Source organism: Clostridium sp. JNZ X4-2, assembly GCF_054889485.1.
In genome coordinates, this window is record NZ_CM142685.1 from 1,498,098 (window position 1) to 1,555,768 (window position 57,671).

Here is a 57,671-nt window from a genome sequence, read left to right on the forward strand (position 1 = left end):
AAAGGAGGTGTTCATGTGAATTCCGTAATAATATATGAGATTATTGCTGGTATACTAATAGCTGCCGTTTTGTTAGTTGAATTTAAGACTACTAAAAATAAGGCAAATGCTATAAAATCACAGGCTCAAGAGGAGTCTAATAGATTGAAGGAAGAGGCTATGCGAGAAGCCGAATCCCGAAAAAAAGAAGCTATACTAGAAGCTAAAGAAGAAATTCATAAATTAAGAAATGATGTGGAAAGAGAATCCAGAGATAGAAGAAATGAAGTTCAAAGGATGGAAAGAAGATTAATACAAAGAGAAGAGCTGCTTGATAAAAAAAGTGATGCTTTTGAGAAAAGAGAGATTAGTCTAGATAAAAAACAGCAGGAAATTGATAAGTTACAGACAAAAGTTAATGAACTATATCAAAAACAAAGAGAAGAACTTGAAAGATTGTCAGGTTTAAGTTCAGAAGAAGCTAAAAATATTTTATTAGAAGAAGTAAGAAAAGAAATAAAACATGAATCTGCTATGATGATTAAGGAAGTAGAAACAAGGGCTAAGGAAGAGGCAGATAAAAAGGCTAGGGAAATTATAACTTGTGCCATTCAAAGATGTGCTGCAGATCATGTAGCTGAAACTACAGTACATGTCGTAACTCTGCCCAATGATGAGATGAAAGGTAGGATAATAGGGAGAGAAGGCAGAAACATAAGAGCTCTTGAAACTTTAACAGGTGTGGATTTGATAATAGATGATACACCTGAGGCAGTAATATTATCAAGCTTTGATCCTATAAGGAGAGAAGTTGCAAGAATAGCACTGGAAAAGCTTATAATTGATGGAAGAATACATCCAGCGAGAATTGAGGAAATGGTTCAAAAAGCTGAAAAAGAATTGGAAAGTGACATTAAGGAAGAGGGAGAACAAGCCACTTTTGAAACAGGTGTACATGGTCTTCATATGGAATTAATAAAATTATTAGGTAGATTAAAATACAGGACCAGTTATGGTCAAAATGTCCTAAAACATTCTATAGAAGTTGCATACTTAGCAGGCCTTATGGCCTCAGAAATTGGTATAGATCCAACTATAGCTAAAAGAGCTGGGCTGCTTCATGACATAGGTAAGGCTGTAGATCATGAGGTGGAAGGGCCTCATGCTGTTATAGGTGCAGAAGTTGCTAAAAAATACAGAGAATCACCAATAATTGTAAACGCTATTGCAGCTCATCATGGAGATGTAGAATTCCAATCCTTGGAGGCAGTGCTTGTTCAAGCAGCTGATGCCATATCTGCAGCAAGACCTGGAGCTAGAAGAGAAACGCTGGAAGCTTATATCAAGCGTTTAGAAAAATTAGAAGAAATAGCAAATACATGTGAAGGCGTAGAAAAGTCATATGCCATTCAAGCGGGAAGAGAACTTAGAATTATGGTTAAACCAGAAAATATTGATGATGCAGGGGCCTTTGAAATGGCAAGGAAGGTAGTTAAAAAGATAGAAGAGGAACTAGAGTATCCTGGTCAAATTAAGGTGAATGTTATTAGAGAAACTCGTGCAATTGAATATGCAAAATAATAGATAAAATTTATAAGGTAGAAGAGTATTCCTTTTAGATTTTGTAACCTTTACAAAACCTAAAAGGAATTTTTGATTTTTTGTAGAATATTAATAAGTAGTAACAATAATAAATAAAGATATTATTATAATATATAGGAGGTTTATTATGGAAGTATTAAAGGTTTCAGCAAAATCAAGTCCAAATTCAGTGGCAGGTGCGTTAGCAGGAGTTTTGAGAGAGAGAGGGGCAGCTGAAATACAGGCCATAGGAGCAGGAGCATTAAATCAATCTATTAAAGCTGTAGCTATTGCCAGAGGATTTGTAGCACCTAGTGGAATCGATTTAATATGTATTCCGGCGTTTACGGATATTGAAATAGATGGGGAAGAAAGAACTGCAATTAAGTTGATAATACAACCAAGATAAAAATATATTTTTATGGGGGACTTGTGGATTTATCTCAAGTCCTTATTTGAGTACAAGATTACATTTATAGTTTAAGGCAGTATGTTGACTATATTAAATACTGTGTTAAAATGTAAAAAGATGTACAGTAAATTCTAATAGTATATATAAGTCTGGGAGGAAAATTATGGTGGCAGCAATTGAACTTATGAGACCTAAACAATGGATTAAAAATTTTTTTGTATTTGCAGCAATTATTTTTTCAGGAAATTTTCTGCAATTGAAGTTAATTGAAACTAATATAATAACTTTTGTATTATTTTGTATTACATCTTCTATAATTTACATATTAAATGATATTGTAGATATTGAAAAGGATAGATGTCATCCTGACAAGAAAAAAAGACCTCTTCCAAGCGGGCGTATATCTAAAAATACAGCCATTGTTTTAGATATTATATTGTTCATTCTGGTGGTGTATCTTACATATGTTTTTTTAGGTATAAAAATTTTATCTATATATTTGATATATATTATAGTAAATATATGTTATTCTTTTAAACTTAAAAATATAGTTATAATAGATGTTATGACCATTGCTTTTGGGTTTGTACTGAGAGTTGCAAGCGGAAGTCTGGCCACTGGAGTTAAAGTTTCACCATGGCTGGTTTTATGTACGGTTCTATTGTCTTTATTTTTGGGATTGAATAAGAGAAAAAGTGAGATTATAACTTTAAAAAACAAGAGCAGTTCTTCCAGAAAGATATTGGAGAAATATTCTGTAAAGAATATTGATAAAATGCTCACCATAGTAAACCCATCCATATTAATGGCCTACTCTCTGTATACTTTCTCTTCTACACAAAGTAGAACAATGATGTTCACTATACCTTTTGTATTATATGGAATATTTAGATACGAGTATTTAATGGACAGGGAAAATATAGGAGGAAAGCCAGAAGATGTGTTTGGCAGGGACATCCCTTTTTTAGTCAATATATTGTTGTGGATAGTAACTGTTGTAATTATAATATATTTAAAATTGTAGATCAGAAAGGAAATTAATTATGGAAATCAGGAATTTCTGGAATAATGAGTACTATAAACCACATAACAGGGATGACAGCAGGTACTATAATATAATGATAGGACTGGGAATGGCTTTGTCCATATTATGGATATTTTTTGTAAAGACAGTGCCATTTTCAGATTTTAGTTATTACTACAATTTAGCAGTAGGTATAGCCAACGGAGGCAAGTGGGGGGATACTTACACTTCCGTAGGATATCCAATAGTATTGGCAGGGGTATTTAAACTCTTTGGAGCCAGTGTGCTTGCAGGAAAAATATTTAATTTAGTCGTCACTTTTATAAACTATATTTGTCTTAAGTCCATCTTGCTTAAAGTAAAATTAAAAGAAAGGGATAGAAAAATAATATTTTTCATATTTATATTGTTTCCAAGTAATATAGTTTATAATAATATATTGGGCACTGAATTGTTGTTTACAAGCATACTTCTTATGATAACTTGTCTTTATTTTTCAAATAATAAATATAAATATGTTTTCATAGGTGTACTTACAGGACTAAATACAATGATAAAGCCTTTTTTTATCATATTTTCCTTTGCTGTATTTTTGGTTGAGCTTATAAAAAATAAAAAGTTTTTACTGCCTTTTAGAGATTCTCTCCTTGTACTTGTAATCTGTGCAGTTGTTATTTCACCATTTATATATAGAAATACAAAATTAATAGGTCAACGTACATATGTATCCAATAATGGCGGTATAGTGCTTTATATAAATAATAATTCCCAGAATCATAAGGGAAGATGGATGGATGCAAATAAAGTTGAAAATTCTGTTGTAAAAACCAGTGAATATAAAAAGGCAAACAGAACTGCACAGAATAAAATGCTGAGTACTGCGGCAAAAAAGTGGATAAAATCACATCCGGCGGAATTTGTCAATTTAGGTTTCAAAAGGTTGTTTAATACTTATTTTTTGGCGGATGATGTACTTTACAGTACTCATGGAAGCGGAATAAATCCTTATTTAAACAACTTGATATTTGCAGGAAGCAATTTTATAAGGGTCATTGTGTTTTTACCGGCCATATTATATATTTTGATATATTCATTAAAAATACTGTTTAGTATTTTTACAGGAAAAAGCCATTTATTAAATAAGTTCAATCTATATTTGGTGGTGTTGTTTTTTATGTTTACATCTGTTTATTTCATAACAGAAGGTCAGGGAAGGTACTCTTTTCCGGAAACATTTATATTTATCTATTATTTTTATTTAACATTAAAATATCTGGTATTTAGATATAAGGAGATAAGAGAATGATTTCATTAATATTGGTATCAGTTTTTTTAGGTGCCATAGGGCAGGTACTTGTAAAATATGGTGCTGTAAATTTACAGCTGAATTTTACTATTAAGTATTTATTACCAAGTATTTTATCTATATTAAAAAATATTCCTGTAATGTTTGGAATTATATCCTATGGATTGAGTTTCTTGCTGTGGATAAAAGTTTTAAGTAAAGTAGAATTAAGTTATGCATATCCTATGGTGAGTTTAGGGTATATAATAACCATGCTGTTTTCCTATTTCTTGTTTAAAGAAAATATATCTTTTATAAGGATACTGGGAGTTGGCCTTATAATATTAGGGGTAGTACTTGTTTCAAGAAGCTGAAAATCTTCATTAATTGTGAATTATGAATTGAATAAAGGGAGGAATAAAAAATGATATTGTCAAAGAAAGCTGAAAAAATTCAACCGTCTATAACTCTGGAAATAACTGCAAAGGCTAAAAAGATGAAATCTCAGGGAATTGATGTAATAGGATTTGGAGCTGGAGAACCGGATTTCAATACTCCGGAAAATATTCAAAAGGCTGCTGCAGAAGCTATGAAAAAAGGATATACAAAATATACTCCTGCTTCTGGAATTTTAGAGCTTAAAGAGGCTGTAGTGGAAAAATTCAAAGTGGACAATGGATTAAATTACAGCTCAGCTCAGATCATAATATCTACAGGGGCAAAGCAATGCCTTTGTAATGCGTTTAGAGCTGTTTTAAACCCGGGGGATCAGGTTATTATAGCTGTTCCATATTGGGTAAGTTATCCGGAATTGGTTAAGCTTTCAGATGGAGTACCGGTGTTTGTAAATACAAGAGAGGAAAATGACTTTAAATATACTGTAGAGGATTTGGAAAGGGCTTATACTGAAAAAACTAAAATGATCATAATCAATAGCCCTAATAATCCAACGGGAAGTATCTATTCAAAAAAGGAACTTGAAAAAATAGCTGACTTTGCTAAAGAAAAGGATATACTTATTTTGTCGGATGAAATATATGAAAAATTGATTTATGGAAATAACAGGCATGTGAGTATAGCAAGTGTATCTGAGGATGCCTATAATAGGACAATTGTTATAAATGGAGTTTCAAAAACATATGCTATGACAGGATGGAGAATAGGGTATTGTGCGGCAAACAAAGATATAGTTAAATTGATGTCTAATGTTCAAAGCCATACTACTGGAAATCCTAATTCCATAGCCCAGTATGCTGCATTGGCGGCTTTGAATGGGCAGGAAAGTCAGATTGAAAATATGGTGAGTAAATTTAAAAATAGAAGAGAGTATATGGTGGAAAAAATAGATGCAATTCCACAGCTTTCCTGCCTGAAGCCTGAAGGGGCTTTTTACGTAATGCTAAATATATCAAAGATTTTTGGAAAAACTATTGATGGGCAGCTTATAGATGATTCCTTGAAGTTTTCCAAACTCCTGCTGGAGAAAGAAAAGGTTGCAGTAGTACCAGGGCTGGGTTTTGGAATAGATGGGTATGTAAGATTATCCTATGCTACTTCTATGGAAAATATAAAAAGAGGATTGGATAGAATAGAGCAATTTGTACAAAAACTAAAATAATGCAAGAATATTTATCATTAAGTGTAAAAGATGTGTATTGAAACGTGGATAAAAAATGGTATAATAATTAAAGAAGGATTTGAGATATGTTATACAATAACAAACTAAAATAGAGGTGAATTGAATGGTTTCTAAAGAAGTTATAGTTAAAAGTCCCACAGGACTACATGCAAGACCTGCAACGCTATTGGTTAAGAAGGCTTCTTCATTTAAATCTGAATTATCAATAGAATTTGATGGAAAAAAGGCCAATATAAAGAGCTTAATCGGAGTACTTTCATTAGGTGTAACTAAAAATTCAACTGTAAAAATAACTGCATCCGGTGATGATGAATCATTGGCTATAGAAGAAGTTATTAAATTGATAAATTCATTGGAAACATTATAAATAGTTTCAATATGAAGTGATTCTTAGGTGCGGTGGAATTTGACCATAAGAAATATTTTCTGTACCGGATCTTATAAGAAATTATTCAGGGTGTAGCATTGTTTGTTCCCTAATTTGAGGAATAAGCAATGACATGTATGATATAAAATGGAAGACCATAAAGAGGTCTTCTATTTTATTTGCAGCTGTTTTTGGTTTTAAAAAGCAGCAGGATCATGTCAATGCCGGCTACACCTATGAGTATATATATTATTCTGCCAATTAAATTGGCAGGTTCACCAAATATGATTCCTATTATGTTAAAATTAAATAAACCTACAAGCCCCCAGTTTATTGCACCTATTACAATTAATATTAAAGAAGCTTTGTCTATTACACTGAATTTATACATAATTTTATTTATTGAGGCAGTATAAAATTTTAAATTAACCCGCTCAATAAAAATTCACCTCCATATAATATACTTTTTCTAATTAAAGTATATTAGTCATTTGATAAAATAGAACAGTTTGTACACTTTTATAAGATTAAACGAATGTAATCATGTAATATGTAATAAATATATGGTATAATATGAATGAAAAATATTAAATTATTGTATATGTACGGAGGTATTCATAATGAGAAATACATACAACAACCCATTAAATAAAAGATATGCTTCTCGGGAAATGAGCTATCTATTTTCCGATGAGATGAAATTTAAAACATGGAGGAGACTGTGGGTGGCTCTGGCAGAGTGCGAAAAGGAGCTCGGACTTAATATAACTTCCCAGCAAATAGATGAATTAAAAGCCAATATGGAAAATATAAATTATGAAGATGCAGAAAAAAGAGAAAAAGAAGTACGTCATGATGTTATGAGCCATGTGTATGCCTATGGATTACAGTGCCCAAAAGCCAGGGGAATAATACATCTAGGTGCAACCAGCTGTTATGTAGGTGATAATACAGACTTGATAATTATGAGAAAAGCACTTTACATAGTAAGAGGGAAAATATTAAATGTAATAAATTATCTCAAGGATTTTGCATTAAAATATAAAGATCTGCCTACTCTTGGATTTACCCACCTTCAGCCAGCACAGCTTACTACAGTGGGGAAAAGAGCATCTCTTTGGATACAGGATCTGTACCTGGATATTGAGAATATTGATTTTGTTATAAATAAAATTAGATTCAGAGGAGTAAAAGGAACTACAGGAACTCAGGCCAGCTTTATGGATCTTTTTAATGGCAGTGAAGAAAAGGTGAAAATGTTAGATAAAATGGTAACCTGTAAAATGGGATTTGAACAGGAATTTATGGTTACAGGACAGACTTATACCAGAAAACTGGATTCCATAATATTAAATACCTTGTCAGAAGTTGCACAAAGTGCCTATAAATTCAGCAATGATCTGAGAATACTGCAGAATATGAAAGAAATGGAGGAGCCTTTTGAAAAAAAACAGATAGGATCTTCTGCCATGGCATATAAAAGAAATCCCATGAGATGTGAAAGGATAGGATCTCTATGCAGGTATATCATAGTAAATGCTTTAAACCCAGCTATAACTGCATCTACCCAATGGTTTGAGAGAACTCTTGATGATTCTGCAAATAGAAGAATAGTTATACCTGAAGCATTTCTGGCATTAGACGGGGTTTTGAATTTATATATGAATGTATCAGAAAACATGGTGGTTTATCCAAAGACAATTGAATCCCATGTACTTAAAGAACTTCCATTTATGGCTACGGAAAATATAATAATGGAAGCTGTTAAAAGGGGAGGAGACAGGCAGGAACTTCATGAGAGAATTAGGGTCCATTCCATGAAAGCAGCTAAAAGAGTAAAAGCAGAGGGACTGGAAAATGATCTAATAGATAGAATTATACAAGATCCGTTTTTCAAAATGAAAAAAGATGAAATATTGTCCCTTATAAATCCTAAAAAGTTTGTGGGAAGAGCGCCAGGTCAGGTAGTGGATTTTATAGAGAACCAAATAAAGCCGCTGCTTGAAGAAAACAAACAGTATTTGGGAAAGGAAGCTGAAATAAATGTTTAATACTTTTGGAGAATAATCATTTTCAGTAGAAATGAGTTTTAAAGCAATATATAAATATGCACGGAAGCAAATAGAATTAAAATCAGGGGCTGACGGCTTTACAATATTGTAGAACCGTCAGCCCCTGATTAGTTGATATCATGGAAAGCGGCATTACATATAAGAAAACTCCACTTGAACATAAAAATAACTTTATTGCAATATTATATCAGAATTTCATATTCTAATAATATAGCCTATTTATTTGTGGAGGTATTAATTTGAAAAGATCGAGAAATGACATGGATGATTTAATACAGCTTGCACTATATATGATGCCAAAGTACATGAAAAAAGTGAACAGGTACAATAAAAGACAGGCTGGGGGTTCACATCATCACGGAAAGCATTATGAGGATGAAAATATATATGATAAGGACTTAATCAATTTCATCGAAAAGAATATTTTGAGAATCGGAGGCAAAGGAGAAGAGAAGAGTAAAAAAGAAGGTAAAGAAGTTATTGGTGGAAAAAAAGATATAGGTAAAAATCCATTTCACCAGGAAATAAACAAAATGGCCCAGGAACAAATTAAAAAAATAAATGGACAGGGCAGTGAAAAAGAAAATAACAAAAAAGTATCTCAAGAAAAGCATGATAAATTAAAAGAAAATAATGAAAAACAGAATAGTAAGGATATAAATAAAATAGAACACGTTGATTCAAAAAATAGCAATAGACTTATTTTAAAAAATAAATGCTGTTCAGGATGTAATAGAGAAATAAAAAATTTATTGAATGAGTTCAGCCATGAAAAATTGGATATATGTGTTGAAGGTGATGAATCTGGTGCACTTGAACAGGTAAATCTGGTATCCTCAGATGAAAGAATGGCTAGATTCAAAAATAAAGAGGAGGAAATTATTGCAATACCCATAAAAAACATAATTGGAATGCAATTACCTGTACCTATTGCTATAGGGAAGTACTCAAAGAAAGATGACAGCAGCTGTTATTGTTCTTTTGAAAAGTCCATGAGAGATTATTTTAATAGGTTGATTGGAAAAAGGGTAGACATACAGACCAGTGGTCATGGAAAATTTAAATGTTTATATAACAAAATTATTAATGAAGTAGGAAGGGGATTTGTAATAATTGAAAATAATGTTATGATAACATTTTGTAAAATAGTAATTATAAGAGAACTAAAATGTAATGAGCATAAGAGCCAATAGAAAAAGCACCTGGATTTTTTGTGGATGAATATGTCAGCTGCAAAAGTTTCAGGTGCCTGAAGTTTTTAAAATACAAATATGCCTTCCATAGCATGAGGTCCGTATTTGTATTCCAATCTAGAATTGGCTGTATATTGTAAAAAAGTTTATTGATTTTCACTCTTTAGTTTGTCAATTCCAATCTTTATTCTCTTTATGGATTCTTCTTTTCCTATAATATCTGCTATTTCAAAAGCTCCGCCGGGAGTGGATTTTTTACCTGAAAGTGCTGTTCTTATAGGCCAGAGCACTACTCCGTTTTTGACCTGTAATTCTGATACTAAATCCATGCAGCATTTTTCTATGTTTTCAAAAGTCCAAGGAGTAAGTGCCTCTAATTTTGGAAGAAATTTTTCAAGGGTATTCAGGGAATTCTGCAAGTTTGTCTTCATTTTTTTGTGCACATACATATCTGTAGAATAATCAGGAAGCTCCTGGAAAAAACCCAAAAAATCAGGTATTTCACTCAATACTTCAACTCTGGTCTGGAGTAATTTACTTATCTTTAAAAAGTCCAGGTTTTTTGAAATAACTTTTTTATAATAAGGAAGGGCAAGGAAATTAAAAGTTTCTAAAGGCAGTTTCTTGATATATTCCCCATTCATCCATTTAAGTTTTACAGTATCAAATATGGCAGGTGATTTGTTTATATTCCTGTAATCAAATCTTTCTACCAGTTCCTCTAAATTAAAAATTTCCTTTTCGTCTCCAGGGTTCCAGCCTAAAAGAGCTATATAGTTTAAAACAGCTTCCTTCAGATACCCTTTTTTTATTAAGTCTTCAAAAGATGCATCACCATTTCTTTTGCTGAGCTTGTGGTGAGTATCCTTCATTATTGGAGGACAATGAATGTATACTGGAATCTGCCAGCCAAAAGCTTTATATAATCTGTTATACTTTGGGGCAGAAGATAAATATTCACTTCCCCGTACTACATGAGTAATACCCATAAGATGATCATCTATTACGTTTGCAAAATTGTATGTAGGGTAACCATCGGATTTTATAAGTATCATATCATCTAATTCTGAATTATCCACGCATATATCACCATAGATTTCATCGTGAAAAGTTGTAACACCGTTTTCAGGGTTATTTTGTCTTATGACATAAGGTATGCCTGATGCCAGTTTTTCATTTACTTCTTCTTTTGAAAGATGAAGGCAGTGTTTGTCATATTTATATTCCTTTGATGTTTCAGAACTGGATCTTAATGTATCAATTCGTTCTTTTGTACAAAAGCAGTAATAGGCTTCTCCCCTATCTATGAGTTTTTTTGCATATTTTATGTAAATATCAGTTCTCTGACTCTGTACATAGGGCCCGACGGGACCACCTATATCAGGCCCTTCATCATGTTTCAGACCTGTAGACTTTAAAGTATTGTAGATTATATCTAAAGCACCTTCTACAAACCTTTCCTGATCCGTATCTTCAATTCTCAGTATAAAATCTCCACCAGCATGTTTTGCTATTAGATATGTATAAAGGGCGGTTCTTAAATTCCCCACATGCATATATCCTGTTGGACTCGGTGCAAATCTTGTTCTCACTTTGACCATTTCTTTCACTCCCATTTATTTTAAAGTAAAAACCTCTCATCCGTTTTAGACGAAAGGTTATAAGTTTGCTAGTACTCCTTAAATAATATAATAATAGAGATTTTGTGTCAAGGCAGTTTTTCATTTCACCTTCTTGTAAAAGTGAGCAAATTGGATTAAATGTCTGAAATATAGAATATATATGGGAAAAAATAAGTGCATTATAATATCCCTGTACAAAAATAAATTTGACATATATGCGTATTATTGATATAAATAATGTAGCATATATGTTCCGGGTACAACATATATAGCATATACTTATTAATATAAATAACATATATAAGAGAATAAGTTTTAATAGGGTATAAATATTTTATAGGAGGAGAAAGTAATGTCTATAAAAGTTGCAATTAATGGTTTTGGAAGAATAGGAAGATTGGTTTTAAGAATTGCTCAGGAGAGGTTGAAAGGAACTGTTGAGATCGTGGCAATTAATGCCAGAGCAGATAATGAAACTCTTGTGCACCTTTTTAAATATGATTCATGTTATGGAAAATTCAGAGGCAGTGTAAAAGCAGAAGAAGATTCAATAATTGTAAATGATTCTGAAATAAGAGTTTTTAGGGAAAATGATCCTGAAGATTTACCCTGGGACAAATTAGACGTGGATATAGTGGTGGAATCCACCGGGAAATTTAAAGACAGAGAAAGTTTATACAAGCATATAAAAGCCGGAGCAAAAAAAGTTATAATTACAGCACCGGCCAAGGATGAAGATATAACTATAGTTATGGGTGTAAATGAAGAAAAATTTGATGTAAAGCGTCACAATATTATTTCAAATGCATCCTGTACTACAAATTGTTTGGCTCCTTTTGCTAAGGTCCTGGACGAAAACTTTGGCATTGTAAATGGCTTTATGACCACAATACACTCTTATACAAATGATCAGAGGCTGCTTGATAAAACCCATAAGGATTTGAGAAGAGCAAGGGCAGCTGGAGAGTCCATAATTCCAACTACAACAGGAGCAGCCAAGGCAGTGGCAAAAGTGCTGCCAAATTTGAGGGGCAAATTAGATGGCAGTGCCTTGAGGGTGCCTACAGCTACAGTTTCTATTACAAATTTAGTGTGTGAACTTTCAAGACCTGTTACAGTGGAAGAAGTAAATAAAACTTTTAAGAGAGCTTCTGAAGGGCTTCTGGAGGGAATACTGGGATATTCTGAAGAACCATTGGTGTCAATAGATTATAGAGGAGATGACAGATCTTCTATAATAGATGGACTTTCAACTATGGTGTCAAATAATATGGTTAAGGTAGTGTCCTGGTATGATAATGAATGGGCTTATTCCTGCAGAACTGTGGATCTTGTAAATTATGTTGCAGAGGAAATGGAAAAAAATCATGAGAATACTGAAAAGATGTTGATAAATAAATAAGGTTTGGCTGATTTTTGGTTAATGATAAAAATCTTCATTAACTATCTTCAATATATTACGCATCTGGTGTACAATATATTTCTGATATTCTGTCTCAGAAAATGCTGTAGATATTGACTCCTTTATACTAGAAAGTCCATCAGGACAGGGAATAAGTATGTCTTTTACATCCCTGTTCTTAAGTTCGTTCAGGAAACTAAGCCAGTATTTACTGCTTTCATTTTTCCATTCTCAATAAATAGGAATTATGTATGAAATCAAAATATTTTAGAGTTAAGAGGCTATTGCATATATAATTATATTATGAACAATATATTGACCTTGGTAAAATTTAATAGTATAAATTATTTTATTGCTTATTTGGTGAATGAAATGGAGGATTATATGCGTAAGACTGGAAGACGATTGACCAGCAGAGATTTACAGGCTATTGAAAGAAAAAAACAACTACTGGATTCGGCTGAAAAGTTATTTGCAAAACAAAATTACAGCAGGGGAATGAATTTGAAGGAAGCTTTAGTTAAAGCAGGGCGTACGTGTCTGAGGCCAATTATTATGACCACCTTAGCGATGATTTTTGGTATGATTTGTACCGGTTGTCTATACATTTTTAAATGATTTTAAAATAAAGTTTAGAAAAAAGGCTATATGATGGACATTAATTCCATCATATAGTCTTTTTATATATATGTCCGCTGTTTCTTGCTCATAACACAATAATTAACTGCAATTCGGCATTATTCAATGGATTTCAGAGACTCAATCATATTTATTTTCTTGATTTTAAAATACGTAACTATCTGCATGATGCTGGAAACCAGTATAATAATGAGAGATGACCATATAAAACTGGAAGTATGTATATTTTTGAAATATACATCTGCATTGTTTTCTATAGCGCCTATTACAAATCGATGAAAGGGAATTCCAAGCAGCAGACCTGCACCGATACTAATCAGTGTCAATAGAAATGTCTCACGGTAAATATATTGATTCGTCTCTCCATCATTGAAACCAAGCACCTTCAGTGTAGCAATTTCACGTTTCCTTTCACTCATATTAATGGATGTCAAATTATAGAGTACAATGATTACCAGTATTGACGCAATGACAACTAACATAACAACTATATTATTTAGGTTCTTGTTACCATGGGCAGCTTTCTGCAATATATCATCCTTGAAAGTTACATTTATAATAGAATCCTCTTCCTCCAGTAAATGCTTAGACAATACATTTTTATTCTGGCGGTAGCTGGCTGCGATCATATTATAGGAAATGTTTTTCCCAAATACTTTACCATATAAGTTTTTACTGATGTAAATATAATTCTGCATATAGTTTTCCGCAACATCGGATACTTTCAGAGAATACAGCTTATTATCTGCATCTTTTACCTTGATTGTATCTCCCCTGCCTATTTTTAAAACTTCAGCAAGTTTCTGGGTAATTACAACACCGCTGTTATCTATTTTAATATTATTTCCCGTTAATTGGCTCCTTAAAGTATAATACTTCTTAAACAGGCTTTCATCTGAAGGTACTACTAAATAGGTATCCAGAGACTGATTACTTGACTCGGCTTTAAAGGCTGCCTGTTTGATTAAGAGAGGATTTTCAACCTTCTCTTCTGCCAGCAGGTCTTTTAAATCTTCACCCATATTTGCGGTATCATTTTTCAGCGTAATCAAAGTGTTATACTTAAAAATTTCACCATATTGTTTTTCAGCAACACCATTAATACTATCCTTTATTCCAAATCCCGTTACCAATAGAGCTGTACATCCAGCTACTCCCACAATGATCATGAGAACCCTCTGTTTATAGCGGAATATATTACGCATTGTAGTTTTACTGTTAAAGGAAAGGCGTTTCCAGATAAAACTTATTTTTTCAAGCAGGATTCTCTGTCCGTTTTGCGGTGGAACAGGCTGCATTAAAGCAGCAGGTTCCTGTTTTAATGCTTTGCTGCAGAAAAAGATGGTTACAGCTGTCATAAGAGCTATAACAACTGCCAATGATAACAGCAGGTTTGTAATGTTATGCTGAATAATCAGCGGTGGTAAGATGAATTCATTAAAAGTGGAATATATGATATTTGGAATAATGTTTCCAAATATAAAAAATCCTGCTATAGTCCCTAGCACAGTGGAAGACAACACGTAAAACAAATATGTTGAAACAATGCTTGTATTTTTAAATCCTAATGAAGCCAGTGTTCCAAGTTCGCCGCGCTCTTCCATGATCATTCTAGCCATTGTATTGGATGTCATCAGCATGACAATCAATATGATGAACAGGGGGAAAACTGCTGCTACGGAAGTAATAGTGTCCGTGGCACCCTTTAGATTACTGTAGCCTGCCAGGATGTCATCTCTGTTATAGATATACCATTTTGTCTTTTCTGTTGCAGAAATATCTTTTTTCACATTATCAAGCTTTGACTGGGCATCGGATATTTTAGTATTAAAAGAAGATAAGTTTTTATTGTACTCACTATAGCCGTAATTTAGCTTTCTTTCATTTTCCATAAGCTGTGTCTTGCCTTTTGTAATTTTTTCCTTTGCATTGTCCATTTGAGTATCAAACACAGCAATTCCCTGATTCAATTTGATTTCTTGATCATTTAGTGTATTTATGGATGTCTGTAGTTGAATAAGTCCCTTATAGGAATCCAAATATTGATTGAGCTGCGTGCTAAGCTGTTCATATTCATGACTGCCTACAGGCAGTTTACCCTGCTGTTCCTTTATGGATTGGACGGCAGAATTCAACTCATTAATTTTGGTATCCAACTCTTTTTCTGAAATACCTTTGCTGCTTAATGCAGCGTCAATTTGATTTCTGCTGCTGACAATTTTATCTTTTGCCCTTTGAAACTGGGATTTTTGATCCACAGCTTTTTTCTGCAGCTCAGTCTCCTTTACAGAAATATCTTTTTTGGCATTTTCGATTTTTGTTTTGCTTGTATCAAGCTGAACCTTTGCATCAGTCAGCTTTTTTTCAGCATCAGCCTTTTCGGTATTTAGTTTGGTCTGATTATCATTTATTTTGTCCATTGCACTGCTGTAGATCTCATGATATCTTGCATTTTCCCTTTCAGGTTTCAATTTTACCAGTTCATTATTGATCTGACCTGATATATCATCATATTTTTGCGAATAGGATGCGACATTTTTGGTATTGGCTGCAGTAATATAAATCTCCGTATAGGCACCCATATTGAAATTATCTTTATTGACAAAAATAAAAGAGGACAGCTTTCCGTCACCCATTGTAGTATTGCCATAATCAGTATCCATATATAATGGAGATTCTACAGTACCTACCACAGTAAATGCTGTATTTTTTAATTTGGTACCCACAGCACTGTCAATTGTAATTTTATCACCGACTTTATATTTTTTGCTGTCAGCAATACATTCTTTGCTTGTTGCAGGCATTCGTCCACTAATCAGTTTTACAGTATTCACCGAATTCTCGAGTCCATGCACTCTTATTGCCTTATTTCCTTCAAGAACATCCAGGGAATAGCTCGGCACAACATTTTGTACACCCTTCAATAATTTAATTGCTTTTACGTCCTCATCTGTCAATCCCATTGTGCTGACTACTTTGAAATCCATTAGCTTATGAGTGTTGTAATATTTGCTGACAGAGTTGACAATATCCGACGAAGTTTCCTTTAACCCTAAGAAAAATCCAAAGCCTACCGTGAGGATTATAAACAGCGATATATATCTTCCAAAGGACTTCTTTATTTTAATAAGAGTATTTTTAAACAGCAATTTTATCACCACACAATTTCTTTAGCTTTTTTGGGATTTTTGTTTGTAGAAATATCCTCTACAGTTCCATTTTTGATCTTGATCACTTTATCTGCCATATCTGCTATGGCAGCATTGTGTGTAATTATAACAGTTGTGGTATTCATTTTTCTGCATGTATTTTGCAGAAGTTCAATAACTCGCTGACCTGTTAAGCTGTCAAGTGCCCCGGTAGGCTCATCACATAAAAGCAATTTTGGATTTTTTGCTATAGCCCTGGCTATGGCAACACGCTGCTGCTCACCTCCAGACAACTGTGCGGGAAAATTGTTCATTCTTTTAGATAGACCAACTTGTTCCAGTACGGTTTTGGGTTCAATATGATCTGGACATATCTGACAGGCAAGTTCCACATTTTCAAGTGCAGTGAGATTTCCCACAAGGTTGTAAAACTGAAATACAAACCCAATATCGTTACGCCTGTAGCTTACAAGTTCTTTTTTGGTATAGGTATGAATTTCATTGCCATCAACTAGTATACTGCCGCCACTGGGGATGTCCATTCCACCCAGCAGATTTAGTACGGTTGTTTTTCCTGCACCGGACGGACCAAGTATTACAACCAGCTGACCTTTTTCCACTGAAAAAGAACAGTTGTCTACTGCAGTAATTGCAATATCTCCAACAGCATATTCTTTTTTTACATTTTCAAAGTCTATAAACGACATCTAATATACCTCCAACTTTTGTCAAACAATGTGTTGATTATTTTTCTTTAATATAGTATACTGACATTGTGAGGTAAATACAACAATCATATTATTAAAAAATGATAATTAAAAAACAGATTTTTATAAAGCGTTCGATAAATTATAAGATTTTTTAATTTGGGAGAAATTACTATGAAGGAAAAGAAAACTGATAGGCGGGTTAAATACACAAAGATGGTTATAAGACAAAGCTTTGTCAAATTATTAAAACAAAAATCCATATCCAAAATATCTATAAAAGAAATTTGTGAAGATGCGGACATTAACCGTGCTACATTTTATGCCCATTATAGAAATCAGTATGATTTACTAAAACAAATAGAAAATGAAACGATTGATGACATCAATCAATATTTAAGTAGTTATGATTTTAAAAACAAAGACCATATTCCTACCATTGGTATTGAACAAATTTTGGAATATATAAAGAAAAATTCAGAACTTTTTGATCTTCTGCTTAATTCAAACGGTGATACACACTTCCAGCAGGAAATCATAAAAATTGTGGGCAGACAGCATTTTATACCGATAAAAGAAAATAATTTTTTAAAAAAAGAGGAATCAGAATATATATTTTATTTTTTAGCAAGCGGCAGTATATGCACCATTCAAAAATGGTTAAAAGAAGGTATGGAAAAACCTATTAATGAGATAGCTGAGTTGATACTTACAATATCAATCAACGGCATAAAGTTTTTTGACTGATTCTAACAAGGGTTTATAGGATTTTATTTGTAAGTATTTTTGATACGAAAGTCCATCAAGAGGAGGGCGTACCTGGATTTGTGTAAATCAAATCCAGGTACGTCATTTTTATTTTATGTTTTATATTTTTTAAAAATTATTCTGCTATATTGTTTAGAATTTTATAAAGCAGATTATATAGCTGTCCTATTTCTTCTGATTCAAGTTTCACACATTTTCCAACCTGCATGGGAATTTCAACTGCCTGCCTCTTGAGTTTGTCTCCCTGATCAGTTAGTGTAATAAGAAGATTTCTTTCATCATTTTTTGAACGGATACGTGTAATGTATCCTTTGGATTCCAGCTTTTTCAAAACTGGTGTCAGAGTGCCAGAATCAAGGTAAAGATATTTTCCCAGTTCTTTAACATTTAACTCTCTTTTTTCCCACATTACCATCATGGCAATATATTGTGTATAGGTCAGGTTTATTTTATCAAGAAATGGCTTATATTTTTTAACTATTTCCCTTGCACATGCATAAATTGGAAAACACAATTGATTTTCCAATTTTAGAACATCATATCTATTCTTCACAACGTATATACTCCTTCTACAAAGCTATGGTATTATGAACAATTAAATTTGCCACTTTTCTTATAAAAATGATTTTGCAAATTGACTTGCTTTCTTTAAATCATCAGCATCTGGCTTTCCTCTATGAATAGGTCCAAATGAACCTCTACAGTGATACTCTTTGTTACTTACGGTTATTCCCCTTTTACCTGCAAGTTTTTTTATTTGTGAATAGGTGGACTTAATGACTGCTGCAGTACTGAAATTTACAATCTTACCAACAGGAACATCTATGTCCTCAATAAATTTTTTAACCTGGGCATCCACACCAGCAGCATATACGGAGCTCCCAAGAAATAGTATATCCACATCATCTGTTAATTTTTCATTTACTGTTTTTGCTTCTGCACCTACTGTTTTTGCTATCTCATCTGCCAGTTTTTTCGTATTACCTGTCCTTGTATAATATCTTACTGCTATTTTCACTGTATTTTCCCCCTTTTTGCCACAGTCTTTCTGTGACTCTTTTATTAATTATTAAAGTAACTTCTCTATTTTCATAGCTATTTTTTCAGGCACCGTTGCCGGTGAAAATCTTTCAACCACATTGCCTTTTCGATCTACAAGAAATTTTGTAAAATTCCATTTAATTTTATTTCCAAGGATTCCACTCTGCTGGGATTTAAGATAAGTATAAAGCGAACTCTCATTTTCTCCATTCACATCAATTTTTGAGAACTGATTAAAAGTAATTCCATATTTAAGATCACAAAAGCCTGCAATTTCTTCATTACTTCCTGGTGCCTGATTGGCAAATTGATTACATGGAAAATCGAGTATCTCAAATCCTTGAGATTGATACTTCTCATATAAATTCTGAAGTCCCTTATATTGTGGGGTAAATCCGCATCTTGTAGCCGTATTAACAATCAGCAATACTTTTCCTTTATATTTTTTCAATGAAACATTGTTTCCTTTTCTGTCATTTACGGTATAGTCATAAATATTCATATTTACCATTCCCTCCATATTAAATTGCTCATAATTAAATTGTAGACAATTTAATTATGATTGTCAACAAACTTTTTAAAATTATCTATGAAAATGACAGCTGTGAAAAGACATATAACTTGTAATTCCATTATGATTGGATAAAATAATTGTCATAGAATCTTAATACACGTGATAGGTTAACAGAATCGAGTCTTTGAATTGCTATATAATGGAGGTCTGTTACTTTAGCATTTCTGTAAATTAATTGGTAAGCTTAAGCAGTGTTGAGTTTCCAGGCATGAATAAAAAATTTATTTTACATATTTTTTAAATTAAGAAGAAGGGTGGAAAATGGTATCAATAGCATGTATTTAATTAAAGAATCTTATGCTTATCTTGACAATGGCGTATATGATGTATACAATTGTTAATATGGATAAAAAATTTTATGTGGATAAATTACCTAGAAAATTATTGAATGTCATAAACCGTTTCAATGAAACTGATAAAAAAGCCAGAAACTTTGGTACGGATACAGTACTTCATCTTTCAGAAATCCATCTTGTTGAGTTTATAGGTGACAATGAAAAACTTTCCGTGTCGGAAATAGCCCGGCGGAAAAATATTACAAAGGGTGCGGTTTCACAAACGTTGTTCAGATTGGAGGGTAAAAAATTAATTGTGAAGGCACTGAATCCGGAAAATAAATCACAGGCTATTGTCTTATTGACTAAAAAGGGATGGACAGCTTATTGTGAACACAAAAAATATCATGAAAACATCAACAGAGTTATTTTATCCTGTGTGCAGGATAAGTCAGAAAAAGACACGGAAGTTATTTGTAGTTTTTTAGAGCAGCTGGAGAAACTTCTCTAAGGGAAGTTTCCCCATACCTATAGTGTATAGTATATATACACTATAGAATAAATTTTTATCTAGAAACGGTTTATTTGATCTGAAGTTAAAAGTTCAAATATTAAATGCCGATTAAGGAGATTTTTACAAATGAAAGATTTCAGAAGGGAAAAGAAATTTGTTTTAAGTAAATCACTGGTTTTGTTGATGGCAGTTGCCTGTGGAGTTTGTGTTGCAAATTTGTACTATATTCAACCACTTGAATCACAGATTGCGGATGCTTTTTCCGTATCGCAAAGTTCCGCAGGAATAGCAGCTACAGTCACTCAGATTGGATATGCTCTTGGGCTTCTATTTATAGTGCCCCTGGGAGATATGTGTGAAAGACGTTCGCTTATACTGCGAATGTTGGTTTTGGTAGTTTTGTCCCTAGTTATAACTGCATTTTCACAAAATTATTTTGTCATGCTTTTATCCATGTTTGCAATAGGTCTTACCACTATTGTTCCACAGATTATTGTTCCTTATGCCGCCCATCTTTCACCGGAAGGTCAGGAGGGCAAGGTTATAGGGAATGTTATGAGCGGTCTTCTTATTGGAATTTTGCTTTCACGTACCTTTAGTGGAGTAATAGGTTCAATTTTTAATTGGAGAGTTGTGTATATTTTCGGTGCATTTTTCATTGCCTTGCTATTTGCTTTTATTTTAGGGCTTTTTCCTAAAGATAAGCCGGCAAATGTAATTCCTTATAAGGATCTTTTAAGGTCCATTCCGGATTTGATAAAAAATCAAGTTTCACTGAGGGAATCTGCAGTGAATGGATTTTTTATGTTTGGTTCCTTTAGTATATTCTGGACTTTACTTATATTTTTGCTTGAGACACCGGTTTATAATATGGGTACCAGAGAAGCCGGACTATTTGGCCTCTTTGGAGTTGCCGGTGCATTGGCAGCACCACTTGTTGGAAAGGCAGCTGACAGGAAAAGTCCCAGGTTTACTGTAGGAATAGGAGTAATATTTTCTACTGCTGCTTATGTATGTTTTATCCTCTTTGGATATCATATTCTTGGTCTTATGTTAGGTGCAGTTATTCTTGATCTTGGAAATCAGTGTGGACAGGTATCAAATCAGGCAAGAGTACAGCTTCTGGGGGACAAAGTTCGCAGCCGTAATAATACCGTATTTATGTTTTCCTATTTTATGGGAGGAGCAGCAGGCTCTTTCCTTGGTACTCTCTTCTGGCAGAATTTTGGCTGGCAGGGTGTCTGCACAATTGGACTTATTTTTCAGGTTTTAGCCGTTATTGCCCATTTTGTAATTTATAGAGATAAAAAAAATTATCCGACCGCTAGCTAATATTTCCAGTGCACTCTGTGAAAGCGACTGTCATCAAATCAAAGATTTGGGACATCTGATTTTCTCAAAGTGGAAGATAAGCACTGCTGTGCGCCTGGATAAGTTCTGCCCTTAAAGGATAACGTATTCTAAGTGCTAAAGACACTAAGAATACTGTTAATAAGGTTCAGGTGGAGAAAAGTATTCCTTATGAGCAAACTCCATCTGAACCTAAGAATCACTTGATAAGCTGAGGTGAAAATTTTGTTCATGTCCTTTGCAGGTTTTACAATATTTGAAATTCCATGGTAGAATTAATTGTACCGTGGAATTTTTATTTCAGCTTTAAAGGGAACGAAAGGGATGAGAATATTTTGTCTAGGATATTACTTATAGAAGATGATAAAAACATAAGTGAAATGGTTACTGAATATTTAACCGGTGATCTATATGAGGTTACACAAGTTTATGATGGAGAATCGGCAGTTGGTGAATTTAGAAAACATCCTTATGATCTGGTTCTTTTGGATTTGATGATTCCAAAAATCAGCGGTATGAGAGTTATGAAAAAAATAAGGGAAAAGGATGTAACACCTATTATTATAATAACAGCCAGGGACAGTGATACAGATAAAGCAGTTGGACTGGGGCTTGGGGCAGATGATTATCTGACAAAACCATTTTCCCTGGTGGAGCTTTCAGCAAGAATCAAGGCAAATATAAGACGTGCCACAAAATATGTAAAAGAACAGCAGAAGTGCAAGGGTGAAGTCATTTATGTAAAGGATCTGGAAATAAATACAGATGAGCATTCTGTTATTAAAAAAGGAAAGCAGCTTGACTTAACCAATAAGGAATTTGAAATTTTAAAACTTCTGGCTTCCAATTTGGGAAGAGTTTTTTCCAAGGAACAGATTTATAATCAGGTTTGGAAAGAACCCTATTATGGAGACGAAAATGTCATAAATGTCCATATGAGAAGACTTCGCAGTAAATTGTCCCGGGGAAAAAGTGATTTTCAATATATCAAGACCTTGTGGGGAATTGGATATAAAATGGAGGAATATTAAAATGACAGTATTTTTAGGTGTCCTGATTTTGATTTTTGCAGCAGCTTATATATTGGAACACAGGAAATACAGGCTTCAGTCGAGACAAATTGAATATATGTCCAGTAAAATAGATTTTATTGTTAAAAATGAAACAGGTGAATCCATTCTGGTTACTACAGAAGATGAAGCCATAAGGTCCATTGCTTCCAGCATCAACGGACTGCTGGATTACAGCAATCATAGTAAAAGAGCATATGTAAACTCCAGAATTTCCATGATGAGAATGATGTCCAACATTTCCCACGATTTAAAGACGCCCTTGACTACTTTGAAGGGATATGCTGAAATGCTCAGAATTAGACTGAAAGATGACAGGATGGTTATAAAAGTTGATTCCAGAATTGATGAGATTCTGGAACTGATAAATAAATTTTTTGATCTTGCCAAGCTGGAATCCGGAGACAAGGTGATCAATATTGCCAATGTAAATGTATGTGAAATATGCAGAAGGAATATGTTTGAATTCTATGACATACTTTCTGAAAAAAAGTTTCATGTGGACATCAATATACCCGAAAAGCCCGTTTATGCAAGAGCGGACGAGGAAGCACTGAATCGTGTCTTGAAAAATATAATTGATAATGCCGTCAGATATGGAAACGCCGGCAAGTACATAGGTATAAAAGTAAGCAGCTGTGAAAATACAGCTTGTATTGAAATTGAGGATCACGGCAGGGGAATTCCCAAAAGTGACAGGAAAAATGTTTTTGAGAGGATGTATACACTGGAAGATTCCAGAAGCAGGGATTATCAGGGAAGCGGATTGGGTCTTGCCATATCCAGGGAGCTTGTTGAACATATGAATGGAAGAATTGAGCTGGACAGTATTCCGAATGAGAGGACGCTGTTTGACATAATACTGCCAAAGAAATGACAACTTAAGAAAAAAGTAAGGTTTAGGACAGAAAAAAGACAGCTCAATTTGCTATACTAATATGCAGAAAGGGGGAATTTACTTGAATTATACACTAAAAATAAATGGACTCACCAAGACATATGGAGACAGGACAGTGGTGGACAGCGCCAATATGAATGTAAGAAAAGGTGAGATATATGGATTCCTGGGTCCCAATGGTGCAGGCAAGAGCACTATACTCAAGATGATTCTCAACCTGGTAAAGCCGGATAAGGGCAGCATCGTTGTATTTGGGAAAGAAGTGAAGGAGGATAATTTTGAAATTTTAAAAAGAACAGGCTCCATTATAGAAAATCCCTATTTTTATGACAAATTGACAGGAAGGGAAAATCTTGAACTTCACTGTGAATACATGGGATATCACAATGGGGAAAGAATAGATGAAGTCTTGAATTTAGTTGACCTGTATGATGCTGACGGCAGGGCGGTTTGCAATTATTCATTGGGCATGAAGCAGAGACTGGCCATTGCAAGAGCCATACTTACGAAACCGGAATTCCTCATATTGGATGAACCTATCAATGGCCTGGATCCAGAAGGAATCAAGGAGATTCGTTCACTTATAAAGGATTTAAACAGAGAATATGGAATGACAATTCTTGTTTCAGGGCACATTCTTGCTGAAATGGAATTGATTGCAGATACAGTGGGAATTATAAAAAAAGGAAGGATTTTAAAGGAAGTGCCCCTTGAAGTAATTCATGAATACAATAAGGAATATATTGAGCTGGAAGTAGACGATCTGAGCAGGACAGGATACCTGATTGAAGAGAAACTTGGAATTAAAAACTATAAGATAGTGTCTGAAAATAAAGTGCATATATATGACATGAGTAAAAGACAGAGTGTGATTTCAAGAATACTTGTGGAAAATGGTGTGAAATTGGAGAGTATTTATAAAAAAGAAGGTACCCTGGAGGAGTATTTTTTAAGACTGATGGAGGAGGACAGTTATGCTGCAGCTAATTAAATTGGAAATAAAAAAGTATAAATTGAAAAAGTATATCAAGGGAGTATTTGCAGCCGTTTTCTGCATAATGGCCTTCTTAACCATGTCATTTATCGACAATAAGGCAAGGACACCCAATGATCTGGATACATGGGAAAGTGTGGTGCTTATGACAAACATTTTATCCACCTATGTATTTTTGATATTTTCTTCTGCACTGACGGCAAAGATCATTATAGGAGAATATAGAGATAGGACAATTTTGGTGATGTTTTCCTATCCGGTAGACAGAAAAAAGCTTATGACTGCAAAATTGATTATAGTTGTTGTCTTTGCCATAGTGTGTATATTCATAAGTGACATACTGTGCATATCCTATGCGGTGATTTTGGATTCTATTATAGATGTTGTTGCAGGAAATTTTAGTTTCAGTTATATTTCCAGTGCATATCTCATATTTTTGGGGTTTATTGCTGCAGGAGGAGTACTGGCACTTTTGCCTTTTGATGTTGGAATGAGGAAAAAATCAGTCCCTTCAACGGTTTTGACGGCAGTTGTGCTGAGTGCCCTGATGCAGCCTGTACTAGGAGGTAAATATGCAACACTGGAAGGTACGGTTGTCAAACTAATTGTTGTTACTTTTGTCACTCTGGCATTGACGGTATATACCATAATGAAGAAGATAAACAATATAGACAGTTGAATCCCTTTGAAAATCTGATATAATAATGTGGAAGCAGGGTATGTTTACTGGAAGAAAGAGAGACAGGCTTTCCCGGACAAAACAGTGAACACATTTTCTGAAGGAAATGTGAAAATACTGCAGCGTTGGATAGGAGGTTTTGAACATGGACATGGGCTATAGAAGTATCGACAGAAATGCCGTAAAGATCTGGATGATTGGAAGAGTTATAACAAGTATCATAATTTTAACAGTATATATTTTGATAAATCATTTACTGATTATTCCGAAATTTTATCAAATATCCATGGTTGAATATTTGATGAATATACTGGGATTTATTATAGTTCTAATTTCCATTCTGGATAGTTTCGTCTGGCCTTTTTTGGAGTACCAGCAGTGGGAATATGGTATATTTGAAGATAAAATTGAACTGATAAAGGGAATTATAGTTAGAAAAAAGATAATCATTCCAATTTCAAGGATCCAGAATTTAAAGATAGAGCAGGGGCCTATTCAGAGAATTTATAAAATAGCCTCCATAAATATAATAACTGCAGGCGGCTGTCATATAATACCTGCAATACCAGTTGAAGAGGCGGAAATAATTTCTGAAAGTCTTAAAAGGATTATAGAAATGGGAGAGAAAAATGTATAAGGCAGAGAGAAATCATATTTTAAAAATATTTTACGATATGGCAAAGTTGATTAAAGAATTTATAGGGATTGTAGTTGCAGTGGGAGTTCTGGTCAATAAAATAGGTCTTGTAAGATCTATTCTTATAGGAATTGTCCTGTTTGTCATGGTTGTTTTATACGAATTTTTGCTGTGGAGAAAAAATTTTTTTACAATAGGAAAAAACTCCATATATCATCAGGAGGGGGTTTTCAATATAAAAAAGGTGGAAATTCCTTTTGAGAGGATTAATACCATAGATATTTCTCAAAGACTTATAGAGAGAATTTTCAAGGCAGCCACCATTAAAATTGATACCGGGGATACCTCCAACAAAGGCAGTGAATTGAAATTTACATTGAAAAAAGCCAGGGCTGAAGAACTGAGGGATATTTTACTAAAAAGGGAAGTTGGCAGCAGTACAGAAGAAAATAGGAAGTCTTATACAGTAAAACCGAGAGAGCTCATTGTATACTCTCTTGTATCAAATTCCGTATTAAAGGGAATAGGAATTTTGTTTGTTGTGCAGCAGTTTTTTGATCAGTATTTAAAAGATTTAATTCATATAGATACTTCCATGTATATAGACAAACTTCAGAAAGAAGACATCTATTATGCCATATACACTGTAGCACTTATAGTATTGAGTCTGATATTTATCAGCATACTCCTGGCCATAGTATATGTTTTTTTAAGGTATTATGATTTTAAGATGTGGGCGGATAGAAATAAAATATATGTGAAGTATGGAGCCATAAGCAGAAAGAATTACAGCTTTGACAGGGCGAAGATAAAGGGAATTCATGTGAAACAGACAGTTTTCATGCAGCTTTTCGGATTTTTCACCATGGAAATTGAAAGCATTGGTTACGGGGATGAACAGGGAGAAAAAGCAATACTGTATCCAATGTGCAATAGTTTCTTGAAAGATGAAATTATTAAGGATTTGCTGGGGGAATTTAAGTACAGCGGGGATATAACAAAACCCAGCAGGACTGCAGGCTTTAGATTCTTATATAAGAAAGTTATTTTCTGGGCAGTTACAGCTCTTGCATGTTTTTTCATAAAACCGGAATTTGTCCTGGTTACTTTGGTATTATTGTTGTTTTTGTTGATTATGGGATATCTTGAATTTAAAAATACTGCCTTTGGAATTGATGGCAGCTTGATTTATATGTGCTACAAAAGCTTTAATAAAACCCAATCTATATTGAAAATGGAAGCAGTTCAGTCAATTACTTTATCCCACACCTATTTCCAGCATAAAAAAGGTTTTTGTGATTACAGCATTATTCTTTACAGCTCGAATTTGGGTAAAGTTTTAGAAGTCAAAAATTTAAATGACGGTATTGTAGGGGAATCTTTTAGATAGAGTAATAGATAAGATGATGGGTGTAAAAGAGAAGAAAACTATCAATATGGTTAATGATTTTTTAGGTCTTTTGTGATATAAGATTTGATTATTTAAAATGAAATTTGTATTATTTAAAATAATGTATAAGAGCTGTTACTAAAAGTTAGTATACAGCTCTTTTGTTTAATCAAAAAATGATCTTAATTAATTCCACTATTAACTTCCTGATTATTGATATATCATTTAATATAATAGTTAGTAGGTAAACATGCCTGGAAACAATTCTTTGAATGCAGTATTCTTGGCTGTAATAACAACTGCGGCTGTTATTACAGGTCTAAGTTATATATTAGGCAGCGGTATTATTTAATCGCTGCCATTTTTAGTATAAAATTTATTTTTTTAGGTATCTGCGCGGTTTTCTTTTACAGATAAATTTTACAATTACATTTAATATAAATATTAGCAGTAAAGCTTCCAGGTAGAGGGGAGCACTTTTTTTAAGAAGATCATACCTTGGCAAAGCAGAATAAACTTTATAGCTTTTAGAGTAGTCTCTTTCCTTTATAGTAAGATCCCCCAGTGGAACTTGGCCTTTTAAAGCCTTTAAAGTAGTATCTGTAATACTTATATTCTTTTTTAATTCTTTCTTATTCAAATCATTATCATAATAAGTTACATTATCTTTAATTTGAAGTGGAACTTCTATACTTCTATAAGGACCTATAAAATAAAAAGGTCTGTATTTTATCAGTTGTTTCCCAATTGTGGAATTTTTGTTATATAAGATACTGGGCTTTTTATTGTAGCTCCAATTTATTATATTTTCCATATCATTAAATACATAGGTGTCATTTGGATCATATATGGAATCCATAACAACTCCCAATACTTCCCTGTTATTTCTATTATATACTGCTACCAGACATCTGCCAGCAGGTATGGTGTATCCAGTTTTCCCGCCTACACAGCCATCTTGTCCCAAAAGCTTGTTTGTGTTTTTAATTGGGAAAACAAGGCCGCTGGTGGTCTTTATTGTGGTTGAAGATGTTGCCATGGTATTTCTTATCCAGGAACTTTTAAAGGCATCCCTTGCAATTATGCTCATATCGTAAGATGTAGTATAATGATCCGGATTATGAAGACCATTTGGAGTAACAAAATGAGTGTTCTTCAAATTGAGCTTTTTTATATAATCATTCATCTTTTCGGAAAAAGTACCTGCATCTTTGGATATATTTTCTGCAATGACATATGCAAGATCATTGGCTGAATACATTAAAAGTCCATCCATTACATCTTTCGCAGACATGGAATCACCTATTTCAATAGAATGAATGTCCCCATTTAAGGAAGATTCGGGCTGAGCCTTGGCTCCGGAAGTATATGTCAGCATATCATTTGGTTTCCTGTTTTTTTCAAGGAGAATAGCTGTGAGAAGTTTTGTAGTACTAGCGGGATATACTCTAATATCTGAATTCTTTTCATATATTATTTCATTGGTCTGCATATCCACTGTTATAGCTGCTTTCCCATAGATATCAGGAGCCTGTGTTCTAGTTGAATTATCAGCAGACACATTATAATTTAGAGAAAATATAAATATAAATGTAAGTAATATGATATTACTTTTAAATTTCAAAGTACATCACTCCAACTGTTTAAAATTTATATATATATTTTATTAAAAATATATTATATAATTGATTATGACATTTTAAAGTATATCATTAAGAAGTATATTTTACAATTGAGAACTATTGTGTTTTAGGAGGTATTTGATTGATAGAAAAAGTTGAAAATATATTTAGAGGCAGAAAAGGAAAAATCATGGGAGAGTTTAAAAAAAGTGCAGTGGTAATTCCTCTTTATATGGAAAAAGAAAATTTAAATGTGGTATTTGAGGTCAGGGCCTTGAATTTAAAGCATCAGCCTGGGGATATATGTTTACCCGGTGGAAAAATGGAACAAGGTGAAACTCCCAAGGTTACAGCCGTCAGAGAAACCATGGAAGAATTAAATTTGACCAGGGAAGATATAGATATTATAGGAGAAATGGATTATGTTGTAACGCCATATAACTTTATAATGTATCCTTTTGTGTGCAGGCTGAACAGTAAACATATAATCCCAAGCAAAAGTGAAGTAGATCATATTTTCAAAGTGCCTTTAAAATTTTTTATGGAAAATAATCCGCTTGTCTATGAAATGCCAGTGATCTCCCAGCCAGGGGAAAAATTTCCCTATGAACTCATAGTAAGGGGAAGAAACTATAAGTTTAGAAGTGGAAAAATAACAGAATACTTTTATCAGTATAAACAATATGTAATTTGGGGCTTCACAGCTTGTATAATAAAGAAATTTGCAGATATAATAAAAAGCAATTTATAATATGTTTTAATATAAGGGCTTGCAACTGATAAATTACAGGCCCTTTAACAGTAAAATTAATGCTGATTATTAAGCTATTCCTCATAAGTGTCAGAATATTTTCCAAGTAAATGCTGTTTTAAATCCCAAAGCTTTTTAGATAAATCCACATAATAATGGTGAGGGTTTTCAAGTCTTAATGTTTCCGGCCAAAATTTGGACGTTTCTTCTTTTACTAATTTTTTTATGCAGCTTACATCTGGACTTTCATATACAAGATGTCCATTGTCAAATATTTTCACCATCAAATCTTTAATGTAATAATTTTTTATTTTTTTCCTTTTCCATGTAAACAGGGGATCAAATATTTCAAGAGGTTTACCCATATCTATTTTTTCATTATTTAAAGTTATTAAATCAGCAATGGCCTTGTTGTCCATTTTGTCATAAATTCTGTATATTTTTTTAAATCCAGGATTGGTTATCTTTTCTTCATTTTCACTTATCTTTATTTTTGGTATTATAGTCCCGTTCTCATCTTCTACAGCTGATAATTTATATACTCCTCCAAATACAGGTTCTGATTTGGCAGTTATCAATCTCTCTCCAACTCCAAAGGAATCAATACAAGCACCCTGGCTGAGTACATCTCTTATGATGAATTCATCCAGAGAGTTTGAAATAACTATTTGTACCTCTTGAAGTCCGGCTTCGTCCAATATTTTTCTGCACTTTTTGGTTAAATAAGTTATATCGCCACTGTCAATTCTTATGCCCCTGGGTTTGTGTCCATTTGGAATCAAGATTTCTTTGAAAACCTTTATAGCATTGGGCAACCCTGATTTTAATACATTATAGGTATCTATTAAAAGCACACAATTATCCGGATATACCTTTGCCCAGGCTTTAAAAGATTCATATTCAGAAGGAAATAGCTGTATCCAGCTGTGGGCCATGGTTCCCACAGCCGGTATTCCAAACATCTGTTCAGCTATGGTACATGCGGTTGAACTGCAGCCGCCTATAACTGCAGCTCTGGCACCATATATGGCTGCATCAGACCCTTGTGCCCGTCTGGATCCAAATTCCATTATAGGTCTGGGTCCGGCTGCCTTACAGATCCTATTTGCTTTTGTGGCAATTAATGTTTGATGGTTTACAGTTAAAAGTATCATAGTTTCAACAAATTGAGCCTGAATAGCAGGACCTCTGACAGTTACCAGCGGTTCACCTGGGAATATTGGTTCACCTTCAGGTACAGCCCATACATCACAGCAGAATTTAAAATTTCTCAAATAATTCAGAAATTTTTCAGAAAATTGCTTCTTGGCTCTGAGATATTCTATGTCTTCTTCCGAGAAATTTAAATTAGACAAATATTCGATAACTTGTTGAACGCCAGCCATGATACAATATCCGCCGCCGTCCGGGATACGTCTGAAGAACATGTCGAAATAAGCTGTTTTATTTCCCATATTGTTTTCAAAATATCCGTTGCCCATGGTAAATTCATAAAAATCTACCAGCATTGTAAGATTTCTTCCTCTTCTAATGTCGAAATTTTTTGAGCTTTCCATAATAAAAATCTCCTCTATTTATGTTTTAATTTGGATAATTGTGAACAAAATTATATATACACACATTGTAATACTTAAGATGAAATATTACAAGATTGCGGATTCAGCACTTGTGAAAGTGAGGAGTAAGAGGTAATGAAAAATAAATTGGATATAAATCAAATGAAGGCAGTACATATTGATTTTAAAAATGTCATGGTCTGTGCCCCTCCAGGTTCCGGTAAAACCACAGTTATTATAAACAGGGTATATTATTTGATAGCCGTCAAAAAGGTAGAACCAAAAAACATAGTGGTAATAACCTTTACAAGATCATCTGCTTTTGACATGAAAAACAGATACTTATCAATTTCCAATAAAAATGATATACCTTTTTTTGGAACCTTCCATTCTTTATTTTATAATATATTAAAAAGACACAGTGGGAAAATAAATATAATATCTTCATTTAAAGCACAGCAATTAGTGAAAAATGTACTTGTATCATATTTGGATTCCATAGGAAATGAAAAAGTAAAGGAAGTTTTAAATGATATATCTCTTTTAAAAAATACGGGAAACAGTATGGAAAATTTTAAAAGCAAGTCAGATAAAGCTGTATTTATACAGTGCTTTAATGCATATGAAAAATATAAAACTGTGAATAATTTAATGGATTTCGATGATCTTCAATTGAAGGTTAGAGAGATCTTCCAAGAAGATAAAAGTATTTTAAACTATTACAGAAGGATATTTAAATATATATTAGTAGATGAATTTCAAGATTGTGATAAGCTTCAAATAGAAATTTTACAATTGATTGGAAGGGACAGCCGTGTGTTTGCAGTGGGAGATGAGGATCAATGCATATATTCCTTTAGAGGCTCCCGACCGGATTGCATGGTGGATTTTGAAGAATATTTTGAAGGTGGTAAAAAACTGTTTTTAGAAACAAATTACAGAAGTGTAAAAAATATAGTTGAGATGTCTAAAAATATTATAAACAATAATAAAAATAGAAATTTAAAACCTATTCAAAGCAGCAAGCAATATGAAGGGAAAATTAATTTTAAAATGTTTACACGGGAAAAAGATCAGGCATATCATGTATCAGAATCCATAAGAAAACTTGTAGAAATCCATAAGTATCAGTATAAAAATGCGGCAGTACTTTATAGAACCAATATAGAGTCAAGAATTTTAATAGATGCATTTTTAAAGTACAATATAAAATTTAAATTACTGGATGCACAGTATAATTTTTATAATCACTTTATATGCAGGGATTTAATATCATATTTTAAATTATCTGTGGATATGTGTGATAAGGAAAGCTTTATAACTATTATAAATAAGCCTTTCAGGTATATAGGAAGGGTTAATATAGAAAAGATACGAAAAAACAGGATAAAGGGAAATTGCTTTGAAGCCTTAAAGAAAATAGATGACATGCCAATTTTTCAGATTAAAACAGTAGATGATCTTCAAAAAAGAATCAGAAAATTGAGTAAGATGAAGTTAAGGGATGTTATGAAATTTATATTGAATAAACTGGAGTATATGGATTACTTAAAGGAGTATTGCAAAAAATCCAATAGGGATCTGGAAGAATTCCAGCATATTTTGTATGAATTTGAGGAATCCTGTAAGGATTTTAATACTATAAATGAATTTTTAGCTCATGTGGATAATGTAGAAAAAACCATAGATGAAAATATGAAGGAAGAAAATGCAGTTACACTGAGTACAATTCATGGGGTGAAGGGAATGGAATTTGAAAATGTATATATAATAAACTGCAGTGAAGGATTGATTCCCCATGAGAACAGTATAATGAACAATCTGGAGGAAGAGAGACGGCTTTTTTATGTAGGTGTTACAAGAGCCATAGATAATTTGAATTTATACTGCAGCAGTACCATAAGGGGAAAAGCAGTGGAGGTATCCAGATTCATAAAAGAATGCGGCGTATTTGATACATATGATTATGCTGAAAAACTTCATTTAAAGATAGGTGATGCCGTAGTGCACAAACTATATGGCAGGGGAGAGGTATCAGATAAAAAGGGTAATTTTATAAGTATACTGTTTCCCAATAATATAGAAAGAACATTCAAGTGCTCTGTGCTTTACAGCGGCCAGTTGATTGAGAAAATAAAGGGGATTTTTTAGTATACATTATATATATTATGTATACTAAAATAAAATGTAAACCTAAAATAAATAATTAAAATAATGTAATAAGAGGAGAACGTACAGAATTAGAATTTAACCGCTGCATAATTTTTATTGTTGGTGGATTGATTGCGGGTAGTATATTAGCACAATTAATATTATTATCTGCTTCAAATCTAAAGGTCTGCAAACCTATCTTAGAATAATTACTTTAATATTGTTGAAATAGAAACAAAAGTTTAATATAATATTATTAATGTATCAACGGGCGGGAGGACAGGTTATGAACAAAGAAGAGCAGATCGAAATGAGTTTCAGGGACTTATTATACAAGAAGGCTTTCCTTGAGAAGTTTAAAATGAAAGACAGACTTAAAGGTTATAAGTCTTCTGAAGTACATTGCGTGGAATACATTGGAAGAAATGTAGATTCCAACGTGACAAAACTTGCGGAGTCCTTTTATATGACCAGGGGTGCAATAAGTAAATTGACCAAGAAACTCATAAAAAAGGGCGTTGTTGAAAGCTACAAGAAGCCGGATAATAAGAAAGAAATCTATTTTAGGCTTACTGAGCAGGGGAAGGCAATTTATAAAATCCATGAGGAACTGCACAAAGAGTTTCAAGAGCGGGATAAGGCCATATTTCAGCAGGTAACCGAGGAACAACTTAATATCATACTTAGTTTCGCGGAAAACTACAGTAGGCATTTGGATGCGGAAATAAAGAAGCGAGGTGTGGATACCACAACTGGAAATGATTTTGAGTAAGGGGCCTGTGTCAAAGAATCAGCTTATGATACAATACAGCCTAATTTTATTATTGACAAAGAAACAAAAATAGTGATAGAATGATTATGTTGCCAGGGAAACAAAATTACCTGCTGCGAGAGGAGAAATCAAATGAACACACAATATACAGAACAAATGGGAAATAAACCCCATGTGTAAGGAGAAAAGGATGAATATCATTGGAATTATGGCAAGTCAGCGTAAAGAAGGCAATACCGCCTTTATCATAAACAAAATACTCGAAGGTGCGGAGGAACAGGGTGCCAAAACCAAATCCTTCAGTTTCAGCAATCTTGATATCAAGCCGTGTCGTGGCTGTTGGGCCTGTCATAGGGGGGATCAGGGTTGTGTTATTAACGATGATATGCAGAAAATTTATGACGCCATTGAGTATGCCGATGTTATTGTTTTAGGCCTGCCGATTTACATGGGGCAGATGAGTGCTCAGGGAAAGATATTCACGGACAGACTGTTTGCACGATTTTCTCCGCGATTCTCTCCGTTTTTCAAAGAAAATGCCGTAAAACAAAAGCTGATTCTTTCATTTAATCAGGGGAATCCTGATGCCGGCCTGTTCAAATCATATATTGATTATACGAAACACATGTTTGAGGTGCTGGAATTTGATGTTAAAGAGGTACCTGTTGTTACCGGTCTGCGAAATGGGGCGGCGTGTGAAAGAGAAGATCTTAGCACGGATTTGAAGGAGTTTGGTTCAGCGTTGGTTTTGGAAGGTTCCAAGAAACAATTGGGCTGATGCAATTGAGGAAAAGCAGGGGTAAGTTATATTGTCACTATCCCTGTTTTTCTTGGATTGCTTTTATATTACCAGAGAAGTGAATTTGCCTGCTGCGAGAGGAGAAATCAGATGGACACACAATATACAGAACAAACCGTAAGCAGGTAAGCAGACAAAGACGTGCCAGCAGGAAAATTAAATAGAGGAGAACACCATGATGGAAGTAGAAAATAGGGTATAAGATTCACCATTATGAATAAGTCGGGGTTAAGGGAAATTTTGCTTGTGTACGGAAGTGAGTTTCACAGGGGTTTCGCAGAGGGTAAAGCTGCGGCAGAATATAAGTAAATGTTAACAAAAAAAGATATCTAATTTAGATGTCTTTTTTTATTGCAGAATTCAAGTACAACTATTGGAGCAGGAAGGGAAGTACGGACCATCAAATTCATGTCATTTATTTAGGAGCTAATTTTAAATTGCAATATAACACATATGTACATGCAAATAATTTGAAGTAACTGGGAACAGTTTTTTAAAAATGTACAATTTGGTTTATGTAATATAATCAATATATTTATAATTTTGTTGAAAATGTAGATTATTATAATGGACTTAATAATTAAAATAATAATTTATCATGGATCATTGTACTTAAACTACAATAAAATTTGTTCTATAAAACGATATAATGGAATGCTGAGATATGCTATTGTATGCAATAAACATATTGAAATAATGCAAAATATATGTTAGTATTTTGAGTTAATAGTTAAATACCGTTCATTTACTAAAATTATATCAAAATCAATTGAAAGCACATTGCACCTAGCAAGGGACTATATTTCTGTTAGATCCAATAATTATGAAAATATAATCAAGAGACTATTTTATATGGTAGTCTCTTTTATGAAATAAAAATTTATGTATTGTTATTACAATAGAGGTGATAATTATGGCGTTGTTATGCAGTGACTTGTATAAACTTGCAGGTCTTAAAAACTTAAGGCAAATAGGCAGCGGAAATGAAAAAAATTTTCCAATAAAGTGGGTTTATAAAGTAAATTATGCTCAGTTTACTAAAGATATCTCTCAAAATATACAAAGTGGAGATCTGGTAATTGTTTCTGGAAAAAATAATTATTTCAATATGGATAGAATTATTGAATTTATAAAAGAAATAAATAATTTAAATGCATCGGGATTAATTATTTGTTCAAATAAAGCTGTTGATTATTTAACTTATGAGGTAGTTGAAACAATTAAGAAGTTAAAATTTCCATTTTTTTATCTTCAGGTTAATTTAAATGAAGAACGTGCAGTTGTAACGGAAATATGTAAAGCTATTATAATTGACAATATAAATAAATTATCCAAAAAAAATATTTTAGAGGATATTTTAGACAATAAAAGATTAGAAGTTCAATTTGTGGAGAAAAAATTTAAACTGTTTGGTATGAATATAAATAGCCTAAATCAAATTGGAATTATAGTTATAGAGGGCTTTGAGGATTTAGAAAAAGAAAAAAATTATAAAATAAAAGAAAAGATGAATAACATATATGATGAAATTAAAAATGTAATTAAGAATGTAATTAAGAATGTTTATTTAATTAATACCAGCAACGTAATAGTTATAACTAAGTCCAATTCTGTAATTTTTTTAACGCAGAAATTTAGAAATACAACGAAATTCGAGCAGATCTTATTCAAAATTGATAAAGAGATAAAAAAAGAAAATCCCGGTGTAATTCTTAATTTTGGACTGGGGCAAGCTTATTCCGGTATAAAAGGAATAAATAAAAGTTATTATGAAGCAGAACAGATGCTGAAACTCAAACGAATTGATGGAGTAGCAGGTTTAACTGAGTCACTAAAAAATATGGATGTATATCTGTTTTTAATTGAGATTGATATTAAAAACAGAAAATTATTAGATAGCTATGCAAATTATGTATTACAGGATCTCCTATCTTATGAAAAGACAAATCAAATAGATTTAATGGAAACACTGGATGCTTATTTAAATGAAAATGCAAATATAATAGAGGCATCGGACAAATTATTTATACACAAAAATACTTTAAAGTATAGATTAAAAAAAATTGAAAATCTGCTTAATGTAAATTTACATTCGCTGGAGGATTGTTTGAGATTGCTTTTAGCTATGAAAGCCTATAAAATAGTAAAAAATATGGAGGACAATGCATTATAAAAGTAAAGAGCTTATATCTTTATATGCAATATATGACTTGTGAAATTTCAAAACGTATAAAGATATCAGTACATAAAATGCATTATCTTGATTATAGCTGCTATAAAGTTTATAATAACTTGATAAATTATTAAAGAAAAATATAGAATATGTTAATAAATTTAGTGTATAATTTGAGAATTTATTAATGAATTGTATTTTGACAACAATAAAGTTTGTAATATTAACACATATACTAAAATAAATTTCTGTGATATTATATGCATTAAATAAAAGAAATAAATTCAAAATGTGGTGATGCTTAAATTCTGGAAATGATATTGAAAGGCAAGAGGAGGAAAGTAAAGTGAATTCTAAAGAGATTATAAAAAAAGCCTTAAAAATGGAAAAGACACCTAGAGTACCGGTTACGGTTTTGTCTGGAGGTGCATGGTGTTTCAATAGTAATGGAGTATCCTTAAAAAGTGCTATGGAAATGGAACCCGACAAAGCAGCGGACATTGTAATAAAAACCAATCAAAAAGTAAATTCAGATATTGTCTGGACGGCATCTGGTTATAATAATCTGGTCATACATGCTATTGGTGGAAAAATCAATTTCAGGGAAAAGGGATCCCCTGATATTGCAGAACCTATGATAAAAGAGCTGTCAGAGGTAGATAAACTGGATTTAAGTAAATTGGGTGAAGATGAAGGAATACAAAGTCTATTAAAAATTACGAGGATATTAAAGAACAAAATTGGGAACGACACGATGATAGCTGCAAGCCAGTGGGGACAGCTGACTCTGGCAGGGCAGATTGTGGGAATTGAAAAATTGATGAAGGGCATGATAAAGGACAAGTCTGCTGTCAAAGCTTTGGTAGATTTCACTTCAGAACTATGTTATAAATATCTGGAATTATTCATAGATGCGGGAGTGGAGCTTGTATCCATGTCGGATATGTCAGCCTCAGGAGACATGATTCCGAAGAAATTTTTTGAAGAATTTGCAGTTCCCTGTCTTTCAAAAGTGGCAGATAGAGTAAAAAAGAAAAAAGCAGGTATAGGCACTATGACACATATATGTGGTAATGTAACTAAATTTTTGGATCTTTATCCAGCCATAGGAGTGGATCTGATTTCACTGGATGCCAAAGTGGATTTAGGAAAAGCCAGAGAGATTCTGGGCGGAAAGATGGCTTTTGGCGGGAATATGAGTCCTGTAGATGTGATGAAGGATGAAACTCCGGAAGGTGTTAAAAAGGCCTGCCTGGATTGTATAGAAAGATCCGGTGCAAAAGAAGGTTATGTAATGATGCCGGGATGTGATATGCCGCCGGATGCACCGCTGGAAAATGTAAAGGCAATGGTGGAAACAGCACGAGGCTACAGTTTATAAAATATAGAACAAAATAAGGGGGAATTAGAAATGTCGGTTAACAAGGAAGAGATTTTTAAGAAGTTGTCTGATTCAGTTGTGAATATGGAAGAAGAAGAAGCTCTGGAACTGGCTAAAAAAGTTGTAGAAGAAAAAATTGATGCTTACGAAGCCATAGATAAAGGACTTTCAGATGGAATGAACAGGGCGGGCAAGCTTTTTGAGGAGGAAGAATATTTTGTTCCTGAACTGTTGATGTGCTCAGATGCCATGTATGCAGGGCTGAATATTTTAAAACCTCATTTAAAAAAAGCAGAAGATGGAACCAAATATAAAGTTATTACAGGTGTCGTAGAAGGAGACACTCATGATATAGGGAAAAATCTTGTAAAACTTATGCTGGAAACCTCCGGTTTTGAAATAATTGATTTGGGAAGAGATGTTCCGGCACAGAAATTTGTAGAGGAAGCTAAAAATAACAGGGCAGATATAATAGCAATTTCGAGTCTCATGACTACAACTATGGATGTCATGGAAGAGGTGATAAAAATACTTCAAAAAGAGAATATCAGAGACAGCTTTAAAGTAATGGTGGGAGGAGGACCTATATCCAAAAACTTTGCAGATAAAATCGGAGCAGATGGATATTCTGTAAATGCATCTGAAGCAATTAGATTGGCCAAGCATCTGGTTGGAGCTGAAGTCAGTGAAGAAATTACAGCTTAATATCAGTATATGGACTACAAAATGAGGTGATTGTAATGAATGATTTAAGTCCCAAGGAACGAATATTGCGTACCTTCAATAAACAAACTGTTGACAGATCTCCTGTAATTTGCCCTGGTGGAATGATGAATTCAGCAATTGTGGAAATCATGGACAAGACTGGCAACAAACTGCCTGATGGACATCATGACAGTGAGGTAATGACTAAAATTGCCAGTGACGTTCATGAAAATACGGGTTTTGAAAATTTTGGCATACCATTTTGCATGACCGTGGAAGCAGAAGTACTTGGCAGCCAGATAAATTATGGAAGCCTTTCCTGTGAACCTAAAATACAAAAGGAAGCTTTTCCCTCAGTATCGGATGTAATATACAGGGAATCGGGAGCTATGGAAAAAAATGATAGAGTTAAAGCTATTGCTGAATCAACTTATACACTGTCAAAGAAATACCCGGATGTACCTGTCATAGGAAGTCTCACAGGACCGGTAAGTACATCGGCATCAATTGTGGATCCCATAACTTTTCTAAAGGATTTGAGAAAAAAATCAGAGGATGCCCACAAGGTAATAGATTATGCGGCTGATCATATTATTGAATTTGCAAGACTTATGGTGGAAAGTGGAGCTTCAGTTATTTCAATAGCTGACCCTACAGCTACAGGAGAGATCTTAGGCCCTAAAATGTTCAAGGAATATGCAGTTAGATATTTGAACAAAGTAGCTGATGCAGTTCATGCTATGGGAGTCCCGGTTATCATTCACATATGCGGGAAGATGAATTCGGTGAAAAAATATATACCGGAACTCAAATCCGATGCTATAAGTGTAGATGCGCTTATAAATTTAAAGCAGCTGAAAGAAGAGTATCCACAGTTAACTACTATGGGTAATCTAAGTACATTTTTATTGGAATTCAGTGATTCGGATAAAGTGTCAGCACAAGCAGAGCGATTGGTTAAAGAAGGTATAGACATAATATCACCTGCCTGCGGGCTCAGTACCTCAACTCCATTAAAAAATATAGCTTCCATGACAGAAGTGGTAAAGGAGTCGTAACTTTATGGTAAATGTAAATTTTATGAATGGTAAAAGCGTAGAAGTGGAAAAGGGCACTACTATTTTAGAGGCTGCAAGAAAAGCAGGAGTGCTGATGGAATCTCCCTGCAATGCCGTTGGTATCTGTGGCAAATGTAAAGTTAAGATAACAAGTGGAAATATGGAAGATGTACTTCAAAGTGATGATCAGCATCATGTTACAGATGAAGAAAAAGCGGAAGGATATGTTCTTGCATGTCAGTCAAAAGTTATTGGAGATATTGGTGTGAAAATAGTTTCAAATAATTTAAACAAGACTCTGGAAATATTAAATGATGGTAAAATATTTGACATTGAGTTGGATAGCTTCATAAAAAAAGTTTATGAAGAAGATGGAAAAACCTATATATATGCAGGAGAAAAAATTATAGGTGAGGAAAATGGAGATACGTCCAAATTAAATTATGGAATTGTTGTAGATATTGGAACTACAACCCTGGTAGCATCACTTATAAACATAAATACAGGTGAAGAATTAAATTCGGTTTCCGCTTTAAATCCACAGAGTCTTCATGCTCAGGATGTGTTGTCCAGAATAAAATTTGCCTCTGAAGAGGAAGGATTAAATATCATGTACTCTGGAATAATAAAAGAGATAAACAATATGATAAAAGAAGTTTTATTACAGTCAGGTATAGCTAGAGACAATGTATATGAAGTTATTTTCAGCGGGAATACCTGCATGATACATCTTGCAGCTAATGTAAATCCAACTTCTCTGGGGAAATATCCATATACGCCAAAGATAAGAGGAGGGAATTATCTAACTGCCAGAGAGCACAATTTAGATATTTCTGAAATAGGTCTAATATATCTGCCTCCTATTATTTCGGCTTATGTAGGGCCTGACATAACATCAGGGGTACTTGCTTCAAGACTTCAGGATAAAACTGGCACGACTTTGTTTGTTGATATTGGCACAAATGGAGAAATGGTAATAGCCAGAGAGGGAGAATTATCAGCTACTTCAACAGCTGCAGGACCTGCCTTTGAAGGTATGAATATTACCTATGGAATGAGAGCGGCCACAGGGGCCATAGAATATTTCAATATGAAGAAGGATGGATCTGTTGAAATCAAAACCATAAATAATGGAAAACCTATAGGAATTTGCGGAAGCGGTCTTCTGGATATTATAGGAGAACTTGTGGCAAATGGGGTAATAGGCAAAAGCGGCAGATTCAAATCAAATGACAGTGAAACTTTACCTGAAAAATTAAAGGCCAGATTGATAAAAAAGGAAGGTAAAACCGTATTTAAAATAGCGGAGGATGTATTTTTATACCAGAAAGACATAAGACAGGTACAATTGGCAAAGGGTGCTGTAAGGTCAGGAATTGAATTCCTGATGAAAAGTAAGGGTGTATCGGCGGAAAAAGTTGACAGAGTACTGATAGCAGGATCCTTTGGATATCATTTGAGGGCCAAAAGCCTTTTGAATATAGGACTTCTGCCGGGAGCTTTTAAAGGAAAAATAGATTTTATTGGAAATACATCTAAATCTGGAGGACAGGCTTTCTTGCTTAATAAAAATTATAGAAAAGAAATGGAGCAGCTTGTAAATAAAGTTGAAGTTGTTGAGCTGTCAAATGGTGAAGATTTTGATAAAGTATTCGTGAAATGTCTGTGCTTTTAAGGTAATTAATAAAATGGTTAAATACTTATAGAAAAATTATAAATTGTATTTAAAATCATAAAGTTTAAAGGGGGTAATTAAATGGATCAGAAATATATTTTATCTAAACTCCAGAAATCAATTGAAGAAATGGATACTGAGTTGGCTGAAGAAAGTGCTAAAGAAGCAGTTGAAGCGGGTATAGATCCATTGATTGCAATTAGTGATGGATTGGCAAAGGGAATGGAAACCATGAGTGATCTCTTTGACCAGGGAGAAGTATTTGTCCCACAATTACTGATTGCTTCAGAAGCATTTGAAAATGCAGTGTCTATCCTGACTTCCACAATGTCCGAGGAAATGAAAAACAGTGTTTCACAGGGAACAGTTTTGGTTCATACCGTTCAGGGAGATATACACGATATAGGAAAAAATATTGTAAAGACCATGTTGTCTGCAAGTGGTTTTAAAGTAATTGACATGGGAAGAGATGTGCCTGTAGAAGAAGTAATTGAAAAGGCCAAAGAATGTAAAGTGGATATAATTGCAGGATCTGCCTTGATGACAACTACAATGCCGTCGCAGAGGGACATTATAAGTCTTTTGAAAGAAGAGGGAATACGTGATCAGTTCATATGTATGTTCGGCGGAGCACCTGTATCTGAAGAGTGGGTAGAAAAAATTGGTGCAGATGGATATTCGGAAAGTGCATCAGGAGCTGTAAAAATAGCAAGAGAATTAATGAGTAAAAAAAGGGGGTAGAAGTAAATGACTATTGGAAAGAAAGTAACTGTATTTGATATTTTTGACAGAGCAAAAACCGGGAAGAAAATGGATGAATCACAGTGGGATTCAAAAGTAATTCCACAGACAGCTTCAAAGCTTAAAAAGAAATATGAAATAAAAATGGATAAGCATAAGATAATTCCAACTGATAAAAATTTAATAAACAATCTTTTTAAAGCAGGATTGGATATGCTGGTTGAGTGTGGAATATATTGCATGGACACTAAACGAATAATAAAATATACCCGCGAAGAAGTCCTAACTGCAATAGAAGGGGCACCATCAAAAGTAATATATGGAGAAGGAAAAGATGCAGTGGAATTATCCTGCAGAAGTTATAAGGATTCCAAACCTCCTGTTATACAGGGAGGACCTACGGGAGCACCCTGCAGTGAAGAATATTTTCTTGCAATACATCAGTCCTATGCACAGGAACCACTGATTGACACCATAGTTGATGGTGTATTGCAGACAATTAATGGGCATGATCCTGTCCCGGGAAGTCCATGGGAAATAGCTGCAGTTAAATCTGAAGCTATTATGGTCAGGGCTGCACAGCTCAGAGCCGGCAGACCTGGAATGGGATTGTAGGGCAACGAAACTTCACTTTCACCAGCTGGAGTAATTGCAGCAGATTTTCCAGGTGGAATGAGGGCATCCGACAGTCATGAAATATCCCAGTTAAATGAGTTGAAAATTGATGTAGGTGCATTGGTTTTTAATGCTCATTATGTACTGGCTGGAGATATAATCATGAGTGAACAAATGCCTATATATGGTGGTTATGCTGGAGGATTGGAAGAAACCACGATTATAGATGTGGCAACCACTATAAATGCGTTTATTATGACCCAGGCAACCTGGCATTTAGATGGTCCTATACATGTACGCTGGGGCATAACTACAGCTAGAGAGGCTTTAGCTGTAGCCGCTCACTGTGCAATGGCAATAGAGGCCAACACACATCTAATGTTGGGAAATCAATATTATACGGCAGCAGGACCTTGTACTGTTATGTGCCTGCTTGAGACGGCAGCACAGGCTATTACCGACACTGCAAGCGGCCGTGAAATTTTATCGGGAGTTGCATCTGCAAAAGGTGTAGCTACTAATTTTACTACAGGCCTTGAATCAAGGATGATGGCACAATCAGCTATTGCAGCTGCAGGAATGGAAACTGAAAAAGTAAATGAAATTTTAGACAAACTTGTAGCATTATATGAGAAAAATTATAAAACTGCTCCAAAGGGCAAATCTTTTGAAGAATGCTATGATGTTGTGAATTTGGTTCCTACTAAAGAATACCTAGATATATATGATGATGCAGTAAAGATTTTGACTGATTTAGGACTTACCTACTGGAATAAATAGCAGGACTCCGGAGCAGAATTCTGGAGTTTTACAAACACTGGAATTTTGTTTCGGATTAAAAATAATTTAAGAAATAGAACTTTGAAACAATTGACACTATAACCAGGTAAGTGATAAAATACAAATCAATATTCCTGAAATAGTCAAGATATTTTTTATCATGGAGGGTGGATCGGAAGGATCGCATGGACTCTAAATTCGTGTAGCCGGGTGTGACTCCCGGACTCTCCGCCATTATATAATCTTGACTATTTTTCATTAAAAATAATAGTTAATTATATAAAATTATATATAGGTTTATTTGCCATAAGCTTTTATGGGTTCCATCATTTGTTTAAATTTTTATGTTACTTTATAAAAATTACAATAGTGATGGGATTTTTTTATATTTAAAATTTATTAAATTAAATTTCATATTGTATAAAAATTCATAGTGGAAGGGGTGGAGTTAGTGCAGATAAATGTTGTTTTTCAACCTATAGGCCGTAAGGGCAGAGTGCGCTCAGGCAGAACTATTTTGGAGGTATCCCAGGAATTTGGGGTTAATCTGGAGTCACCCTGCGGTGGAAATGGGAATTGTGGAAAATGCAAAGTTAAATTGGAAGAAGGCTTTTTTGAAAAGTATGGCATTAATTCTAAAATTACTAATTTATCACCAATTACAGAAAAGGAAAAACAGCTGCTGACACAGGAAGAACAGCTAAAAAATTACAGATTGGCCTGCTGTACTAAAATAATGGGAGATATTGTAATTTATGTTCCAGATGAAAGTCAGAGGGGAAAACAGGTAATTCTTCAGGCTGCAGAGAAAAAATTGTTTGAGTTAAATCCTGCAGTGAAGAAATATTATATAGAACTTGAGAAACCAACACTTAAAGATTACAGAGATGATTTTAACCGTGTTAAAGATGAATTGGTTCATAAATTTAAACATCTAAAAAAAGAAGATATATCCATTGATTACAAAGTGCTGCTGGCTTTGCCCTCTGTATTGAGGAAGGGAAGATATAATATAACCGTCACATTGTGGATGGACAGAGAGATCATATACCTGGAACCGGGATTAAACAAGAGAATATATGGAGCTGCCATAGATGTGGGCACCACAACCATTGCAGCCAGCTTGTGTGATTTATCCACTGGTAAAATATTAAATAGTGCCTCTGGCTTAAATCCCCAGATTCCATATGGGGATGATGTACTTTCAAGAATTTCCTATTGTACTGTAAATGAAAAGGGACTTGGGGAAATGCATGATTTGATTATTAAAGAAATAAATAAGCTTATTGAACAGATGGCTCATTCAATATCTGCAAGCATATCTGATGTGTATGATGTAGTACTTGTATTCAACACTGCAATGCATCATATAGCATTAAATATAGATCCGGAATACCTTGGACAGTCTCCTTTCCCATCTGTAGTAAGAGATGGATTGAACATTAAAGCAAGGGAACTGGGAATAAAAATTTCAAATGGTGCCTATGTTTACAGTCTGCCTATTGAAGCGGGTTTTGTAGGTGCAGATAATGTCTCCGTACTGATTTCAGAAGAACCTTATAAACAGGATAAACTGCTGCTTGTAATTGATATTGGGACGAATGGTGAGATAGATTTCGGAAACAAAGATATATTGTTTTCAACTTCCTGTGCTACAGGTCCAGCTCTTGAAGGAGCACAGATAAAATGTGGAATGAGAGCAGCTTCCGGGGCAATTGAGAGAGTAAAAATAGATACGGTATCTTTAAAACCTGATTTCAAAGTGATTGGGGAAGATAAATGGCAAAGTGAGCTGAGAAAAAAAAGTGCCAGGGGAATATGCGGTTCTGGAATAATTGATGTCATTGCAGAAATGTATAAGACCGGGATAATTGGAACTGACGGTTCATTTAACAAGAAGATGGCATCCCACAGAATCCGTAGAGATGATAAGGGAAGGATGGAATATGTACTTGTTTGGAAAGAGGAAACATATACGGGAAAAGATATTTGCATTGCACAAAAAGATGTAAGAGCTGTCCAGCTTGCAAAAGCTGCACTTTATGCAGGAGCAAAAATTTTAATGAAAAGACTTGGAGCGAAATCTGTGGAAGGAGTTGTACTTGCGGGTGCTTTTGGTAATTATATAAATAAAGAGAGTGCTCTTGTCATAGGATTGTTTCCGGATTGCGATTTGAAAGATGTGGTTACAGTTGGAAATGCAGCTGGTGAAGGTGCAAGGATAGCTCTTTTAAATACAGACAAAAGAACTGAGGCTGAAAAAGTATCGAAAGATATTAATTTTGTTGAGTCGGCAGCGGAAAAGGATTTTCAAATTGAGTTTTACGGTGCTATGAATTTTCCCCATGCAAAAGATGATTTCCCACATATTAGATATATTTTAGACAATATTCCAAAGTATTAAAAGGACAGGTGATATTAAATGAACATTAAATGGACAGAACTTCAGCTGAAAAGGCTCAATGAACTAAATGCTTCAGAAGATAAAAAAAATAGAATTTTTTCAGGGCCTAAAGAACGCAATGATACCTTCAAAAAATTTGAAAGGGAATTAGTTGCTAAGAGCAGGCAAGAACTTAATACATTAAAAAATGAAACAAAAAGACCTGCATTATGTATTTTGAAAACAAAGCTTGTGCAGGCCCTGGTAAAGAATGACTTTGTGCAGGTAGTTACTCCAACCATCTTATCAAAGGGATTACTGGAAAAGATGACTATTGATGATGAACATGAACTTCACTCCCAGGTTTTCTGGCTGGATGATAAAAAATGTTTAAGACCTATGCTGGCACCAAATCTTTATTTTATCTCAAAGGATTTACTGCGAATATGGGAAAAACCTGTGAGAATTTTTGAAATTGGCTCCTGTTTTAGAAAAGAATCTCAGGGAAGCCGCCATTTAAATGAATTTACAATGTTAAATTTAGTAGAATGGGGATTGCCCATGGAAAAACGCCATGAAAGAATTATTGAATTGGCATCTGTAATAATGGATGCTGTGGGAATAAAAGATTACAGACTGGAAAAAACTGAATCTGTAGTTTACGGCGATACCATTGATATTATGTATAAAGATACGGAAATAGCATCTGCGTCCATGGGACCTCATTTTCTGGATGAAAATTGGGGAATAACTGACACCTGGGTGGGAATTGGTTTTGGACTGGAACGTATTTTAATGATTCTCAAAAATTCATCTAATATAAGTAAAATGGGCAGGAGTTTGACTTACCTGGATGGTATTAAGCTGAACATATAATTAAAATTGCAGGAAATGTATTATATTACAGAAAAGAGGTATTCTTATGAAAAATTTAATACTTGACAATATATTGGAAAAATCAAAATTAGAGACTGGATTGTCTAAAAAAGAAATAGTATATCTTCTTAGCCTGGTAAAACCTGAAGAAAGATCTGAAATTTTTAAAACAGCAAGAGAGCTTAGAAAAAAACACTTTGGCAATAAGGTGTTTTTATACGGATTTGTGTATTTTTCCACATATTGCAGAAATGACTGTACTTTTTGTTTTTATAGAAAATCCAATGATTATTGTAAAAGATATAGAAAGACAGAAAGTGAAATTGTGGATATAGCAAAATCTCTTTGTGATTCAGGTGTCAATTTGATTGATTTAACCATGGGTGAAGATCCGGAATATCACTGTAACCAGGGAAAAGGATATGAGAAATTAAGTGAAATTATTAATTCTGTAAAGAAGAAGGTTAAACTGCCTATAATGATTTCACCAGGTGTTGTTCCAAAAAGTGTGCTCATTGATTTAAAACGGGCTGGTGCTGATTGGTATGCCTGTTATCAGGAAACCCACAACAGAAAAAAATATAAAAAATTGAGAATAGATCAAAGCTATGATGAAAGATGGAATATAAAAATTTTTGCCAGAAATATCGGCTTATTAGTGGAAGAAGGGCTGTTAGTTGGATATTGGAATAATATAAATGATATTGCAGATTCCATGTCTGAAATGAAAAGATTGAATGCTCATCAGGTTAGAACCATGAGTTTTGTACCACAAAAAGGAACCCCTCTTTTTAGTGAAAAAATAACGGATGATTTGCTGGAATTAAATATTATTGCAGTTATGAGACTGCTGTTTCCTGACAGGTTAATACCTGCATCCCTTGATGTGGAAGGTATTGTGGGACTAAAGGAGAGACTGGATGCAGGAGCAAATGTTGTAACTTCCATAATTCCTCCTAAAGGTGGACTGGTTGGCGTTTCACAAAGTACCCTAAATATCGATGACGGCAATAGAACTGTTAAAGGAGTAATTCCTGTTTTGGAAAAGTGCGGATTGGTTCCTGCTGCAAATAAGGAGTATATGGACTGGGTGAGTAAGAGGAAAAAGGAACTGGTTTACTGTTATTCTGCATATTAAGGGGGGAAAATTATGAAAGTGGCTGTAGTAGGCGGAAAACTTCAAGGGGTTGAAGCAGTTTATTTGTCGAAAAAAGCTGGATGGGAAGTCATGGTAATTGATAAAGATTCAAATGCTCCGGCAGTTTCACTTTGCGATTATTTTTACAAAGCTGATCTGTTGAAGAAAATGAATTTCAGTGAGATTTTTAAAAATGTACAGTTTATAATTCCAGCATTGGAAAATCAACAAGTGCTAAATATTTTAAATGAATATGCTTTGAAGACAAAAATACCTATTTTATACGATGCCAAAGCATATTCAATTTCATCTTCAAAAATTATATCAGATGAACTATTTGCTAAACTTCAAATACCTGTTCCTGAAATCTGGCCTTGCTGTGATTTCCCTGTTATTGTGAAACCATCAGAAGCCAGCGGCAGTGAAGGAGTGTGCAAGATAGAAAATGAATTTCAGTTAAATAAATTTATTGAAAGGCATAAGAATACTGAAAATTTGGTCATACAGGAATTCCTTGAAGGGCCATCCTATTCCTTGGAGGTGATTGGATTCCAGGGAAACTACCGTGTACTTCAAGTCACTGAACTCAACATGGATGAAATCTACGATTGTAAAAGAGTTATTGCACCTGCTGAATTGGATAGAGATAAAATAAGGCAATTTGAAGAGATATCTATAAAAATTGCACAAAAACTTAATTTGACAGGTATATTTGACGTAGAGGTGATTTTAAATCAGGGAAAAATGAAAGTACTGGAAATAGATGCAAGGCTGCCAAGTCAGACACCGACAGCAGTATACAATTCAACCGGTGTTAATTTGCTGGAATGTCTCTGGTATATATATTCTAAAAATAGTAAATTTGACTCATTTGCAGTAAATGCAAATACATGTTCAATATATGAACATGTAAAAGTTAGTGAAAATGTTATTAAAGTATGTGGAGAGCATATTATGGGTAAAGCAGGCCATTTGAAATTGTATAGAGATTTTTTTGGAGCAGATGAAGCTATATCAAATTATAATCCAGATGTGGAAGAATGGGAAGCTACACTGATAATAAAGGGGAACAACCGGAAAGAAGCATGGGATAAAAGATGGCGTGTTATAGATAATATTAAAAAACAAAATAAAAAACTGGAAGAAAGAAGATGTATAAAGTGACCTTGCTTAAATCAAAAGATATTTTTGGAATTTCTGAAAATTTAGCTAGATATGACAAGATACTTTGTGAAAAAACAGGAAAGTCATTGGCAGGTATAGCCATGTATGCTGTTAGCAGGGAGAATAGGGACAGTGAACCTTGTTTTAAGGATAGTTTAGTCGGAGTTGTTCCTGTCACCTGCGGCAGTGGAATTATAAATGGATTTTCTGAAACTGTAAGTTGCATAGTGGAGAGTATTGGATTTAAATGTTTTATTACAAAAAATAAAGATGTAAGCGGGTTGGAAGAAGCATATGAAAAAAAGGCAAAAGTGATTTTTATTGCAGATGATGATAAATTTATTGCAATCAACACCTGCAATAATAAAGTGGCAGAGAATAGTTTTAATACGGGAAGAGGTTATGCAGCAGCACTTGATTTGATGTCCGGAGGCTTAAAAGACAAAAACGTGCTACTTATAGGTGCAGGGCCTGTGGGTTTTGGAGCTGCGTTTTTTATGATAAATAGAGGTGCCAGAATTTTAGTATATGACATATTGAAACAAAAAGCTGAAAGTTTGAAAAAATCATTTCCAGAAGTTGAAATAATAACAGATCCTAACAGAGCATTAAAAAACAATAATTTAATATTTGATGCTACATATGCAAAAGATATTATAAAAAAAGAACATGTTGATGGCAACACATTGATATCAGCACCGGGTATACCTCTTGGTCTGAGGGAAGAATGTTTTCCTATAATTAAAGATAGATTGATACATGATGTGCTGGAGATAGGTGTGGCAACAATGTTGTTTGATTCACTGTCCTAGTCAATTTAAAAATCCATTTATGAAGGGGGTCCTTTAATTGAGTGCTGAAAAAAACCTGCCAATTAATATGCAGGTTAAAGAAAAGAGGAAGAAAAAATATTATAGAAAAAATGTGGATTTTTTAAAGTTAATTGAGAAGATTAAATTGTGGCCTTCCCGTTCAGGTGTACTTCATGGTATAAAATCCATAGAAATTCATGGAAATCACTGCAAGATAACTACTCACTGCAATATAGAATTTGAAGTGTGGACTTCCAAAAAAAGCAGATCAGCCAGATGGCTTAGAAATAAATGGTCCTTTTGTGCTTGTGGAAAGTGCAATATTCCAGATTGGAAACTGGAAAAATATTCAGAAACCATAATGACAAAAAAATGGGGATCAGGACTATATAAATCAAGTGATTCCTAAATTCAGATGAAATTTAACCATAAGAAGTTTCTCCTCTTATATGAATTAAAACTGTTTAATAAATTCAATTGTATGATAAAAGTTACATGTGCTTAAGCTTATGATATTATTTACAAAATTTTTATAATGACAATATACTAAATGATTTTTAATGATACATCAACAATAATAATAAAATATTGATATATTAATAAAAAAGAACAATTAAATTTTTCGGAGCTTTTGCTGTGGCATTTTCTGCTATCTCCATTACTACAGGAATTTTTCTGAATTATGGACTTGTTATGACAACCGTTGGGCCCATAGGAATATGGACATTTCCTATAGTGGGATTAGGTTCTACTTTAATTGCATTAATCTTTTGTGAACTGGCAAGTCTCATGCCCGTTACCGGTCAATGTTACTTGTGGGTATCCAAATTTCATGGAAAAGGACTTGGCTGGTTTGTTGGATGGATTACATTTTGCTATTTTATAGTTATTATACCTTCTATAAGCAGCTGCGTTGGACCCGTTCTGGGTTCTCTGCTGGGGATTGATGTCACACCCAGATTTGTCAGCATGGTTGGAATCGGAGTACTTACATTACATCTATTATTAAATGCATTTAGTGTGAAATTATCCTCCATTATTACAAGTGCATCTGTTGTTACAGAAGCTGCTGGAATTCTGCTGCTGACCTTTGTGCTGGCAATTGTTGCATTTAGAAACGGGATACATCCAGGCAGCCTTACGGCTGTTAATCCAGCAGTCTCCGCTTCTGGAAAACCTATATGGGCACCTTTGCTTATGTCATCCCTTATTGGTTTTTATACCCTTGTTGCTTTTGAGTCAGCTGCCAATATGAGTGATGAAACCCATGATGCTGCTAAAAATGTACCAAAGGCAATGGTTGTATCTATTGTTTTAAGCACAATTTTTGGTACTCTGTTTCTTATAGCAGCTACACTTAGCACAAAAGACTTTTCCAAGGTTTTTGCTTCAGATTCTCCATTGACTTTTATTATACAATCCAACTTGGGTCCTGTTATTGCAAAATTATTCTTTATTGTTATAATTGTATCTATTTTTGCCTGTGGACTGGCATTTATGACTTCAGCATCAAGAACAATTTATGCCATGGCAAGAGACAACGCCTTTTTTGCAAGCGGTGTTTTTAAAGTAGTAGGTAAAAGAGGAACTCCAATACACGCATGCATACTTCTTTGGGCTTGCGGAGTTTTATTTTTGATATTTTCAACACCTACAGTTTTAGCTGTAGCCTCAGCCGCGCTGCCCTGCGTATATTACCTCATAACTCTTATAAGTTATGCTGTAGCTAGAAAAAACATAAAGTTTGGAAAAAATAATTTCAATCTTGGCAAATTTGCCAAACCGCTTTTATTTGTAACTATCTTATGGCAGTTTATTGCATTGGGAATCTTTTCAATACCAAAGGATTTCCGGGGTGCCACGGTTGTAAATATTTGTCTGGCAATAATGGGCGGAATACTTTATTTTGCCTATTTCAAGAAAAAATTATCACAAGGCGATGAACAGGATATTGTTGTAGAAGAACAGGAAGAATCGGAGGTTATTTAATTAAGTAATTATTTATTTGGGAGGGTATCAAGTGATTTTAAAAAGTACAATTAATAATAAAACTTTCATTTTTAAATCTGTACGTGAGTTACTTGGAAAGGCTAATGAAGAAAAATCTGGAGATGTTCTTTATGGCATTGCAGCAGCTTCAGCAACTGAAAGGGTTGCTGCCAAGCTTTGTCTGGCTAACTTAACTATTAAGGATATTTATGAAAACCCGGTTATTCCCTATGAAAAAGACCAGGTAACCAGAGCCATATATGATGGAATAGATAAAAAGGTATACGATAAAATATGTAATTACACAATAAGTGATTTGCGAGAGTTTTTATTAAGCAGCAATACAAAACAAGATGATATTTTAAATATAGGAAAGGGTCTTACCAGTGAGAGCATAGCTGCTGCAGCCAAACTTATGACAAATATGGATCTTATTTGTGCTTCAAAAAAAATCAAGGTTCAAGCACACTGCAGGACAACAATAGGTCTGCCTGGAACTATTTCCTTTAGAAATCAGCCCAATCATACTACGGATCACATTGAAGGAATTATATCCTCTGTAAAAGAAGGCTTGTCTTATGGAAGCGGCGATGCTGTAATAGGTGTAAATCCAGTTATAGATACAGTGGAAAATTATAATAGAATAATAAATTCTATCCATGAGCTTGTAGAAAAATACAATATTCCAACCCAAACTTGTGTCCTGGCACATGTTACTACTCAAATGAAGGCAATTAAAACTGGTACTGCAGTAGATTTGATTTTTCAAAGTCTTGCAGGAACTGAATTGGCCAATGATGCATTTGGAATTACAGTTGATATGCTGGATGAGGCTATGAACATGGGACTGGAATATTGCCATTCAGAAGGGCCTAACATTATGTATTTTGAAACTGGACAGGGTTCAGAAGTTTCACTTAATCTGCATGACAATGTGGATGAGATGACCCTGGAGTCCAGGTGCTATGGACTGGCAAGGAGGTATAAACCTTTTATGCTGAATAATGTTTCAGGCTTTATTGGACCGGAAACTATTTATAGTGGTAAAGAAATTATAAGGGCTGATCTGGAAGATTTATTTATGGGGAAAATGCATGGACTCCCAATGGGGATAGCTCCCTGTTATACCAATCATATGAATGCTGATCAAAATGATCAGGAATTGGGCACGGTTTTATGTGCTGTAGCAGGAGCTAATTATTTTATGGGAGTTGCCGGTGGTGATGACTGCATGTTGAGTTATCAGGATACAAGTTATCATGATGATGCTACCATCAGGGAAATTCTCGGACTTAGGCCTTCCCCTGAATTTGAAAAATGGATGGAAGGCTGTGGGCTGATGGAAAATGGAAAACTGACAGACTTGGCAGGGGATCCGTCTATTTTTGATTAGGAGGTTGATTTTATGGAAAAACAAAATATTAATAGTGATTTTGGGTATACACTTTATAGTAAAGATAAAATATATATAGATAATCCTCATAATATAGAGGCGTTAAAAGTTATGAAAAAATCTACCACTGCACGAATTTGCATTGGCAGGTGTGGTACAAGATTAAAAACCTCTGCGTTATTAAATTTCCTTGCAGATCATGCAGCAGCTCGTGATGCTGTGGACATGGAGGTTTCACAGGAATTTCTCATTAAAAATAATTTTTTTCAGGTTCAGACTCTGGCAGAAGATAAAAATGAATACTTAAAAAAACCACAGAAGGGGAGAAAGCTAAATAAAGTTTCAAAAGAAAAGGTCCTTAAAAATTGTGAAAAGGGGAAACAGGTTCAAATAATTATTGCAGATGGTCTAAGTTCTCCTGCTGTAGAAGCAAATGCAGGAGATGTGGTATTGTCATTATTGCAGGGCCTAAAAGTAGAAGGCATAAGCACGGGGAACCCTTTTTTCGTAAAATATGGAAGAGTGGGAGTGGAGGATGAGATTGCCATTTTGCTGGATTGTGATGTGATTGTAGAGCTGGTAGGCGAAAGGCCGGGATTAAATACAGCTGAAGGTATGAGTGCCTATATAATATACAGGCCTACTGAGAAAACTGTGGAAGCGGATAGAACTGTCATATCCAATATTCACAAGCAGGGAACTCCTCCTGCAGAAGCAGGGGCTCAAATAGCTTCCTTAGTAAAGAATATGCTGAAATTTAAAGCCAGTGGAATAGAACTTGCTGAGATGCTGCAATAGAGGGAATGTCATGTTAAATGGTAAAAGTTATATTATAAAAAGTATTGGTATCGATATTGGGACAACCACTACACAGATTATTATAAGTGATTTGACAGTGGAAAATATCTCCTCGGGAACACTTGTCCCTAAAATTGAAATAACAAAAAAGGAAGTAATATATAAAAGCAAAATTTATTTTACACCATTAAAAAATGCCTTCACGGTAGATGACGAAAAGATAGATGATATAATAAAAAATGAATATTTAAAAGCAGGTATCAGCTCCAAGGATATCAATACAGGAGCTGTTATAATTACAGGCGAAACTGCTAAAAAAGAGAATGCAAAAAAAATTTCCTTGAAAATTTCAAATCTTGCTGGAGATTTTGTGGTAGCTACTGCAGGAGGAAATCTAGAATCAATTATAGCTGGGAAAGGTTCAGGTGCAGCAGAATACTCAAGAAAAAATTATTGTACTGTTGCAAATGTTGATATTGGAGGTGGTACTGCAAATATAGCTGTTTTTCAAAATGGAAAGGCAATTGACTGCTGTTGTTTAAATATTGGGGGCAGAATAATTGAAATAGACAAAAAGACAAAAAAAGTCAGGCATATTGCTGAGCCTATGAAAATTATATTAAAGAATTTAAAATTGGATATAAATGTGGGAGATTCAATTAATATCGATGTATTGAAGAAAATTACGGATAAAATGGTTTATATACTGATGGAATGTTTATTCAATAAAAAACTAAGTAAACTTACACAAGGACTTTTGATGTCAAATCCCCTTTGTCACAATTATCAAATGGATTCTATTATGATTTCCGGAGGTGTTGCCAATTATGCGTATAATTGCAGCTGCCATAGTCCTATGAGGTTAGAAGATATATTAAAGTATAGTGATATTGGACCTTTATTTGGTCAGAAAATAAGGGAAAAATTATCTTTTAAAAAGATAAGATTGGAAAAACCCTGTGAAACTATAAGGGCTACAGTAATTGGTGCAGGTATACAGATAATTAGCATAAGCGGCAGCACCATTTATGTAAATAATGATATTTTACCTTTAAAAAATATACCTGTAGTTAAACCCTTTAAATTATTAATTCCCCATAAGAGTGATGAAATAAGTTCAATTATAAAGAAACATATAGAAAATTTTTTTAATAAGGACTATATGGACAATATAGCCATAGCTGTTCCAAAAGAAAGATACTTATCATTTTCTGATATCAATGTTCTGGCAGAAGGTATCATTAAAGGTTTCAGCCAATTAATAGAACTTGGTAAACCTCTTATAGTTATAATGGAACAGGATTATGCAAAAGTATTAGGACAAACTCTTAGAGTATTACTTCCAAACACAAATATAATATGTATAGATCAACTGCAGGTCGGGGAAGGGGACTATGTAGACATTGGTAAATTTATTCCATCAGGAGAAGTGGTGCCTGTGGCCATTAAAACCCTTATATTTGAAACGGAACATTTAAAGGAGGTTTTGGATTAAAAATGTCCATTGATAAAGAGGAGCTTTTAAAAAGAATATCCCATGCAGTGGTTGAAATGGATGAAGATGAAACAGTATTACTTTGCAGAAAAGTAGTAGAAAAGGAAATATCCCCTTATGAAGCAATAGAGAAGGGTCTTTGCAATGGTATGGAAAGAGCCGGAGTCCTTTTTGAAAAAGAGGAATATTTTGTGACGGAACTTCTCATGTGTTCAGATGCAATGTATGCGGGAATTGATGTGCTGAAGCCATATTTGAATAAATCCGGTGATAATAAGTTCAAAATAGTTATAGGAGTTATTCAGGGAGATACTCATGATATAGGAAAAACTCTTGTGAAAATTATGCTGGAAACAGCAGGATTTGAAATAATAGATTTAGGCAGAGATGTTGCTCCAATAAAATTTTATGAAGAAGCTAAAAAGGTAAATGCAGATATTATAGCAGTTTCCAGTCTGATGACTACAACAATGAATCGTATAAGAGAAGTTATCAGTATTTTAGAGAAAGAAAATGTGAGAGAAGATTTCAAGGTAATGGTGGGAGGAGGATGCATATCCCAAAACTTTGCAGATAAAATTAATGCTGACGGGTATTCTTCAAATGCAGTGGAAGCAGTTAAAATTGCAAAAAGTTTGGTCAGAGGAAAGCTATATAACAAAATATGATTATATGCAGGCTGTGTATAAACGCTGTGACAAGGGGCTTACAATACTTTACGAGGTATGAGAAGGAGATATAAAAGATGGATTTTAATATTGATTCAGTATGTAAAGGTGAAAGTATGGAACAGATTCCAGCAGCAGTCTTAGAACAAACTGGAATATATTTTGGAGATGCACATTTGAAAAAGGATTGCATGGCTGCAGTTTCTGAAAAGATAAAAGAAATTCATGAAAGTGCAATTTGCCATGTTCCATTTTCTGTAGTAGTTGAAGCTGAGGCTCTTGGAAGCAAGATGAGATTGGATAAATACACCAATGGCATTTTAGCAGATGACTTTAAATACTCGAAAATCGAAGAACTTTCCAATCTCAGTGAATTTGATTTTAATAAAGGCATGATAAAGGAAGTGCTGGATTGTGTTGATATTTTAAGCAGCAGAGGAAACATTGTAGCTCTCAATGTAGAAGGACCCTTTACCATACTTACCTTGCTGATAGATAATTTGACTATATATAGAGGACTTCGAAAGCAGGAAAATGTTATTCATAATGCACTGTTGACTATACAAAACAGTGTTAGAGAATATATTATTAAGGGTATAGAAAAAGGGGCCAGAATAATATCCTATGCTGATCCAAGCGGTGATATAGATGTTATAGGTCCCGCAATTTATAAAAAATTAAGCGGTGAAATATCCTATAATCTTATAAAAAGCCTGGAGGGCTATCTTGACAATTCCATAATACATCTCTGTGCAAGGACTTCTTTCCCCTTTGAAAAATTGGGATACTGCAAATCAAATCCTATTATGGTTAAAAAGAATATAAAATATGGAGAAGCAATCTGTAATTTATTAGATGATAAAAATGTAAAGATACTAGGGCACAAATGCATGGCAAATGAGGGTATAGCAGTTG

The 57,671-nt window shown here is 33.9% G+C and carries 51 protein-coding genes and 3 pseudogenes (1 of these 54 only partly in view); 44 read left to right on the top strand and 10 right to left on the bottom strand.

Going from position 1 to position 57,671, the window contains the following annotated elements; genetic code table 11:
• Positions 1–15: 15 nt before the first annotated feature.
• The 7 genes from rny to ACYUJ6_RS07260 all read left to right on the top strand — a co-directional run bounded on the left by rny (position 16) and on the right by ACYUJ6_RS07260 (position 6,287).
• On the top strand, positions 16–1,560 hold the full coding sequence (rny, locus tag ACYUJ6_RS07230) for a ribonuclease Y (protein WP_461845153.1): 1,545 nt from the start codon (positions 16–18) through the stop codon (positions 1,558–1,560).
• 148 nt (positions 1,561–1,708) lie between these two features.
• Positions 1,709–1,969: a stage V sporulation protein S gene (locus ACYUJ6_RS07235; RefSeq protein WP_369703524.1), complete on the top strand. Its 261-nt coding sequence runs from the start codon at positions 1,709–1,711 to the stop codon at positions 1,967–1,969.
• Between the two features lie 142 nt (positions 1,970–2,111).
• Positions 2,112–2,996 carry a decaprenyl-phosphate phosphoribosyltransferase gene (locus ACYUJ6_RS07240; protein WP_461845466.1) on the top strand — a complete coding sequence of 295 codons (885 nt, stop codon included), beginning with the start codon at positions 2,112–2,114 and terminating at the stop codon, positions 2,994–2,996.
• Between the two features lie 19 nt (positions 2,997–3,015).
• Positions 3,016–4,302, top strand: a complete 1,287-nt coding sequence (locus tag ACYUJ6_RS07245; protein WP_461845154.1) for a hypothetical protein — start codon at positions 3,016–3,018, stop codon at positions 4,300–4,302.
• Positions 4,299–4,655 (top strand): SMR family transporter, encoded by a 357-nt coding sequence (locus ACYUJ6_RS07250; protein WP_461845155.1) that lies wholly within the window; start codon positions 4,299–4,301, stop codon positions 4,653–4,655. The genes ACYUJ6_RS07245 and ACYUJ6_RS07250 overlap by 4 nt, the downstream gene beginning before the upstream one ends.
• Positions 4,656–4,705: 50 nt before the next feature.
• Positions 4,706–5,899 (top strand): pyridoxal phosphate-dependent aminotransferase, encoded by a 1,194-nt coding sequence (locus ACYUJ6_RS07255; protein ID WP_461845156.1) that lies wholly within the window; start codon positions 4,706–4,708, stop codon positions 5,897–5,899.
• A gap of 124 nt (positions 5,900–6,023) precedes the next feature.
• Positions 6,024–6,287, top strand: a complete 264-nt coding sequence (locus ACYUJ6_RS07260) for an HPr family phosphocarrier protein (protein ID WP_461845157.1) — start codon at positions 6,024–6,026, stop codon at positions 6,285–6,287.
• A 175-nt stretch (positions 6,288–6,462) separates the two neighbouring features.
• Here ACYUJ6_RS07260 and ACYUJ6_RS07265 read toward each other — a convergent pair whose 3' ends face one another.
• Complete coding sequence (locus ACYUJ6_RS07265; protein WP_461845158.1) at positions 6,463–6,678, bottom strand: DUF378 domain-containing protein; 216 nt, start codon at positions 6,676–6,678, stop codon at positions 6,463–6,465.
• 229 nt (positions 6,679–6,907) lie between these two features.
• Here ACYUJ6_RS07265 and purB point away from each other — a divergent pair, with 229 nt between their 5' ends.
• The gene (purB, locus tag ACYUJ6_RS07270; protein ID WP_461845159.1) at positions 6,908–8,338 is read left to right on the top strand and encodes an adenylosuccinate lyase; all 1,431 of its coding nucleotides are present in this window, start codon (positions 6,908–6,910) and stop codon (positions 8,336–8,338) included.
• Between the two features lie 260 nt (positions 8,339–8,598).
• On the top strand, positions 8,599–9,552 hold the full coding sequence (locus ACYUJ6_RS07275) for a hypothetical protein (protein ID WP_461845160.1): 954 nt from the start codon (positions 8,599–8,601) through the stop codon (positions 9,550–9,552).
• A gap of 146 nt (positions 9,553–9,698) precedes the next feature.
• On the opposite strand, the gene gltX is transcribed toward ACYUJ6_RS07275, so the two are convergent.
• A complete protein-coding gene (gene gltX, locus ACYUJ6_RS07280; RefSeq protein ID WP_461845161.1) occupies positions 9,699–11,153 on the bottom strand; it encodes a glutamate--tRNA ligase in 1,455 nt (484 codons plus the stop codon).
• Positions 11,154–11,526: 373 nt separating this feature from the next.
• On the opposite strand from gltX, the gene gap reads away from it, so the two are divergent.
• Positions 11,527–12,576, top strand: coding sequence for a type I glyceraldehyde-3-phosphate dehydrogenase (gene gap, locus ACYUJ6_RS07285; protein WP_461845162.1), 1,050 nt, complete (start codon positions 11,527–11,529; stop codon positions 12,574–12,576).
• Between the two features lie 33 nt (positions 12,577–12,609).
• Here gap and ACYUJ6_RS07290 read toward each other — a convergent pair.
• Positions 12,610–12,801: pseudogene (locus tag ACYUJ6_RS07290) on the bottom strand (transposase); the annotation flags it as partial.
• Positions 12,802–13,071: 270 nt separating this feature from the next.
• Here ACYUJ6_RS07290 and ACYUJ6_RS07295 point away from each other — a divergent pair.
• A pseudogene (locus ACYUJ6_RS07295) lies at positions 13,072–13,170 on the top strand (efflux RND transporter permease subunit); the annotation flags it as partial.
• A 143-nt stretch (positions 13,171–13,313) separates the two neighbouring features.
• On the opposite strand, the gene ACYUJ6_RS07300 reads toward ACYUJ6_RS07295, so the two are convergent.
• Positions 13,314–16,373: an FtsX-like permease family protein gene (locus ACYUJ6_RS07300; protein ID WP_461845163.1), complete on the bottom strand. Its 3,060-nt coding sequence runs from the start codon at positions 16,371–16,373 to the stop codon at positions 13,314–13,316.
• Complete coding sequence (locus ACYUJ6_RS07305) at positions 16,370–17,071, bottom strand: ABC transporter ATP-binding protein (protein WP_461845164.1); 702 nt, start codon at positions 17,069–17,071, stop codon at positions 16,370–16,372. The genes ACYUJ6_RS07300 and ACYUJ6_RS07305 overlap by 4 nt, the downstream gene beginning before the upstream one ends.
• Before the next feature lie 174 nt (positions 17,072–17,245).
• Here ACYUJ6_RS07305 and ACYUJ6_RS07310 point away from each other — a divergent pair, with 174 nt between their 5' ends.
• Entirely contained in the window at positions 17,246–17,818 is a 573-nt protein-coding gene (locus tag ACYUJ6_RS07310; protein ID WP_461845165.1) for a TetR/AcrR family transcriptional regulator, read from the top strand.
• Positions 17,819–17,954: 136 nt separating this feature from the next.
• On the opposite strand, the gene ACYUJ6_RS07315 is transcribed toward ACYUJ6_RS07310, so the two are convergent.
• From ACYUJ6_RS07315 to ACYUJ6_RS07325, 3 genes are read right to left on the bottom strand one after another with little or no spacing between them, the layout of a single operon-like run.
• Positions 17,955–18,392, bottom strand: a complete 438-nt coding sequence (locus ACYUJ6_RS07315; RefSeq protein ID WP_461845166.1) for a MarR family winged helix-turn-helix transcriptional regulator — start codon at positions 18,390–18,392, stop codon at positions 17,955–17,957.
• 60 nt (positions 18,393–18,452) lie between these two features.
• Entirely contained in the window at positions 18,453–18,857 is a 405-nt protein-coding gene (locus tag ACYUJ6_RS07320; protein WP_461845167.1) for a flavodoxin family protein, read from the bottom strand.
• A gap of 51 nt (positions 18,858–18,908) precedes the next feature.
• Positions 18,909–19,382 carry a glutathione peroxidase gene (locus ACYUJ6_RS07325; protein ID WP_461845168.1) on the bottom strand — a complete coding sequence of 158 codons (474 nt, stop codon included), beginning with the start codon at positions 19,380–19,382 and terminating at the stop codon, positions 18,909–18,911.
• A 396-nt stretch (positions 19,383–19,778) separates the two neighbouring features.
• Here ACYUJ6_RS07325 and ACYUJ6_RS07330 point away from each other — a divergent pair, with 396 nt between their 5' ends.
• From ACYUJ6_RS07330 to ACYUJ6_RS07365, 8 genes are all read left to right on the top strand, one after another.
• On the top strand, positions 19,779–20,240 hold the full coding sequence (locus ACYUJ6_RS07330; protein ID WP_461845169.1) for a MarR family winged helix-turn-helix transcriptional regulator: 462 nt from the start codon (positions 19,779–19,781) through the stop codon (positions 20,238–20,240).
• A 129-nt stretch (positions 20,241–20,369) separates the two neighbouring features.
• Positions 20,370–21,575, top strand: a complete 1,206-nt coding sequence (locus ACYUJ6_RS07335) for an MFS transporter (protein ID WP_461845170.1) — start codon at positions 20,370–20,372, stop codon at positions 21,573–21,575.
• 353 nt (positions 21,576–21,928) lie between these two features.
• Positions 21,929–22,624: a response regulator transcription factor gene (locus ACYUJ6_RS07340; RefSeq protein ID WP_461845171.1), complete on the top strand. Its 696-nt coding sequence runs from the start codon at positions 21,929–21,931 to the stop codon at positions 22,622–22,624.
• Position 22,625: 1 nt separating this feature from the next.
• The gene (locus ACYUJ6_RS07345) at positions 22,626–23,540 is read left to right on the top strand and encodes a sensor histidine kinase (RefSeq protein ID WP_461845172.1); all 915 of its coding nucleotides are present in this window, start codon (positions 22,626–22,628) and stop codon (positions 23,538–23,540) included.
• A gap of 82 nt (positions 23,541–23,622) precedes the next feature.
• The gene (locus tag ACYUJ6_RS07350) at positions 23,623–24,552 is read left to right on the top strand and encodes an ABC transporter ATP-binding protein (RefSeq protein WP_461845173.1); all 930 of its coding nucleotides are present in this window, start codon (positions 23,623–23,625) and stop codon (positions 24,550–24,552) included.
• Positions 24,536–25,234, top strand: a complete 699-nt coding sequence (locus tag ACYUJ6_RS07355) for an ABC transporter permease (RefSeq protein WP_461845174.1) — start codon at positions 24,536–24,538, stop codon at positions 25,232–25,234. The genes ACYUJ6_RS07350 and ACYUJ6_RS07355 overlap by 17 nt, the downstream gene beginning before the upstream one ends.
• Positions 25,235–25,379: 145 nt before the next feature.
• Complete coding sequence (locus tag ACYUJ6_RS07360) at positions 25,380–25,871, top strand: PH domain-containing protein (RefSeq protein ID WP_461845175.1); 492 nt, start codon at positions 25,380–25,382, stop codon at positions 25,869–25,871.
• Complete coding sequence (locus tag ACYUJ6_RS07365) at positions 25,864–27,261, top strand: PH domain-containing protein (RefSeq protein ID WP_461845176.1); 1,398 nt, start codon at positions 25,864–25,866, stop codon at positions 27,259–27,261. Before ACYUJ6_RS07360 ends, ACYUJ6_RS07365 begins: the two co-directional genes overlap by 8 nt.
• A 376-nt stretch (positions 27,262–27,637) precedes the next feature.
• Here ACYUJ6_RS07365 and ACYUJ6_RS07370 read toward each other — a convergent pair whose 3' ends face one another.
• Complete coding sequence (locus ACYUJ6_RS07370; RefSeq protein WP_461845177.1) at positions 27,638–28,885, bottom strand: D-alanyl-D-alanine carboxypeptidase family protein; 1,248 nt, start codon at positions 28,883–28,885, stop codon at positions 27,638–27,640.
• A 140-nt stretch (positions 28,886–29,025) separates the two neighbouring features.
• On the opposite strand from ACYUJ6_RS07370, the gene ACYUJ6_RS07375 reads away from it, so the two are divergent.
• The gene (locus ACYUJ6_RS07375) at positions 29,026–29,634 is read left to right on the top strand and encodes an NUDIX hydrolase (protein ID WP_461845178.1); all 609 of its coding nucleotides are present in this window, start codon (positions 29,026–29,028) and stop codon (positions 29,632–29,634) included.
• A gap of 74 nt (positions 29,635–29,708) precedes the next feature.
• Here the strand turns inward: ACYUJ6_RS07375 and ACYUJ6_RS07380 are convergent, their stop codons facing one another.
• On the bottom strand, positions 29,709–31,190 hold the full coding sequence (locus ACYUJ6_RS07380; RefSeq protein WP_461845179.1) for a nicotinate phosphoribosyltransferase: 1,482 nt from the start codon (positions 31,188–31,190) through the stop codon (positions 29,709–29,711).
• Positions 31,191–31,325: 135 nt separating this feature from the next.
• On the opposite strand from ACYUJ6_RS07380, the gene ACYUJ6_RS07385 reads away from it, so the two are divergent.
• The 23 genes and pseudogenes from ACYUJ6_RS07385 to ACYUJ6_RS07495 form a co-directional block, all read left to right on the top strand.
• On the top strand, positions 31,326–33,341 hold the full coding sequence (locus ACYUJ6_RS07385; protein ID WP_461845180.1) for an ATP-dependent helicase: 2,016 nt from the start codon (positions 31,326–31,328) through the stop codon (positions 33,339–33,341).
• Between the two features lie 68 nt (positions 33,342–33,409).
• Complete coding sequence (locus tag ACYUJ6_RS07390) at positions 33,410–33,550, top strand: hypothetical protein (RefSeq protein ID WP_461845467.1); 141 nt, start codon at positions 33,410–33,412, stop codon at positions 33,548–33,550.
• 77 nt (positions 33,551–33,627) lie between these two features.
• The gene (locus ACYUJ6_RS07395) at positions 33,628–34,113 is read left to right on the top strand and encodes a MarR family transcriptional regulator (RefSeq protein WP_461845181.1); all 486 of its coding nucleotides are present in this window, start codon (positions 33,628–33,630) and stop codon (positions 34,111–34,113) included.
• A gap of 190 nt (positions 34,114–34,303) precedes the next feature.
• The gene (locus ACYUJ6_RS07400; protein ID WP_461845182.1) at positions 34,304–34,891 is read left to right on the top strand and encodes a flavodoxin family protein; all 588 of its coding nucleotides are present in this window, start codon (positions 34,304–34,306) and stop codon (positions 34,889–34,891) included.
• A gap of 934 nt (positions 34,892–35,825) precedes the next feature.
• The gene (locus ACYUJ6_RS07405; protein WP_461845183.1) at positions 35,826–37,085 is read left to right on the top strand and encodes a helix-turn-helix domain-containing protein; all 1,260 of its coding nucleotides are present in this window, start codon (positions 35,826–35,828) and stop codon (positions 37,083–37,085) included.
• Positions 37,086–37,431: 346 nt separating this feature from the next.
• Entirely contained in the window at positions 37,432–38,466 is a 1,035-nt protein-coding gene (locus tag ACYUJ6_RS07410) for a uroporphyrinogen decarboxylase family protein (RefSeq protein WP_461845184.1), read from the top strand.
• A 30-nt stretch (positions 38,467–38,496) separates the two neighbouring features.
• Complete coding sequence (locus ACYUJ6_RS07415) at positions 38,497–39,171, top strand: corrinoid protein (RefSeq protein WP_461845185.1); 675 nt, start codon at positions 38,497–38,499, stop codon at positions 39,169–39,171.
• A 35-nt stretch (positions 39,172–39,206) separates the two neighbouring features.
• Positions 39,207–40,229, top strand: a complete 1,023-nt coding sequence (locus ACYUJ6_RS07420; RefSeq protein ID WP_461845186.1) for an MtaA/CmuA family methyltransferase — start codon at positions 39,207–39,209, stop codon at positions 40,227–40,229.
• 4 nt (positions 40,230–40,233) lie between these two features.
• Complete coding sequence (locus tag ACYUJ6_RS07425) at positions 40,234–41,904, top strand: ASKHA domain-containing protein (protein ID WP_461845187.1); 1,671 nt, start codon at positions 40,234–40,236, stop codon at positions 41,902–41,904.
• A gap of 81 nt (positions 41,905–41,985) precedes the next feature.
• The gene (locus tag ACYUJ6_RS07430) at positions 41,986–42,645 is read left to right on the top strand and encodes a corrinoid protein (RefSeq protein WP_461845188.1); all 660 of its coding nucleotides are present in this window, start codon (positions 41,986–41,988) and stop codon (positions 42,643–42,645) included.
• 6 nt (positions 42,646–42,651) lie between these two features.
• Positions 42,652–44,040: pseudogene (locus tag ACYUJ6_RS07435) on the top strand (monomethylamine:corrinoid methyltransferase).
• 451 nt (positions 44,041–44,491) lie between these two features.
• Positions 44,492–46,444, top strand: a complete 1,953-nt coding sequence (locus tag ACYUJ6_RS07440; protein WP_461845189.1) for an ASKHA domain-containing protein — start codon at positions 44,492–44,494, stop codon at positions 46,442–46,444.
• 18 nt (positions 46,445–46,462) lie between these two features.
• Positions 46,463–47,299, top strand: a complete 837-nt coding sequence (pylSc, locus tag ACYUJ6_RS07445) for a pyrrolysine--tRNA(Pyl) ligase large subunit (protein ID WP_461845190.1) — start codon at positions 46,463–46,465, stop codon at positions 47,297–47,299.
• A 46-nt stretch (positions 47,300–47,345) separates the two neighbouring features.
• A complete protein-coding gene (gene pylB / locus ACYUJ6_RS07450) occupies positions 47,346–48,437 on the top strand; it encodes a methylornithine synthase PylB (protein WP_461845191.1) in 1,092 nt (363 codons plus the stop codon).
• A gap of 12 nt (positions 48,438–48,449) precedes the next feature.
• Positions 48,450–49,601, top strand: a complete 1,152-nt coding sequence (gene pylC / locus ACYUJ6_RS07455) for a 3-methylornithine--L-lysine ligase PylC (protein WP_461845192.1) — start codon at positions 48,450–48,452, stop codon at positions 49,599–49,601.
• Complete coding sequence (pylD, locus tag ACYUJ6_RS07460) at positions 49,589–50,413, top strand: 3-methylornithyl-N6-L-lysine dehydrogenase PylD (RefSeq protein WP_461845193.1); 825 nt, start codon at positions 49,589–49,591, stop codon at positions 50,411–50,413. The genes pylC and pylD overlap by 13 nt, the downstream gene beginning before the upstream one ends.
• Positions 50,414–50,480: 67 nt before the next feature.
• On the top strand, positions 50,481–50,822 hold the full coding sequence (gene pylSn, locus ACYUJ6_RS07465) for a pyrrolysine--tRNA(Pyl) ligase small subunit (RefSeq protein ID WP_461845468.1): 342 nt from the start codon (positions 50,481–50,483) through the stop codon (positions 50,820–50,822).
• A 203-nt stretch (positions 50,823–51,025) separates the two neighbouring features.
• Positions 51,026–52,402, top strand: coding sequence for an APC family permease (locus tag ACYUJ6_RS07470; protein WP_461845469.1), 1,377 nt, complete (start codon positions 51,026–51,028; stop codon positions 52,400–52,402).
• Between the two features lie 31 nt (positions 52,403–52,433).
• Positions 52,434–53,795 carry an ethanolamine ammonia-lyase subunit EutB gene (locus ACYUJ6_RS07475; protein ID WP_461845194.1) on the top strand — a complete coding sequence of 454 codons (1,362 nt, stop codon included), beginning with the start codon at positions 52,434–52,436 and terminating at the stop codon, positions 53,793–53,795.
• A gap of 12 nt (positions 53,796–53,807) precedes the next feature.
• A complete protein-coding gene (gene eutC / locus ACYUJ6_RS07480; RefSeq protein ID WP_461845195.1) occupies positions 53,808–54,593 on the top strand; it encodes an ethanolamine ammonia-lyase subunit EutC in 786 nt (261 codons plus the stop codon).
• 10 nt (positions 54,594–54,603) lie between these two features.
• A complete protein-coding gene (locus ACYUJ6_RS07485; RefSeq protein ID WP_461845196.1) occupies positions 54,604–56,088 on the top strand; it encodes an ethanolamine ammonia-lyase reactivating factor EutA in 1,485 nt (494 codons plus the stop codon).
• 2 nt (positions 56,089–56,090) lie between these two features.
• Positions 56,091–56,756 carry a corrinoid protein gene (locus ACYUJ6_RS07490; RefSeq protein ID WP_461845197.1) on the top strand — a complete coding sequence of 222 codons (666 nt, stop codon included), beginning with the start codon at positions 56,091–56,093 and terminating at the stop codon, positions 56,754–56,756.
• 77 nt (positions 56,757–56,833) lie between these two features.
• Positions 56,834–57,671: the 5' portion of a uroporphyrinogen decarboxylase family protein gene (locus tag ACYUJ6_RS07495; RefSeq protein WP_461845198.1), read on the top strand. It continues 35 nt past the right edge of the window; 838 of the gene's 873 nt are visible here — the first part of the coding sequence; the start codon lies at positions 56,834–56,836; the stop codon falls past the right edge of the window.

What these genes read in the sequence shown, in the direction of transcription:
- ACYUJ6_RS07255 (WP_461845156.1), top strand. Translation starts at nt 4,706, where the DNA reads ATGATATTGTCAAAGAAAGCTGAAAAAATTCAACCGTCTATAACTCTG.
- ACYUJ6_RS07310 (WP_461845165.1), top strand. Translation starts at nt 17,246, where the DNA reads ATGAAGGAAAAGAAAACTGATAGGCGGGTTAAATACACAAAGATGGTT.
- ACYUJ6_RS07420 (WP_461845186.1), top strand. Translation starts at nt 39,207, where the DNA reads ATGAATGATTTAAGTCCCAAGGAACGAATATTGCGTACCTTCAATAAA.
- purB (WP_461845159.1), top strand. Translation starts at nt 6,908, where the DNA reads ATGAGAAATACATACAACAACCCATTAAATAAAAGATATGCTTCTCGG.
- pylC (WP_461845192.1), top strand. Translation starts at nt 48,450, where the DNA reads ATGAAAGTGGCTGTAGTAGGCGGAAAACTTCAAGGGGTTGAAGCAGTT.
- ACYUJ6_RS07325 (WP_461845168.1), bottom strand. Translation starts at nt 19,382, where the DNA reads ATGAATATTTATGACTATACCGTAAATGACAGAAAAGGAAACAATGTT.
- ACYUJ6_RS07235 (WP_369703524.1), top strand. Translation starts at nt 1,709, where the DNA reads ATGGAAGTATTAAAGGTTTCAGCAAAATCAAGTCCAAATTCAGTGGCA.
- ACYUJ6_RS07250 (WP_461845155.1), top strand. Translation starts at nt 4,299, where the DNA reads ATGATTTCATTAATATTGGTATCAGTTTTTTTAGGTGCCATAGGGCAG.
- ACYUJ6_RS07305 (WP_461845164.1), bottom strand. Translation starts at nt 17,071, where the DNA reads ATGTCGTTTATAGACTTTGAAAATGTAAAAAAAGAATATGCTGTTGGA.
- ACYUJ6_RS07355 (WP_461845174.1), top strand. Translation starts at nt 24,536, where the DNA reads ATGCTGCAGCTAATTAAATTGGAAATAAAAAAGTATAAATTGAAAAAG.
- pylSn (WP_461845468.1), top strand. Translation starts at nt 50,481, where the DNA reads ATGCAGGTTAAAGAAAAGAGGAAGAAAAAATATTATAGAAAAAATGTG.
- ACYUJ6_RS07400 (WP_461845182.1), top strand. Translation starts at nt 34,304, where the DNA reads ATGAATATCATTGGAATTATGGCAAGTCAGCGTAAAGAAGGCAATACC.
- ACYUJ6_RS07405 (WP_461845183.1), top strand. Translation starts at nt 35,826, where the DNA reads ATGGCGTTGTTATGCAGTGACTTGTATAAACTTGCAGGTCTTAAAAAC.
- ACYUJ6_RS07395 (WP_461845181.1), top strand. Translation starts at nt 33,628, where the DNA reads ATGAACAAAGAAGAGCAGATCGAAATGAGTTTCAGGGACTTATTATAC.
- ACYUJ6_RS07360 (WP_461845175.1), top strand. Translation starts at nt 25,380, where the DNA reads ATGGACATGGGCTATAGAAGTATCGACAGAAATGCCGTAAAGATCTGG.
- pylB (WP_461845191.1), top strand. Translation starts at nt 47,346, where the DNA reads ATGAAAAATTTAATACTTGACAATATATTGGAAAAATCAAAATTAGAG.
- eutC (WP_461845195.1), top strand. Translation starts at nt 53,808, where the DNA reads ATGGAAAAACAAAATATTAATAGTGATTTTGGGTATACACTTTATAGT.
- ACYUJ6_RS07265 (WP_461845158.1), bottom strand. Translation starts at nt 6,678, where the DNA reads ATGTATAAATTCAGTGTAATAGACAAAGCTTCTTTAATATTAATTGTA.
- gap (WP_461845162.1), top strand. Translation starts at nt 11,527, where the DNA reads ATGTCTATAAAAGTTGCAATTAATGGTTTTGGAAGAATAGGAAGATTG.
- ACYUJ6_RS07490 (WP_461845197.1), top strand. Translation starts at nt 56,091, where the DNA reads ATGTCCATTGATAAAGAGGAGCTTTTAAAAAGAATATCCCATGCAGTG.
- ACYUJ6_RS07485 (WP_461845196.1), top strand. Translation starts at nt 54,604, where the DNA reads ATGTTAAATGGTAAAAGTTATATTATAAAAAGTATTGGTATCGATATT.
- gltX (WP_461845161.1), bottom strand. Translation starts at nt 11,153, where the DNA reads ATGGTCAAAGTGAGAACAAGATTTGCACCGAGTCCAACAGGATATATG.
- ACYUJ6_RS07425 (WP_461845187.1), top strand. Translation starts at nt 40,234, where the DNA reads ATGGTAAATGTAAATTTTATGAATGGTAAAAGCGTAGAAGTGGAAAAG.
- ACYUJ6_RS07380 (WP_461845179.1), bottom strand. Translation starts at nt 31,190, where the DNA reads ATGGAAAGCTCAAAAAATTTCGACATTAGAAGAGGAAGAAATCTTACA.
- ACYUJ6_RS07365 (WP_461845176.1), top strand. Translation starts at nt 25,864, where the DNA reads ATGTATAAGGCAGAGAGAAATCATATTTTAAAAATATTTTACGATATG.
- ACYUJ6_RS07260 (WP_461845157.1), top strand. Translation starts at nt 6,024, where the DNA reads ATGGTTTCTAAAGAAGTTATAGTTAAAAGTCCCACAGGACTACATGCA.
- ACYUJ6_RS07245 (WP_461845154.1), top strand. Translation starts at nt 3,016, where the DNA reads ATGGAAATCAGGAATTTCTGGAATAATGAGTACTATAAACCACATAAC.
- pylSc (WP_461845190.1), top strand. Translation starts at nt 46,463, where the DNA reads ATGAACATTAAATGGACAGAACTTCAGCTGAAAAGGCTCAATGAACTA.
- pylD (WP_461845193.1), top strand. Translation starts at nt 49,589, where the DNA reads ATGTATAAAGTGACCTTGCTTAAATCAAAAGATATTTTTGGAATTTCT.
- ACYUJ6_RS07330 (WP_461845169.1), top strand. Translation starts at nt 19,779, where the DNA reads ATGTATACAATTGTTAATATGGATAAAAAATTTTATGTGGATAAATTA.
- ACYUJ6_RS07430 (WP_461845188.1), top strand. Translation starts at nt 41,986, where the DNA reads ATGGATCAGAAATATATTTTATCTAAACTCCAGAAATCAATTGAAGAA.
- ACYUJ6_RS07385 (WP_461845180.1), top strand. Translation starts at nt 31,326, where the DNA reads ATGAAAAATAAATTGGATATAAATCAAATGAAGGCAGTACATATTGAT.
- ACYUJ6_RS07415 (WP_461845185.1), top strand. Translation starts at nt 38,497, where the DNA reads ATGTCGGTTAACAAGGAAGAGATTTTTAAGAAGTTGTCTGATTCAGTT.
- ACYUJ6_RS07335 (WP_461845170.1), top strand. Translation starts at nt 20,370, where the DNA reads ATGAAAGATTTCAGAAGGGAAAAGAAATTTGTTTTAAGTAAATCACTG.
- ACYUJ6_RS07345 (WP_461845172.1), top strand. Translation starts at nt 22,626, where the DNA reads ATGACAGTATTTTTAGGTGTCCTGATTTTGATTTTTGCAGCAGCTTAT.